The 56612-nt window shown below is 74.0% G+C and carries 47 protein-coding genes and 2 pseudogenes; 22 read left to right on the plus strand and 27 right to left on the minus strand.

What is annotated here, in order from left to right; translation table 11 throughout:
- Positions 1-105: 105 nt before the first annotated feature.
- The 3 genes from ACIF6L_RS08790 to ACIF6L_RS08800 form a co-directional block, all read right to left on the minus strand.
- A complete protein-coding gene (locus tag ACIF6L_RS08790) occupies positions 106-849 on the minus strand; it encodes a DUF305 domain-containing protein (RefSeq protein ID WP_396486806.1) in 744 nt (247 codons plus the stop codon).
- Positions 846-1511, minus strand: coding sequence for a DUF3105 domain-containing protein (locus ACIF6L_RS08795; protein ID WP_396486805.1), 666 nt, complete (start codon positions 1509-1511; stop codon positions 846-848). The genes ACIF6L_RS08790 and ACIF6L_RS08795 overlap by 4 nt, the downstream gene beginning before the upstream one ends.
- Positions 1512-1643: 132 nt before the next feature.
- Complete coding sequence (locus tag ACIF6L_RS08800) at positions 1644-2246, minus strand: hypothetical protein (protein ID WP_396486804.1); 603 nt, start codon at positions 2244-2246, stop codon at positions 1644-1646.
- Positions 2247-2528: 282 nt separating this feature from the next.
- Between ACIF6L_RS08800 and ACIF6L_RS08805 the strand changes: the two genes are divergently transcribed.
- On the plus strand, positions 2529-4175 hold the full coding sequence (locus ACIF6L_RS08805) for a hypothetical protein (RefSeq protein ID WP_396486803.1): 1647 nt from the start codon (positions 2529-2531) through the stop codon (positions 4173-4175).
- A gap of 19 nt (positions 4176-4194) precedes the next feature.
- On the opposite strand, the gene ACIF6L_RS08810 is transcribed toward ACIF6L_RS08805, so the two are convergent.
- The 5 genes from ACIF6L_RS08810 to ACIF6L_RS08830 form a co-directional block, all read right to left on the minus strand.
- Positions 4195-4803, minus strand: coding sequence for a TetR/AcrR family transcriptional regulator (locus ACIF6L_RS08810; protein ID WP_352290352.1), 609 nt, complete (start codon positions 4801-4803; stop codon positions 4195-4197).
- Positions 4804-4950: 147 nt separating this feature from the next.
- The gene (locus tag ACIF6L_RS08815; protein ID WP_359834246.1) at positions 4951-5508 is read right to left on the minus strand and encodes an NUDIX hydrolase; all 558 of its coding nucleotides are present in this window, start codon (positions 5506-5508) and stop codon (positions 4951-4953) included.
- A 578-nt stretch (positions 5509-6086) separates the two neighbouring features.
- Positions 6087-7127 (minus strand): agmatine deiminase family protein, encoded by a 1041-nt coding sequence (locus tag ACIF6L_RS08820; RefSeq protein WP_329487127.1) that lies wholly within the window; start codon positions 7125-7127, stop codon positions 6087-6089.
- A 32-nt stretch (positions 7128-7159) separates the two neighbouring features.
- Positions 7160-8881: an urease subunit alpha gene (locus tag ACIF6L_RS08825; RefSeq protein ID WP_396486802.1), complete on the minus strand. Its 1722-nt coding sequence runs from the start codon at positions 8879-8881 to the stop codon at positions 7160-7162.
- Positions 8878-9588, minus strand: coding sequence for an urease subunit gamma (locus ACIF6L_RS08830; protein ID WP_329487126.1), 711 nt, complete (start codon positions 9586-9588; stop codon positions 8878-8880). The genes ACIF6L_RS08825 and ACIF6L_RS08830 overlap by 4 nt, the downstream gene beginning before the upstream one ends.
- A gap of 510 nt (positions 9589-10098) precedes the next feature.
- Between ACIF6L_RS08830 and ACIF6L_RS08835 the strand changes: the two genes are divergently transcribed.
- Positions 10099-10467 (plus strand): ATP-binding protein, encoded by a 369-nt coding sequence (locus tag ACIF6L_RS08835; RefSeq protein WP_352290360.1) that lies wholly within the window; start codon positions 10099-10101, stop codon positions 10465-10467.
- Between the two features lie 520 nt (positions 10468-10987).
- Positions 10988-13150 (plus strand): SpoIIE family protein phosphatase, encoded by a 2163-nt coding sequence (locus tag ACIF6L_RS08840; RefSeq protein WP_396486801.1) that lies wholly within the window; start codon positions 10988-10990, stop codon positions 13148-13150.
- Positions 13151-13321: 171 nt separating this feature from the next.
- Here ACIF6L_RS08840 and ACIF6L_RS08845 read toward each other — a convergent pair whose 3' ends face one another.
- The 5 genes from ACIF6L_RS08845 to ACIF6L_RS08865 form a co-directional block, all read right to left on the minus strand.
- On the minus strand, positions 13322-14371 hold the full coding sequence (locus ACIF6L_RS08845) for a DUF2637 domain-containing protein (RefSeq protein ID WP_396486800.1): 1050 nt from the start codon (positions 14369-14371) through the stop codon (positions 13322-13324).
- Positions 14372-14572: 201 nt separating this feature from the next.
- Entirely contained in the window at positions 14573-15481 is a 909-nt protein-coding gene (locus ACIF6L_RS08850) for a (2Fe-2S)-binding protein (protein ID WP_396486799.1), read from the minus strand.
- A gap of 165 nt (positions 15482-15646) precedes the next feature.
- Positions 15647-16498: a hypothetical protein gene (locus ACIF6L_RS08855; protein WP_396486798.1), complete on the minus strand. Its 852-nt coding sequence runs from the start codon at positions 16496-16498 to the stop codon at positions 15647-15649.
- A gap of 258 nt (positions 16499-16756) precedes the next feature.
- A complete protein-coding gene (locus tag ACIF6L_RS08860; RefSeq protein ID WP_329487120.1) occupies positions 16757-17611 on the minus strand; it encodes a hypothetical protein in 855 nt (284 codons plus the stop codon).
- 187 nt (positions 17612-17798) lie between these two features.
- Positions 17799-18371 carry a nucleotidyltransferase family protein gene (locus ACIF6L_RS08865; RefSeq protein WP_352290404.1) on the minus strand — a complete coding sequence of 191 codons (573 nt, stop codon included), beginning with the start codon at positions 18369-18371 and terminating at the stop codon, positions 17799-17801.
- 239 nt (positions 18372-18610) lie between these two features.
- Between ACIF6L_RS08865 and moaA the strand changes: the two genes are divergently transcribed.
- The 3 genes from moaA to ACIF6L_RS08880 all read left to right on the plus strand — a co-directional run bounded on the left by moaA (position 18611) and on the right by ACIF6L_RS08880 (position 22225).
- Complete coding sequence (gene moaA / locus ACIF6L_RS08870; RefSeq protein ID WP_396486797.1) at positions 18611-19606, plus strand: GTP 3',8-cyclase MoaA; 996 nt, start codon at positions 18611-18613, stop codon at positions 19604-19606.
- Positions 19607-19756: 150 nt separating this feature from the next.
- Positions 19757-20509, plus strand: coding sequence for an HNH endonuclease family protein (locus ACIF6L_RS08875; protein ID WP_396486796.1), 753 nt, complete (start codon positions 19757-19759; stop codon positions 20507-20509).
- A 99-nt stretch (positions 20510-20608) separates the two neighbouring features.
- Positions 20609-22225 (plus strand): alpha/beta hydrolase, encoded by a 1617-nt coding sequence (locus ACIF6L_RS08880; protein ID WP_396486795.1) that lies wholly within the window; start codon positions 20609-20611, stop codon positions 22223-22225.
- Between the two features lie 93 nt (positions 22226-22318).
- On the opposite strand, the gene ACIF6L_RS08885 is transcribed toward ACIF6L_RS08880, so the two are convergent.
- Both ACIF6L_RS08885 and ACIF6L_RS08890 read right to left on the minus strand, forming a co-directional pair.
- Complete coding sequence (locus tag ACIF6L_RS08885; RefSeq protein ID WP_396486794.1) at positions 22319-24778, minus strand: glycosyltransferase family 39 protein; 2460 nt, start codon at positions 24776-24778, stop codon at positions 22319-22321.
- Positions 24779-24952: 174 nt separating this feature from the next.
- Positions 24953-26071, minus strand: a complete 1119-nt coding sequence (locus ACIF6L_RS08890) for an alpha/beta hydrolase-fold protein (protein ID WP_329487115.1) — start codon at positions 26069-26071, stop codon at positions 24953-24955.
- A gap of 168 nt (positions 26072-26239) precedes the next feature.
- On the opposite strand from ACIF6L_RS08890, the gene ACIF6L_RS08895 reads away from it, so the two are divergent.
- Together ACIF6L_RS08895 and ACIF6L_RS08900 are read left to right on the plus strand one after the other, a co-directional pair.
- Positions 26240-27205: a hypothetical protein gene (locus ACIF6L_RS08895; protein ID WP_359802269.1), complete on the plus strand. Its 966-nt coding sequence runs from the start codon at positions 26240-26242 to the stop codon at positions 27203-27205.
- Positions 27206-27694: 489 nt separating this feature from the next.
- On the plus strand, positions 27695-29239 hold the full coding sequence (locus ACIF6L_RS08900; RefSeq protein WP_396486793.1) for a putative Ig domain-containing protein: 1545 nt from the start codon (positions 27695-27697) through the stop codon (positions 29237-29239).
- A 57-nt stretch (positions 29240-29296) separates the two neighbouring features.
- On the opposite strand, the gene ACIF6L_RS08905 is transcribed toward ACIF6L_RS08900, so the two are convergent.
- Positions 29297-29800: a hypothetical protein gene (locus ACIF6L_RS08905; RefSeq protein ID WP_396486792.1), complete on the minus strand. Its 504-nt coding sequence runs from the start codon at positions 29798-29800 to the stop codon at positions 29297-29299.
- 280 nt (positions 29801-30080) lie between these two features.
- Here ACIF6L_RS08905 and ACIF6L_RS08910 point away from each other — a divergent pair, with 280 nt between their 5' ends.
- The 3 genes from ACIF6L_RS08910 to ACIF6L_RS08920 all read left to right on the plus strand — a co-directional run bounded on the left by ACIF6L_RS08910 (position 30081) and on the right by ACIF6L_RS08920 (position 32669).
- Positions 30081-30488 carry a hypothetical protein gene (locus tag ACIF6L_RS08910; protein WP_396486791.1) on the plus strand — a complete coding sequence of 136 codons (408 nt, stop codon included), beginning with the start codon at positions 30081-30083 and terminating at the stop codon, positions 30486-30488.
- A 353-nt stretch (positions 30489-30841) separates the two neighbouring features.
- Complete coding sequence (locus ACIF6L_RS08915; RefSeq protein WP_396486790.1) at positions 30842-31426, plus strand: SigE family RNA polymerase sigma factor; 585 nt, start codon at positions 30842-30844, stop codon at positions 31424-31426.
- Positions 31416-32669 carry a hypothetical protein gene (locus tag ACIF6L_RS08920; RefSeq protein ID WP_396486789.1) on the plus strand — a complete coding sequence of 418 codons (1254 nt, stop codon included), beginning with the start codon at positions 31416-31418 and terminating at the stop codon, positions 32667-32669. Before ACIF6L_RS08915 ends, ACIF6L_RS08920 begins: the two co-directional genes overlap by 11 nt.
- A gap of 75 nt (positions 32670-32744) precedes the next feature.
- Here the strand turns inward: ACIF6L_RS08920 and ACIF6L_RS08925 are convergent, their stop codons facing one another.
- From ACIF6L_RS08925 to ACIF6L_RS08940, 4 genes and pseudogenes are all read right to left on the minus strand, one after another.
- Positions 32745-33098, minus strand: a complete 354-nt coding sequence (locus ACIF6L_RS08925; RefSeq protein ID WP_396486788.1) for a hypothetical protein — start codon at positions 33096-33098, stop codon at positions 32745-32747.
- Positions 33095-33568 (minus strand): hypothetical protein, encoded by a 474-nt coding sequence (locus tag ACIF6L_RS08930; RefSeq protein WP_396486787.1) that lies wholly within the window; start codon positions 33566-33568, stop codon positions 33095-33097. Before ACIF6L_RS08930 ends, ACIF6L_RS08925 begins: the two co-directional genes overlap by 4 nt.
- Before the next feature lie 145 nt (positions 33569-33713).
- Positions 33714-34040, minus strand: a pseudogene (locus tag ACIF6L_RS08935) (CocE/NonD family hydrolase); the annotation flags it as partial.
- Positions 34041-34205: 165 nt separating this feature from the next.
- Entirely contained in the window at positions 34206-35180 is a 975-nt protein-coding gene (locus ACIF6L_RS08940) for a hydrolase (RefSeq protein ID WP_396486786.1), read from the minus strand.
- Positions 35181-35460: 280 nt separating this feature from the next.
- Here ACIF6L_RS08940 and ACIF6L_RS08945 point away from each other — a divergent pair, with 280 nt between their 5' ends.
- Complete coding sequence (locus ACIF6L_RS08945; RefSeq protein WP_329492064.1) at positions 35461-36582, plus strand: HoxN/HupN/NixA family nickel/cobalt transporter; 1122 nt, start codon at positions 35461-35463, stop codon at positions 36580-36582.
- 357 nt (positions 36583-36939) lie between these two features.
- On the opposite strand, the gene ACIF6L_RS08950 is transcribed toward ACIF6L_RS08945, so the two are convergent.
- Together ACIF6L_RS08950 and ACIF6L_RS08955 are read right to left on the minus strand one after the other, a co-directional pair.
- Entirely contained in the window at positions 36940-37209 is a 270-nt protein-coding gene (locus ACIF6L_RS08950) for a hypothetical protein (RefSeq protein ID WP_329487110.1), read from the minus strand.
- A 7-nt stretch (positions 37210-37216) separates the two neighbouring features.
- Positions 37217-37420 (minus strand): hypothetical protein, encoded by a 204-nt coding sequence (locus tag ACIF6L_RS08955; protein WP_329487109.1) that lies wholly within the window; start codon positions 37418-37420, stop codon positions 37217-37219.
- A 474-nt stretch (positions 37421-37894) separates the two neighbouring features.
- On the opposite strand from ACIF6L_RS08955, the gene ACIF6L_RS08960 reads away from it, so the two are divergent.
- Positions 37895-38881, plus strand: a complete 987-nt coding sequence (locus ACIF6L_RS08960) for a helix-turn-helix transcriptional regulator (protein ID WP_329487108.1) — start codon at positions 37895-37897, stop codon at positions 38879-38881.
- A 421-nt stretch (positions 38882-39302) separates the two neighbouring features.
- Positions 39303-41732 (plus strand): lamin tail domain-containing protein, encoded by a 2430-nt coding sequence (locus ACIF6L_RS08965; protein WP_396486785.1) that lies wholly within the window; start codon positions 39303-39305, stop codon positions 41730-41732.
- 76 nt (positions 41733-41808) lie between these two features.
- On the opposite strand, the gene ACIF6L_RS08970 is transcribed toward ACIF6L_RS08965, so the two are convergent.
- Positions 41809-42753, minus strand: coding sequence for an SGNH/GDSL hydrolase family protein (locus ACIF6L_RS08970; protein WP_396486784.1), 945 nt, complete (start codon positions 42751-42753; stop codon positions 41809-41811).
- A gap of 332 nt (positions 42754-43085) precedes the next feature.
- Between ACIF6L_RS08970 and ACIF6L_RS08975 the strand changes: the two genes are divergently transcribed.
- Both ACIF6L_RS08975 and ACIF6L_RS08980 read left to right on the plus strand, forming a co-directional pair.
- Complete coding sequence (locus ACIF6L_RS08975; RefSeq protein ID WP_396486783.1) at positions 43086-44741, plus strand: FAD-binding dehydrogenase; 1656 nt, start codon at positions 43086-43088, stop codon at positions 44739-44741.
- A gap of 336 nt (positions 44742-45077) precedes the next feature.
- Positions 45078-47060: a protein kinase gene (locus ACIF6L_RS08980; RefSeq protein ID WP_396486782.1), complete on the plus strand. Its 1983-nt coding sequence runs from the start codon at positions 45078-45080 to the stop codon at positions 47058-47060.
- 23 nt (positions 47061-47083) lie between these two features.
- On the opposite strand, the gene ACIF6L_RS08985 is transcribed toward ACIF6L_RS08980, so the two are convergent.
- Positions 47084-47434: a metalloregulator ArsR/SmtB family transcription factor gene (locus ACIF6L_RS08985; protein WP_329487104.1), complete on the minus strand. Its 351-nt coding sequence runs from the start codon at positions 47432-47434 to the stop codon at positions 47084-47086.
- Between the two features lie 89 nt (positions 47435-47523).
- Here ACIF6L_RS08985 and ACIF6L_RS08990 point away from each other — a divergent pair, with 89 nt between their 5' ends.
- The 4 genes from ACIF6L_RS08990 to ACIF6L_RS09005 all read left to right on the plus strand — a co-directional run bounded on the left by ACIF6L_RS08990 (position 47524) and on the right by ACIF6L_RS09005 (position 52233).
- Entirely contained in the window at positions 47524-49497 is a 1974-nt protein-coding gene (locus ACIF6L_RS08990; RefSeq protein ID WP_396486781.1) for a heavy metal translocating P-type ATPase, read from the plus strand.
- Positions 49498-49501: 4 nt separating this feature from the next.
- Positions 49502-49912, plus strand: coding sequence for a (2Fe-2S) ferredoxin domain-containing protein (locus ACIF6L_RS08995; RefSeq protein ID WP_396486780.1), 411 nt, complete (start codon positions 49502-49504; stop codon positions 49910-49912).
- A gap of 126 nt (positions 49913-50038) precedes the next feature.
- Complete coding sequence (locus ACIF6L_RS09000; protein ID WP_329487101.1) at positions 50039-50302, plus strand: hypothetical protein; 264 nt, start codon at positions 50039-50041, stop codon at positions 50300-50302.
- A gap of 263 nt (positions 50303-50565) precedes the next feature.
- Positions 50566-52233: a fibronectin type III domain-containing protein gene (locus ACIF6L_RS09005; RefSeq protein ID WP_396486779.1), complete on the plus strand. Its 1668-nt coding sequence runs from the start codon at positions 50566-50568 to the stop codon at positions 52231-52233.
- Between the two features lie 152 nt (positions 52234-52385).
- Here the strand turns inward: ACIF6L_RS09005 and ACIF6L_RS09010 are convergent, their stop codons facing one another.
- Complete coding sequence (locus tag ACIF6L_RS09010; protein WP_359802253.1) at positions 52386-52871, minus strand: peroxiredoxin; 486 nt, start codon at positions 52869-52871, stop codon at positions 52386-52388.
- Positions 52872-53136: 265 nt separating this feature from the next.
- On the opposite strand from ACIF6L_RS09010, the gene ACIF6L_RS09015 reads away from it, so the two are divergent.
- The gene (locus tag ACIF6L_RS09015) at positions 53137-54228 is read left to right on the plus strand and encodes a substrate-binding domain-containing protein (RefSeq protein ID WP_359802251.1); all 1092 of its coding nucleotides are present in this window, start codon (positions 53137-53139) and stop codon (positions 54226-54228) included.
- A 61-nt stretch (positions 54229-54289) separates the two neighbouring features.
- Here the strand turns inward: ACIF6L_RS09015 and ACIF6L_RS09020 are convergent, their stop codons facing one another.
- Positions 54290-54622 (minus strand): YnfA family protein, encoded by a 333-nt coding sequence (locus ACIF6L_RS09020; RefSeq protein ID WP_359802249.1) that lies wholly within the window; start codon positions 54620-54622, stop codon positions 54290-54292.
- 88 nt (positions 54623-54710) lie between these two features.
- Positions 54711-55925: a pyridoxal phosphate-dependent aminotransferase gene (locus ACIF6L_RS09025; RefSeq protein WP_329487096.1), complete on the minus strand. Its 1215-nt coding sequence runs from the start codon at positions 55923-55925 to the stop codon at positions 54711-54713.
- Positions 55926-56021: 96 nt separating this feature from the next.
- Between ACIF6L_RS09025 and ACIF6L_RS09030 the strand changes: the two are divergent.
- A pseudogene (locus ACIF6L_RS09030) lies at positions 56022-56456 on the plus strand (winged helix-turn-helix transcriptional regulator); the annotation flags it as partial.
- Positions 56457-56612: the final 156 nt, after the last annotated feature.

The following is a 56612-nucleotide window of genomic DNA, read 5'->3' on the forward strand; positions in this document are numbered from 1 at the left end:
GGGTCGCGGGTCGGGGCGGCGCGGGGGGGGGGGGGGGGGGGGGGGGGGGGGGGGGGGGGGCGCCCCCCACCCCCCCCCCCCCCCCGGCCGGGTGCTGCGGGTCGATCAGGACGCGGGCACACCAGGGGTGGCGCCGCGCTCGGTGAGCATGTCGGTGATCAGCTGGATCTCCGAGGTCTGCCCGACCACCATCGACTGGGCGAGCCGCTTCTCGGTCTCGTTCTTCGCCAGGTCGACGTAGCCCTGGGCCATCTCCACCCCGCCCTTGTGGTGCTCCAGCATCAGCTGCAGGTAGAGCACCTCGGCGTCCCGCCCGCTGAGCGAGCCCAGCTTGGCGAGCTGGGTGTTGGTGGCCATGCCGGGCATCAGCGAACCGTCGTGCGCCGCGTAGTCGTGGCCCATCCTCATCCAGGCCATCGGCTTGGCCGCCGAGTGCTGCGGGAGCCCCCACTGGTCGAGCCAGCCCATCATCATCCCGCGCTGGTTCGCCTGGGTGTTGATGATGTCGAAGGCGAGGGTGCGCACCGACGCGTCGCCGGTCCGGTCCCGAACGATGAACGACAGGTCCACGGCCTGCTGGTGGTGGGTCGCCATGTCACGGGCGAACCCGGCCTCGGGCGAGTCGTCCGCCGGGGCCGCGATCGAGGACGAGCCGGACGCCGACGTCCCGCTCGCCACCAGCGCGGGGACCCCGAGCGCGAGGGCGAGCGCGGCGGCCAGCGCCGCCGGCCACCAGAGCCGCTTGCGGCCGGGCCGGGGCGCCGCGTCCTGGGTGTCGTCCAGGGCGTCGCCGTGGCCGGTGTCCCGGCCGTCGTCGTGCGCCCCGGACACCGCCGCGTCGGCGGTCACATCGCCCCCATGGTGCAGGACGCGCCCGGCTCCTGGGTCTGCTTGCCCTGCACGTACTTGGTGAAGAACTCGCCCACCCGGGGGTCACTGGCGCTGTCCACGACCAGCTGGGTGCTCCAGGCGCTGAGGGTGATGGTGCCCTTCTCGTCCGGGTACGGGCTCATCAGCGAGTACGGGGTGGCCTTGACCTTGTCGGAGAGGGTCTTGATGTCGTCCGGCGTGGCCTTGCCGTTGTAGGTCACCCAGACCGCGCCGTGCTCCAGCGAGTGGACGGCGCGCTCGTTCTCGACCGGCTGGTCGTAGACATGGCCCATGCAGTCCAGCCAGATCGCGTTGTGGTCGCCGCCGACCGGCGGGGTCTGCGGGTAGGTGACCTTCTCCTGGACGTGGTTGCGGCTCAGGTCGCCGAAGGTCTGGACGCCGTCGATCGGCGCGGCGGCCGCGGTCTCCTTGGCCTTCTTGTCGTTGTTGGCGTCGACCACGATCCAGGTGCCGGTGGCGATCGCGGCGATCACCAGGGTCCCGGCGACCACCGAGGCGATGATCTTGTTGCGGCGGTCGCGGCGCTGCTCGGCGGCGCGCAGCTCGGCTATCCGGGCACGACGGTCGAGACCGGCCTGCTTGCCGCTCGGCTTGTTGGACTGCTTCGAGGCGGAACCCATGAGGTGTCCTTGTCCCCGCCGCGCGCTTCGGGCGCGGCGGTCAGATGAGAGGGCGGAGGGGCGGATCCGTCGGTGCCACCCCGGCCGCCGTCCGTTCGGACGGGCGGGGGGAGGACCGGCGGTGGGTTCCGCTCAGGACCGGTGAACTTGGAGCTCGTGCAGGTCGGGTGCCGGGCGCGGACCGTCCGGGAGCCCGCGCGGAAGCATCCGGGGCCGGGTCCCGGGAGTCTCCGGGCGGGGCGTCAGGGCGGGCTGCTGCTGGGGCGGCGGATTGGGCAGCTGGGCGTCCTGGGCGCAGTACGGGTGACCGGAGCAGCCGTTGTCGCGGTGCGGCGGCTCACCGTCGGCGGAGCACCACGTCCGGTGCCGCTTCTGCTCGGCGAGCCGGTCGGCGAGCGTGCCGGCCGGACCGGTGCGCGGGGCTCCGGCCTGCCGGGACGCGTGCTCCGCCGCCGGCGTCCGCGGTGCTCCGGCGGTCGGAGGTGTCCCGGGGGTCGGAGGTGTCCCGGCGGTCCACGGTGTCCCCGTCGTCGGGGCGGCCGCGAGGGCCGGGCCGGCGACGCCGTCCGGAACGGACGCGGGGGCGGACCGGTCCACCGAGACCGCCTGGGCCTGGCCCGCGCACGGGAGCGCCGCCAGCAGCCCGACCAGCAGGAGGAACCACAGGGCGCCCACCGGGCGGCCCGCGAACGCGGTCCTCCCCGGTCGGAGCGATCTGGGGGCCGACGCGGTCATGCGCACATTTAATCAGCCGAACGGGTGAAGCGATGCCCCTCCTCGGCCCCCATTTTCGGCCCCCGAACCTCCTGAATACCCCAGAAACGCCCTGCTCGGGGCAGTTCCGGCAAGCGCGGACGGAACGGAAGCGAAACATGGGGCGAACCCGGTCATTGGGATCATCCGATCAGTGTGCGGTTGTCGCCGAAACCCGGACACCGTCGTTGCACTCGGAGACAATGACGTCGAGTCCGGCCCCGCCGGGGGCGGCGCGACCACGGACCGACCAGGAGCTGCCAGATGAGCAAAAAGGGTGCACCCGCACAGCAGCCCCGACCGGACGACGGTTGGTGGGAAACGGTCTACGAAGGGCCGGCGGGCACCCTCCCCGACACTCCGGACGCGGTACCGGGGGAGGGTAGCGTCGACGACTGGTTCGACACGGCGGCCGGGCTGATCGGCCAGCAGCGCACGGGTGAGCCGGAGGGCGAGGCGAAGCCCGCGATGGCGCCCGAGGTGGCGGAACCGGCGGCGCCGGCGGCGCCGGTGCCCGAGGCGTCGGCCCCCGAGGCGTCGGAGCGGGCCGTGCCGGAGCCCGACCTGCTGGAGCGGGACAGCATCGACGACTGGTTCGACACCGCGGTCGGGGTGATCGGGCAGCAGCGCGGGCCGGAGGAGACGCACCGGTTCCCGGCCCCGGCCTGGGCGCCCGCGCCCGAGGCGGAGGCGGAGGCGGGGCCCGAGCCGGAGGCGGGGCCGGAGCCGGTGGAGGAGCCCGTTCTCCGGAAGGATCCGGAGCCGGCACCAGAGCCGGACCCCGTGGTGGAGCCCGAGCCCGAGCCCGAGCCGACGACTGCCGGCCCCGAGCCCGCCGTCGAGCCCGAGCCCGCCGTCGAGCCCGAGCCCGCCCCTGCGCCCGAGCCCGCCCCTGCGCCCGAACCCGACCCCGTCCCCCCGGCTGCGGCGGTGGCCGTCGCCCGCCCCGCCGCCCGGTCGGTGCTCGCCGACGTCGGGCCCGCCGTTCCGCACGTCGGCGAGCGCCCGCCCACGTACGGGCCTGAGCCGACCGCCGTACCGGAGGCCGACCCGGGCTCGCTCGGCGCCGTGGTGCCCGACACCGTGCTGGAGGGGGCCCAGTACGCCACCGCCACCGTGCGCGCCGTCTCGGTCCGCGGCGACTCCGCCCGCTACCGCGGCGAGCCCCGCCGGGACGCGCTGCTGGTGACCAGGTTCGGCGAGGGCACGGACGGCCTGCTGCTCGCCGTGCTCGGCGGCTTCGACCGCACGGGCGCGGGCTCCGCCGAGGCGCTTGCCGGCATCGCCGACATCGCCCCGGAGGCGGTCGCGACCGCCTCCGCCGAGGCGTGCCGCCAGCTCGCCGCCGCGATCGGCCGCAGCCGGGCCGGCCTCGCCGCCGACCTGCGCGACGGCGCGCGGGACCGCCTCCGCTACGGTCTCCAACGGCTCGCGACGGCCGCCGCCGCCCCGCTGCGCGGCCTGGCCCCCCGGGCGGCCGGCGAGGACCCGGTCTTCCCGGCCTCGCTGCACTGCCTGCTGCTCTCGCTCGACCCGGCGGCCTCCTACCGGGCGGCCTTCGGGGTCGGCCCTGGCGGGCTCTACCTGCTGCGCTCCGGTCACTGGATCGACGCCTACGCGGCCCGGCTGCTGCACCACCCGGACGGTCAGCCCCCGCTGCCGGACGGTCCGGCGCCGGACCCCCGCCCGTTCCGGTTCCGGATGGTCCCGGCCACTCCGGGCGACATCCTGCTGCTCTGCACCCCGGGTCTGGCCCGGCCGATCGCCGACGAGCCGGCCGTCGCGCACTTCCTCGCCGCCCACTGGGCACACCCGCACCCGCCGGGCACCGTGGACTTCCTGCGCCAGGTCCAGGTCCGTGCCAAGGGGTACGCCGACGACCGCACGGCGGCCGCGATCTGGACGGAGTGACGCTGCCGGAGTTTCTCCGTCAGGCGGGCGCCAGCAGGGTCCGGCAGGCCGACTCCGCGAGGTGCAGGGCCCTCGCGCGGAGCGCGCCGGGCAGGCCGAGCGCGAGCGGTACGGCGAGACCGTCCAGCAGCGCGCGGATCTGGGCGGCCCGCTCGGTGGTCGCTCCGGCCGCCGCGGCGAAGGAACCGGAGGCGGCGCCCTCGTCGAGCAGGGCGACCAGGTCGGCGTCCCAGGGGGCCTCGATCTCCAACTGCCCCTGCCGCAGCTCCTCGCTGGCGGGGGAGCGCCCCCACACCTCCACCCAGAGGATCCAGCGCGGATCGCCCGCGCCCTCGGGCAGGTAGAGCCGGGTGTAGTCGCCCAGCCGCTCCCAGACGTCCCGGTCGCCGTCGGCCAGCGCGGTGCGGCGGCGGGCCCCGAGCTGGTCCTCGCTCCAGCGCAGCGTCTCCAGCAGCAGTTGGTCCTTGCTGCCGAAGTAGTAGAGCAGGTGACCGGCGCTCATCTGCAGCTGCTTGCCGAGGCCGGCCATGGTCAGCTTGGCGAGCCCGTGTTCGGCGATGGCGGCCCGCGCGGTGGCGAAGACCTCCTCGCGGGGCCGCGCCGGCCGGCGCGGGCGGGCGTCCGCCATGTGCTGCTCTCCTCTGTGCCGCTGCGACCGCGCCGCAGCGGCACCCACGATACCGGCGGCGCCCGAAGCCCCCCTGACCAGGAGCCCACCGGCTCGACGCCCCGCCCCGGCCCTCTCGGCGGGGGCGGGGCCCGCCGCCGGGGCGGCTCAGCTGTTGGTCCGCGCGAGCCGGTAGGGCCCGAGGAAGTACGAGAGTGCGGCGTGGGAAGGGCCGTCGGAGATCTCGCCGCTGGTCAGCAGCTTCACGACCCCGGCTTCCGACACCCACTCCACCCGGGCCGCTTCGGAGATGTCCTCCGGCTCGCCGATGCGGGTGCATCCGGTGACGTGGTAACTGCGGAAGTGTGCGTCCGAGATGCCGGCCATGGCGTCGTACTCGGTCATCAGCTCGACCCGGCCCGGACGCCAGCCGGTCTCCTCCTCGACCTCGCGGGCGATCGCCACGGCCGGGTCCTCACCGGGATCGGCCCAGCCGGCCGGTACCTCCCAGCCCCACCGGCCGGTGATGAAACGGTGCCGGTGGATGAGCAGGAACTCGCCCGCCTCGTTGGTGACGACGGAGGTGGTGGAAGCCCGGGGCATGCGGACCACGTGATGCTCGATCCGGCCGACGCCGGGAATGTCCACATCGTCGAGCCAGACCTCGACCCAGGGTGAGCCGTACACCTGCCGCCGACCATGCACCGGCCACTCCGCTCCCGCCACCGGGCCCTCCTCATGCGCGTGCGAGCTGGTGGCCCGACACTCTCACGCGTGCGGCCGGCGCCGCTGAGCGGTACGGGTACGACTGCACCAGCTCGCGGTCCGCACCTGTCTTCACCCGCTGCCGCACCGGCGGCCACAGCACGGTCTCCTCCTCGTCGAGAGCCCGGCAGGCAGCCAGGCGGTGCCGGGCGTGGGGCTCGCGCAAAGGATTGGGGATCCACCGACTGACGGTGTGCGACGCCGCCCTCGCAGACGATGCCCGCTCGGAACTCGTTGCCGGACCGCCGTTCCTGAGGAGGAGTAGTGACCATCCCAGCGCCCGAGCCCGAGCCCGAGCTTCGCGACATGGCCGACCTGATGGGCTCGACTCCACCGGCGCTCCCGCCGATCCCTCCGCAGGGTCCTCGGTAGGCGTTGTCGGCGGTCGTGCCGTCGACAACGACGACGTCATGGGATTCCAGCCCGGCGCGACGAGTGCCGCAGGGGGAGATGATCTACGAAGGAGCTGCTGTCCAGTGTCGGCACTGGACAGCAGCTCTCGGTAATCCGGCAGGTCAGGGGGCTAATCTGCCGGGGTGTCACACCTTCGGCTGCTGCTGGGTGATGCAGTGGATGCCGCCGCCGTTGGCGAAGATCTCGCGGGCGTCGACCAGTTCGACGGTGCGGCCGGGGTAGGCCTGGCCGAGGATGGCGGCGGCCTCCTGGTCGCGGGGGTCGTCGAAGGCGCAGAGCACCACGGCGCCGTTGGCCACGTAGTGGTTGATGTAGGAGTAGTCGACCGGCTCGCCGTCCTCGTCCGACAGGACGGTGGGGGCGGGGAGTTCGATGACCTCCAGGGCGCGGCCCCGGGCGTCGGTGGACGCGCGCAGGATCGCCACCAGCTCCTGGCACACCTCGTGGTCGGGGTGGGCCGGGTCCGGCTGGACGTGGGCGACCACGACGCCGGGGCGGACGAAGGAGGCGACGATGTCGATGTGGCCGCGGGTGCCGAACTCGTCGTAGTCGCGGGTGAGTCCGCGCGGCAGCCAGATCGCCTTGGTGGTGCCGAGGTGGGCGTGCAGCTCGGCCTCGACCTCCTCGCGGGTCCAGTCGGAGTTGCGGCCCTCGCCGAGCTGCACGGTGTCGGTGACGAGCACGGTGCCCTCGCCGTCGACGTGGATGCCGCCGCCCTCGTTGATCAGGCGGGAGGCGAATCGCTGAACACCCGTCAGTTCGCTGATGTGCTCGGCGATGTGCTGGTCGTTGTCCCAGCGGGCCCAGGACTGCGCCCCCCAGCCGTTGAAGATCCAGTCGGCGGCGGCCAGCGAGCCCTTGCCGTCGATCAGGAAGGACGGGCCGATGTCGCGCATCCAGGCGTCGTCCAGCGGGCGCTCGACGATCTCGACCTCGGGGGCAACGTACTTGCGCGCCTCCTCGGTCTCGCCGGTGTTGACCACCAGCGTCACCGGCTCGTACCGGACGATGGTGTTGGCCACCGCGGCCCAGGCCTCGCGCCCGGCGTGCAGGTGCTCCGGGCTGTCGAAGGTCGGGTTGGTGGTGGGGAACGCCATCCAGGTCCGCTCGTGCGGGTGCCACTCGGCGGGCATCCGGTAGCCGAGCGAGGCGGGGGTGGGGGTCATCTTCGCGTCCTTGGAGGGGAGGTGAGGGTGGGTCAGAGAAAGTACAGGCGGCTGAGCGAGACGCTGTCGGCGGGCTCGGAGCGCAGCGGGTCGCCGTCCAGCGAGACCAGGCCGGTCTCGGTGACCTGCACGTCGCCGATCCGGGCGTTGCGGACCATGTCGCGCGGGCCGATGCCGCGGGTGTTGCGGACGCCGACCCGGCGGCGCCGGGTGGGCATGCCGTCGGCGGCCCGGTCCAGGTAGGCGCCGTCGGCGGCGGCCTGGGCGACGAAGGCGACCGAGAGGTCGGCGGCGGTGGCGCCGTGGGCGCCGAACTGGGGGCCCAGTACGAGGGGTTCGCAGCGGTCGGTGGAGGCGTTGGGGTCGCCCACGACGCCGTAGGCGGGGAAGCCGGCCTTCAGGACGAGCTGCGGCTTGGCGCCGAAGTGGTCGGGGCGCCACAGGACGATGTCGGCGAGCTTGCCGACCTCGATCGAGCCGACCTCGTGGGCCAGGCCGTGGGCGATCGCCGGGTTGATGGTGAGCTTGGCGATGTAGCGCAGGACGCGCTCGTTGTCGTCGCCGCCCTCGGTCGTCCCGTAGGAGCCGGTGCCGTCGAGGGCGCCGAGCTCGGCCTTCATCTTGCCGGCCATGGCGAAGGTGCGGCGCACGGTCTCGCCTGCCCGGCCCATGCCCTGGGCGTCGGAGGAGGTGATGCCGATGACGCCGAGGTCGTGCAGGACGTCCTCGGCGCCCATGGTGCCGGCCCGGATGCGGTCGCGGGCCATCGCGGCGTCGCCGGGGAGGTCGACCTTGAGGTCGTGGGCGGAGACGATCATGCCGAAGTGCTCGCCGAGGGCGTCGCGGCCGAACGGCAGGGTGGGGTTGGTGGAGGAGCCGATGACGTTCTCGACGCCCGCCATCTTGAGGACGTTGGGGACGTGCCCGCCGCCGCAGCCCTCGATGTGGAAGGCGTGGATGGTGCGGCCTTCCAGGACCTTGAGGGTGTCCTCCACGGAGAGGCACTCGTTGAGGCCGTCGGTGTGCAGGGCGACCTGGACGTCGTACTCCTCGGCGACCCGCAGGGCGGTGTCCAGGGCGCGGGTGTGGGCGCCCATGTCCTCGTGCACCTTGAAGCCGGAGGCGCCGCCCTCGGCGAGGGCCTCGACCAGCGGGGCCGGGTCGGAGGAGGAGCCGCGGCCGAGGAAGCCGATGTTGACCGGCCAGGCGTCGAAGGCGTTGAAGGCGTGCCGCAGCGCCCAGGGCGAGTTCACGCCCACGCCCCAGACCGGGCCGAACTCCTGGCCGATGATCGTGGTGACGCCGGAGGCGAGCGAGGCCTCCATGATCCGCGGCGAGAGCAGGTGGACGTGGGTGTCGATGGCGCCGGCGGTGGCGATCATGCCCTCGCCGGAGACGATGGTCGTCCCGGTGCCGACGACGACCTCCACGCCGGCCAGGGTGTCCGGGTTGCCGGCGCGGCCGATGGCGGCGATCCGGCCGTCGATCAGACCGATCGAGGTCTTCCGGATGCCCTGGATCGCGTCGATCACCAGCACGTTGCTGATCACCACGTCGCAGGTGTCGCGGACGGCGGCGGCCTTGAGGTGCAGGCCGTCCCGGGCGGTCTTGCCGAAGCCGGCCAGGAACTCCTCGCCGGGCGCCTGCGAGTCGGACTCGACCCGGACGATCAGACCGGAGTCGCCGAGCCGGATCCGGTCCCCGGCGCGCGGACCGTGCACCGCGATGTAGTCGTGCGGGGTGATGGCGGTCACGATTCCACCTCGGCGTCGTCGAAGTTGGTCAGGTAGCCGGTCGCGCGGGCCTTGGCCAGGGCGGCCTCCTTGGCGCCGGGCGCGTCCAGCGGGCCGTCCACCAGCCCGGCGAAGCCGATCGCGACCCGCTCGCCGCCGATCGGCACCAGGCCGACCTCGACGGTGGCGCCCGGGTCGAAGCGGACCGAGGAGCCGGCCGGTACCGCGAGGTGGGTCCCGTAGGCGGCGGCGCGGTCGAAGGCCAGGCGCGGGTTGGCCTCGAAGAAGTGGAAGTGCGAGGTGACCGAGATCGGCACCCCGGAGGTGTTGTGGACGGGCAGCACCACCGTCTCCTCGACGGGGTCGTAGCCCGTGCCCGCGCCGAGCAGCGCGCCGCCGGGCGCGTCGTCGCCGAGCGAGCCGGCGCCCTTGAACGGGTCGTTCACCACGGCCAGCCGGGTGCCGTCGTCGAACACCGCCTCGACCTGGACCACGGTGACCACGTCCGGGACGCCGGGGAGCACGTCGTCGGCGGTGAGCACGCTGCGCCCGGCCTCGATGGCCTCGGCGAGCCGCCGGCCGTCGCGCGCGGCCTCGCAGACGGTGTCGGCGATCAGGGCGTGCGCTTCGGGGACGTTGAGGCGTACGCCTCGGGCGCGCCGGGCGCGGGCCAGCTCGGCTGCTGTGAAGATCAGCAGCCGGTCCCGCTCGGTGGGGGTCAGTCGCACGGTTCCTCGCTCGCGGTCGCCGGGGGGTGCCGATGGGTGCTGGGGGTGCTGGGGGTGCCGGGGGTGAAGTTAGAACGGCGTTCAAACATCTCGGGTCATTGAACCCGGACCCGGCCGCTCTGTCCAGCGTTGCCCGAAAACGACTCGTACGCATCGCAAACCTGTCCGGCGCGGGCAGTTGGATCACGAGTGCCGCGCCGTGCCCCTTTCACCCCAGGTGATCGGACGCACACTGTTCCAAACGGCGAAAGCTGGGCATGAGGATGGTGGTCAGAACGAGGCGGCCACCCGACCGGCGGGGGATCCGGCAGCGGGTGCCCGGATTGAGGGCGGGGGCAAGTGGTGATGGACGGTCAGTCGCGATTCCCGCGGCAGCGGACGGGCTCGGGGGACGCCTTCCGAGCCAGGCCCCAGGGGGGTGCGCCGGGTGCGTCGGCGGCCACGGGCACGGCGGGCCAGGCACTGCCGAGCATTCCGGCCCCGGGGTGTGCGCTGAACCGCCGGCTGCACGTGACGCTCGACGCGGCCGACCTGGTCGCGGTCGGCGCGGTCCGTCGGCGGCTGCGCTCCGCGCTCGGCCACTGGGGGGTGCCCGAGCTGGCCGACACGGCGGAGCTGCTCTCCTCCGAGCTGGTCACCAACGCGTTGCTGCACACCGGCCAGGGCGCGGTCTTCGACGCGGTGCTCACCGCCGACCTGCGGTTGCGGATCGAGGTCCAGGACAGCGTCACCCGGCTGCCCGGCCGCCGCCGGGACGCGGACGCCGAGTACGCCACCTCGGGGCGCGGGCTGCTGCTGGTCGAGGCGCTGGCCGACTCCTGGGGGGTCCAGCTGCGCGGGGACGGCAAGGTCACCTGGTTCGAGCTGGTCACCGCCTGAGCTGTTCGAGCTGGTCGCCGCCCTGGCTGTTCGGGCTGGTCGCCGCCCGCGCTCCCGCCGCGTGACGCCCGCCCGACTCCGCGCCCGCCCGCCGCCGCGCCGCTCCGGTGGCCCCGGCGCCGCCCGTTCGGCGCAGTTCCGGGCCCCGGCCGACCCGGCGTCCGAGCTGGGAGGGCCAGGTCGTTCGCCGCCGAACGGCACCTCCGGGCGAAGGGCGAGCCGAAGATTCCCGGTCCGGTGCCATTGCCGCTCGGCCGAACATTGGCGAGGATGGTGGGAATGTGTGTCCACGTGCGGCAAACAGCGGGGAGACCTCACCTCGACTGGTCGCCGCCCGGCCGCACGGTCCGATCGAGCACCACCCACTCACACTGCCCCGCGGCCAGGCCGGACACCCGGCGCGGCTCGCCACGGCAGCGGCAGGAGCAGCATGCCCACTGAGCCCGAGTCGCCGGGGCCGGCGCTTCCTCCCGGTCAGTCCACGGCCGGGTCGGGGCGGGCGAGACCACCCGCCCAGGCGGTGCGCAGGCACGCACTGCGGACGACGCCCGGACTCGCCGGGGGCCGGCTGGCGCCGATGCTCTCGGGTGGCCTGCCCGTCGCCTCCGGAGACTCCACGCCGGACTGGCTGGAGCCCGCGATGGCCGCCAACGGCATCGGCTCCTTCGACTGGGACATCCGCCGCGACGTCCTGGAGGGCGACCAGCGGGCCTGCGCGATCATGGGCCTGGACGCGGCCGAGCGGGACCGCTTCGACCGCACCTCGTCCTCCTTCCTGGCCCTGCTGCACCCCGAGGACGCGCCGGTGGTGCGCCGCCGGGTCGAGCGCGCGGTCGCCGAGCTGGGCCAGTGCGGCGCCTACTACCGCACCGTCGGGCCGAGCGGGACGATGCGCGCCGTGCGGTTCCGCGGCCGGGTCCTCGCGGACGCCTTCGGCCGGGCCTCGCGGATGGTGGGCTTCATCTGGGACGCCACGGTCGAGCTGCGCAAGCGCGACCGCGCCGACCGGATGGCCCTGCTGCGGGAGGAGCGCTCGCGGTTCATCAAGGAGGCCGCCCGCGCGCTCTCCGAAGCCGTCACCGTCCGTGACGTCGCCCGGGTCTTCACGGAGCTCCCGCTGCCCGGGCTGCCGCCGGACGGCCTGGTGCTGGCCTCCTTCGAGTCCGGCCGGGTACAGATCCTCGGCGCCTCCGGCTACCGGCCCGAGGAGCTCACCTTCTGGGACCGCTCGGTGCTGCCCGCCGACCACCCGGCGGCCGAGGCGCTGCGCAACCGGGCGCCGGTCTTCATCGCCAGCCGCGAGGAGTTCCTGGAGCGCTACGCGAAGGTGTGGACGCCGACCAGCCGGACCGGCCGCAGCTCCTGGGCCTTCCTGCCGCTGGTCGCCAGCGGCCGGCCGATCGGCGTCTGCCTGGTCAGCTTTGACGACGACCGCCAGCTGGACACCGACGAGCGCACCCTGCTCTCCACCCTCGGTGGCCTGGTCGCCCAGTCGCTGGCCCGGGCCCGGCTGCACGACGCCGAGCACGAGCTGGCGGCCGGCCTGCAGCGGGTGATGCTGCCGCGCAATGTCCCGTCGGTGCCCGGCGTGACCACCGCCGTCCGCTACCTGGCGGCCGGCTCCGGCCTGCAGATCGGCGGCGACTGGTACGACGTCGTCCCGCTGCCCGGCGGGCATGTCGGACTGGTGATCGGCGACGTCCAGGGGCACGACGTGCACGCCGCCGGGATCATGGGCCAGCTGCGGATCGCGCTGCGCGCGTACGCGGCCGAGGGCCACCCGCCGGCGGCGGTGATGGCCCGCGCCTCCCGCTTCCTCGCCGATCTGGACACCGACCACTTCGCCACCTGTACCTACGCCGAGGTCAACGTGGACTACGGCGTGGTCTACGCCGTCCGGGCCGGCCACCTCGACCCGCTGGTCCGCCGGGCCGACGGCACCGCCACCGTGGTCCAGGTGGCCGGCGGGCTGCCGCTGGGCATCGCCCCGGACGAGGAGTACCGGGTCACCCGGTTCAGCCTGGACCCGGGTGAGACGGTGCTGCTCTGCACCGACGGCCTGGTCGAGGCGCGCGGGATGGACCTCGACGACGGGATCGCCCGGCTGGCCGAGGTGGTCGCCGGCCCGCTGGCCGAGCGCAGGGAGGGCCACGCCGACCCGCTGGAGGAACTGGCCGACCGGATCTCCTCCCAGGTCGCCGACTCCAGCGAGCGCGAGGACGACATAGCGCTCCTGCTGCTGCGCTGGGACGGCCCGGAGGGCGGCCTCGCCGCCCAGCAGCTGCGCCGCCGGATCGGGCAGGCCGACCTCGAACGGATCTCCGAGGTGCGGGCCGAGCTGCGGGACGCGCTGCGCCGCTGGGGCGTGGCCGAGCTGGTGGACACCGCCGAGCTGCTCGCCTCGGAGCTGGTCACCAACGCGATCCGGCACACCGACCGGGACGCCATGTTCACCGCCCGGCTCTACCGCGAGGCGGCGGCGGACGGCGGCCGGGCCCGGCTGCGGGTCGAGGTGGAGGACGAGTCCGACCTCTGGCCGACCCGCCGGACACCGGGGGAGCAGGCCTCCTCCGGGCGCGGGCTGATGCTGGTCGAGGCGCTGGCGGACGGCTGGGGCGTGGAGCCGCGCGGCTCGGGCAAGCGGATGTGGTTCGAGCTCACCGCGACGACGCCGGCGGCCTGACCGGCCCGGCTCACCGGCGCCGGCCGGACCGGGGCCGTCCGGCGCCCCTGAGGCGGGCGCGGGTCGTGCGCCGGGCGCTGCCGTCCGGCGCCCGCCCGTCGGCCCTGCGGCGTCCGAGCGGCGTCCGAGCGGCCCGGGGCCGGCCGGTGGAGCGCCGGCCGGCGGGCGGCCTCAGCCGAACTGCTGCTCCAGGTCCTTCAGCTTGCGCTCCAGCGAGTCGAGCCGGGGCAGCGCGACGGTGTCCTCCTCCATCGTGAGGTCGATGGTGCGCCGCTCCGGGCGGGCCGGCAGCCCGGTCTGCACCACCGGGCCCTCGGCGGCCGGCGCGGGCGGCTCCACGGCGGGCGGCTCCACGGCGGGGCGCTCCGCCATGGGCCCGCCGGTTATGGCGGACTCCTGGCCGGCCTCCAGCTGCCGGGCGGCGCCGCGGCCGCGCCAGGCACTGTTGGAGCGGTTGATGGCCCGGATCTCGGCCCGTTCGCGGCGCCCGGCCAGCCTGCGGCGCTCCTTCTCCATGATCTTCTCCCGCTTGTCGTCGCGGACCTCGTCCACCGCCTCGTCCAGGCTGCGCACGCCCTCCAGCAGCATCAGCGACCAGGCCGCGTAGGTCTCGCGCGGGGCGCGCATCCAGCGGACGATCCGGATCTGCGGCAGCGGGCGCGGGACGAGGCCCTGCTCGCGCAGCGCGGCCCGGCGGGTCTGCTTGAGCGCCCGGTCGAACAGCACGGCGGCCGAGAGCGACATCCCCGCGAAGAACTGCGGGGCACCGGCGTGGCCGAAGCCGCGCGGGGCGTGCACCCAGTTGAACCAGGCGGAGGCACCGGCGAACAGCCAGACCAGCAGGCGCGAGCCGAGTGCGGCGTCACCGTGGCTGGCCTCGCGGACGGCGAGCACCGAGCAGAACATCGCCGCCCCGTCCAGGCCGAACGGGACGAGGTATTCCCAGCCCCCGGAGAGGTTGAGGTTCTGCATCCCGAAGCCGACCAGGCCGTGGAACGACAGCGCGGCCGCGACGCCGGCGCAGCAGAACAGCAGCGTGTACGAGGCCGCGCCGTACAGGGATTCCTTGCGGCGGCGGCGTTCCTCGGAACGCTCCCAGGAATCCGAGCCGCCCGGGCCGGCGGATCCCCGATTTCGGACCAGGGCCACCAGCAGGGCGGTGACCAGCAGCACCGCAACGCCGGTGACGGCCCAACCGAGCGGTATGTCGGACAATTTCATCGCCTGGACCAGCCTCGCTCTCCTGCGTCGTGATGGCGGGGACCATCATGGCGGATGCTCGGCCCGAGAATGGCCGATTCTCCGTCAATGCGCTGAGGAGAGGGATTTCTGACGTGGGAGAAGTCCCATTGTCGTATTAATTAAGGGGTGCTATTCCCCAGAATTCCGGGGATTCCGGGGGCCGTCCGAAGGCCGATGCCGTCAACTTCGCGTGACGCGGGGGCAGCCGCCGCACATCTCCTCCGGCCGCACGGTGTAGACGAGGCAGCAACTGGCCCGGGCACGGTCGGTGCCCGAAGCACCTTCGGTCGCGAAGCCCGCGCCGGGGGTGAAGGACGGCGCGCACACGCCGGGCGTGCACGCCCTGGCCACCGGGAGCGCCGGGGCCGCCGCTGGCCCGTCGTCCGCCCGGTCCGGTGCCAGCAGGTCCGAGAGCTCAGCCCGGGCCCGTTCCTCCTCGCCGAGCAGGCCGCCGACGTACCAGAGGCCCTCCACCACCGCGTCGGTCGCCATCGCCCAGAGCGTCCGCGGGCTGCGCCGCACCGCCGGGCGGAAGGCGGTCAGCACCGGGGCCAGGAAACCGGCCAGCGCGGTGCGCAGTTCGGCGGCCAGTGCCGCCTCGTCGGCCACCGTCCGGGCGCCGGGCGGCCCGGCCGCCGGGTCGTCCGGCAGGCAGACGAACGCCCCCGGGCGGGCGGTGAGTTCGCCGGTGGCACGGCGGATCGAGACGTCCTCGGGGGTGAGCAGCGGCACCCGGCGCTCCAGGAACCAGGGCAGGGTGAACAGCAGCGCCGCCGGCCAGCTGAAGCGGTGCAGGCCGAAGCCGGCCGCGACGTCGGGGCGCAGCGGGCGGCCGTACCGGGCGAGCCCCTCCCGGGCGTCGTGGGCGATCAGTTCGGCCAGTGCGCCCGGGTCGGTGAGGAGGTCGGTGCCGCTGATCCAGCCGTCGCCGGTGCGGGGAGGGGCGCTGTGCACCCGCAGTGCCGGGAAGAGCCGGCCGAGTCTGCGGTAGCTGGTGGTGCATGGCGCCGGCGTGCGGGTGACAGCGTGCGCGGGGGTGGTGCGGGGGGCGTACGGCGCGGGGCCGGGTCGGGTGCTGCTCGCGGTCATGGTGCGGGCCCTATCGGGTCGACCGGCCCCGTGCCGGACCGTCCGACCCGTGCCCGGCCGGGTTCGCCGGCGGCCGGGCCCGGCCGGCCGGGGCCTGGCGGAGCCCGGGAACGGCAAGGCGAACCTGGCCGGAGTACTGCTCACCCCGGCCAGGTTAGGCTCACCTTAGCTGATTGTTCCCCGGGGTTCCCGTTCGACGCGTCCGTCCGGGGGAGCGCCCGGCGTGCGCACCGCGCTCAGCTGGCGTGCGAGCCAGACCGGTACGCCCCCGAGCGCCTGGACCAGCCTGGTCGCCTCGGCCCGCAGCCGGACCGCCTCGTCCGGTTCGGAGACCTCGGCCAGCGCCGCCAGCGCGGGTGCCACCCCGACCGTGAAGCCGAGCTGCTCGCGCAGCCGCAGCGAGGCGTCGAACCCCTCCCGGGCCCGGTCGTGGTCCCCGGCGGCCTGGGCCAGTGCGGCCAGGTGCCGCCAGGTGTAGGAGCGCAGCAGCTCGTCCCCGCGCTCGTCGGCCCCCTCGTGCGCGCGGCGGTAGGCGATCCAGGCCGCCGTCGGGTCGCGCAGCAGGTTCTCCGCGACCAGCCCCCGGCGGAAGTCCAGCAGCGGACGCCCGGGGGCGTCCGGCGGCAGCAGCGCCGAGGTGCGTCCGAGCGCCGCCTGTGCTTCGTCCAGCCGGTCGCGTGCGCCGAGCACGCTGGAGACGTAGGCGAGGAACCCGCGGGCGCAGGAGGCGCCCGCGCGCTGCTCGGTGCTGGTCACCAACGCCTCGGCGAGGCGCAGCGCCTGTTCCGCCTGGGTCCAGTTGGCCGCGGTGAACAGGCACTGCTCGATGAGGAGTTCGGCCCGGCCGAGGGCGGCCTCGGGGTCGCGTTCGGCGGCCGGGCGTAACAGCTCCGCGGCCTCCTGCCAGCACGCCCGGGACCGCAGCCGCCATACGGTGTCCCCCGGTTCGCGGGGCGCCGGCCGCCCCCGACCGCCGCGCCCGCCCTGGCCACTCGGGCCCCATCCGTGCTCCGACAACGCCACCTCCTTGTGTGCGCCATCCAGCAGGACGCCGGCCTCTGCCCCCAAGGCCCGCGTTGTGGCGGCAATTCAACACGGGGGTGAGCTTGTGCACCAGATCACGAGCGCAGGTTGTTGCGGGCGAACCGGTTCCGCGCCGATCGCTCCCGGGGGCGGGCGGGGCCACCGGGACGGCCGGGGCCGGTGGGCCGGGCAGGCCGACGGCCCGGGCCGCGGGCGGACGGTGTCAGGCGGGCCGGGTCGGTCGGAGCGGGGTCAGGACGTCCAGCCGGTCTCCATCAGCGCCTCGGCGGCGCCGTTGGCGGGCTGGGGCACTCCGGCGAGGTCGAGGCTGAACAGGGCGACCAGCAACTGCTCGCCGCGCACGGTGGCCTGGTGCGAGTAGCCGGCCAGGGTGAACATCGCGGCGGCCATCTCCTCGGCGTGCAGGGTCTGCAGCCAGAGGCACTCCACCGACTTCACGTCGGCCGGCTCGGTCCAGGTATCCACCTGGGCGACCATCCGGCTGCCGAGCAGGGTGACGCCGTCGCGCTCCTGGGCCTCCGTCAGCTCCAGGTCGTCGAAGCCCAGCCACTCCAGGTAGCGGGCGGCGGTGAACACGGCGTCCTGCGAAGTGCGCACCGGGTGCGGGCGGAACGGCGCGCGCCGCCGCCAGGGGGTGGCCGAGGCACCGGAGCCGCCGGGCGGGGCCGGGACGGGCGCGTTGAGCGGGTGGGCGGGGTGCGGGCGGGAGTTCTGCGGGCCGGCGGTGCCGAGCTGGCCGGTGGTCGCGCTGCCGCCGAGGCGGGTGGTGCGGTCCACCGGCAGCCGCACGGTCGCGCCGCAGTTGCAGGTGAACTCGGGCTGCGGCCACTGGTCGGAGCGGCCGCAGTGCGGGCAGCGCATGTTCAGCCAGGAGTCCTCCCAGGACCGGAACCGCACCTGGACCGGCACGCCGCCGCGCAGCAGCGGCACCTTGAGCGAGGCGCCGCACGGGCAGGGCAGCGACGGCGGCTCGTACAGGTGCTCGCGCCGACAGGCGGGGCAGCGGATCGCCCGGGCGCCACCACCCGCCACCGGCCCGTGCTGTGCGGGGTCGCGTCCGGTGAAGTCGTCGGGCAGTCCGGACATCGCGGGCACCGTCCGTTCGAATCGAGGGGAAGGACGTGTCCCATGCTCCCCGAAACGCGGGGGCCGCGGCGCGGAATGGGGCAATCCTCAGGGACAGATCAGGGGTGTGCGGTCGATCCCTCGTCGGGGAGGAGGAGCCCGCCCCACCCCGTGGGGGGACCGGCCGCCGGTCCGGACCGGGAGAGGATCACCCCGTCGTCCAACGGGCGAGGTCGGCGGGGGTGTCCAGGTCGTCGGGGACGGCGATGTCGGCGCACTCGACGAGCGTGATCCCGTCGGCGTGCGCCGCCAGCAGAGCCCGCGCGCCGGAGTCGCCGGTGGCGCCCGCCGCAGCCTCGGCGAAGTGCCGGGCGCCGATCAGGACGGGGTGCCCGCGCCGCCCCGCGTAGGCCGCCGCCGCCAGCTCGGCGCCGGCCCGGTGGGCGGCGAGCAGCCGGGCCACCGCCGCCGGGGTGACACCGGGGGTGTCCACCAGCATCACCAGGACGGCCGAGGCCTCCGGCGCCAGGGCGGCCAGCCCGGCCCGCAGCGAGGAGCCCATCCCGCCGGCCCAGTCCGGATTGGCCACCAGCCGGCAGCCCGGCAGATGGGCGGTGGAGCGGACCCGGTCCCCGGCCGCGCCCAGCACCACCGTCACCGAGGCGCAGCCGCCGGCCCGGACCACCCCCGCCGCGTGCTCGACCAGCGGCCGGCCCCGGTACCGGATCAGCGCCTTCGGCCGGCCGCCGAGCCGCCGCCCGCCCCCGGCGGCCAGCACCAGGGCGGCGACCGGCCGATCACCACCCGTCCGGCGGCTGGTCCCCGTCGGGCCACTGTTCCCCGTCCGGCCGCTGGTCCCCGTGCTGTCGCGCATGGACCCAGCCTGCCCGTCCGGGGTGCCCCGGCGCAGCCGTAGGAAGCCACAGTTGGACGAACGCACAAGGAGGACCCGCAGGTCGGGGCCGCTCCCCGGTGGTTCGGCCGCTGGTATCCCGGCCCGGCTGCCCCTGTACTGGGCCGATGAACACCGCACCGCGCCCGCTGTCGGACCGCTTCGGCAGGGTCCACACCGACCTGCGGGTCTCCCTCACCGACCGCTGCAACCTGCGCTGCACCTACTGCATGCCGGCCGAGGGCCTGAACTGGCTGCCGAAGGCCGAGGTGCTGAGCGACGACGAGGTGGTCCGGCTGGTGCGGATCGCCGCCGGGCGGCTGGGCATCGGCTCCGTCCGGCTGACCGGGGGTGAGCCGCTGCTGCGCCGCGGCCTGCCCGACCTGGTCCGGCGGATCATCGCCCTCGGCCCCGAGGTCTCGCTGACCACCAACGGCATCGGCCTGGCCCGCACCGCCGACGCGCTGCACCGGGCCGGCCTGCACCGGGTGAACGTCAGCCTGGACACCCTGCGCCCCGAGCGGTACGCGGCGATCACCCGCCGGGACCGGCTCGCCGACGTCCTCGCCGGCCTGGCCGCCGCGCAGGCCGCCGGGCTCGCGCCGGTGAAGGTCAACGCGGTGCCGGTGCGCGGGGTCAACGACGACGAGATCCTCGACCTGGTGGAGTTCGCCGCCGAGCACGGCTACCGGATGCGGTTCATCGAGTCCATGCCGCTGGACGCGCAGGGCGCCTGGGACCGGGCGACGATGGTCACCGTCGACGAGATCCTCGCCGTCCTCGGCACCCGGTGGGACCTCGTCCCGGTCGGCCGGCACGGGAACGCGCCGGCCGAGGAGTGGCGGATCGCCGGCACCGGCACCGTGGTCGGCGTGATCGCGTCCGTCACCCGCCCGTTCTGCGGCGGTTGCGACCGCGTCCGCCTCACCGCCGACGGCCAGTTGCGCAACTGCCTGTTCGCCACCGAGGAGTCCGACCTGCGGGCACTGCTGCGCGGCGGCGCGGACGACGACCGGATCGAGGCCGCCTGGCGGGCCACCATCGGGCGCAAGGGCCCCGGCCACGCGATCAATTCGGCCGACTTCGTCCAGCCGGACCGGCCGATGTCCGCGATCGGGGGCTGAGCCCGGCGGGAGGAGGCGGGGCGGGGCCCGGGCGGGCGCCGGGTGTGAGCTTCGACATGCTCGAACGCTCCGTGCCGCGCCGCCTTGACGGCCCGTGGGGCGACTGGTCTGCTGGGGCGCCGTCAGCCACCCCCCAGTCCGGGAGTCCCCGTGCCCGCCCGCCGCACCGCCCTGCTCGCCGCCGTCGCCTTCCTGATATCCACGCCGGCGCTGGCCGGTTGCACCGGGGGTGCCGGGAAGCCGGCCACCGAGGCGGCCGGACCCGCCGGCGCGGGCACCAGCCCGCTGCAGAACCCCGACGGCACCAGGCCCGGCCTGGCGCCGCTGACCACGCCCGAGGAACGGAAGGCCGGCCGCGACATCATCGCCAATGTCGCCACCGCCGCCGCCGGACCCAAGGACGGCTACGACCGCGACGAGTTCGGCCCGGCCTGGACGGACAACGTCGACGGCGTCCCGGGCGGCCACAACAACTGCGACACCCGCAACGACCTGCTGGCCCGGGACGGCCGCTCGGTCGAGCGCAAGGACGGTTCGGCCTGCACCGTCACCGCCATGACCATCGACGACCCGTACACCGGGAAGACCGTCCGGTGGAGCAAACAGCAGGCCTCGAAGATCCAGATCGACCATGTGATGCCGCTGTCCTACGACTGGCAGATGGGCGCGTCGACGTGGGACAAGGCCAAGCGCGTGCAGATCGCCAACGATCCGCTCAACCTCGTCCCGGCCGACGGCTCGCAGAACGCCTCCAAGGGCGACTCCGGTCCGGCCGCCTGGCTCCCGGCCAACACCGCCGTCCGCTGCTCGTACGCGGTGCGCTTCGCCCAGGTCTCGCTGAAGTACCGACTGCCCGTCACCGAGGCGGACAAGAAGGCCATGCTCCAGCAGTGCGGCGGTTGAGGAAACGTTCCGTCACGCTTTGCCCCCCTTCGCCGTCCGCCGGTCGATCACGAGATGACCGGTGTGACGGTCAGGTGATATTCGTGTGCGGTGCATTCGATGATCACCCGGTTCTCCCGGCGCGCCCTGCCCGCGGCCGTCGCCGCCGCCCTCCTGGCCGGCTGCGCCGGCTCGGGCGGATCCACCGCCACCGACGCGGCCTCCGGCACGCCGTCACCGGCCGCCGCCCCGGCCACGCCCAGCGCGTCGCCGACCACCCCGCCCACGCCGACGCCCAGGCCCACCGGCGCGGCCGACCCGGCACTCAAGCCCTTCTACGGCCAGCAGATCGCCTGGACGCCCTGCGCCGACGACCCGAAGACCGCCAAGGTCGACGAGTCGGTGCTGCAGTGCGGCTCGCTCAACGTCCCGCTGGACTACGCCCATCCGGCCGGCGACCCGCTGGCCGTGGCCGTCGTCCGGGTCCCCGTCGCCAGGCAGGACCAGCGGCTCGGCTCCCTGCTGGTCAACCCCGGCGGGCCCGGCGGCTCCGGCGTCGGCATGGTCAAGGCCGCCCCCGCGCAGTTCGACGGCCCGATGCACGACCGCTTCGACGTGGTCGGCTTCGACCCGCGCGGCGTCGGTCTGACCACGCCGCTGAACTGCCTGGACGACAAGGCCCGCGACGAGTGGCTCGCCACCGACACCGCGGGCGACGACCACGGCAAGGTGCTCGCCGACGCCTGCCAGGCCAAGTTCGCCAAGCTGCTGCCGTTCATCGGCACCCGCGACACCGCCCGCGACATGGACGTCCTGCGCGCCGCGCTGGGCGACCAGAAGCTCAACTACTTCGGCATGTCCTACGGCACCTACCTCGGCAGCCTCTACGCCGAGGAGTTCCCCGACCGGGTCGGGCGGCTGGTGCTGGACGGTGCGGTCGACCCGTCCGTGCCGCTGGCCCAGCACAACATCGTGCAGTACGCGGGGTTCGAGCGCTCGCTGCGGCTCTTCGCCGCGTACTGCGCGAAGCAGGACCAGTGCCCGCTCGGCAAGGACCCGGCCAAGGCGGCCGACAAGCTCGCGGAGTTCCTCGACGGGCTCAAGGCGAAGCCGCTCACCACCACGAGCGGGTGCGCCCTCACCGCCAACGCCGCCTGGGCCGGCGTGCTCGACAGCCTCTACGGCGACGAGAAGACCTGGGACGCGCTGCGCAACGACCTCGGCTGGGCCATGGTCCGGAGCAAGGGCGACAACCTGCTCGCCCGCGCGGACGGCGCCTACGGCCGTGACGAGAAGGGCCACTACGGAGTCTCCGCCGACGCCTACACCGCCATCCACTGCGCCGACGGCGCGACCGCCGTCCCGACCGGCGAGGCCCTCCAGGCCGCGTACGCCGACCTGGCGGCGAAGGCCCCGCTGATCACCCGGCACGAGCCGAGCCTGGCGCTGTTCGACCCCGACTGCCGTACCTGGCCGTTCCGTTCCGCCGAGCAGCCGCACCCGATCGTCTCGAAGAGCGAGGCCCCGATCGTGGTGGTCGGCTCGACCGGTGACGCGGCGACGCCCTACGCCTCGGCCGAGAAGCTCGCCGCCCAGCTCGGCAACGCCGTCCTGCTCACCCGCGAGGGCGAGGGCCACATCGGCTACGGGCGGAGCACGTGCGTCCGGGCCGCGGTCGACGCCTTCCTGACGGACGGCACCGCGCCGGCCGCCGGAACGCGCTGCCCGACCGACTGATCGGCGCCGAACGACGACGGAGGGGACGCACCGCCGCCGGGCGGTGCGTCCCCTCCGTCGTTCTCCCGCGGCTCCCGGCTCAGGGGGTGCGGCTCAGGGGGCGGGCGTCTGCGTCAGGTCGTAGAACGTGGCGCCGCCCACCGTCTTCGCGGTGAAGTGGCTCGCCACCCAGGTCTCGATCTGGGCGGTCTGCGACTCCTGGGCGCCGCCGTCGGCACCGGCGGTCGGACCGGCGGTCGCGGCGGGATCGGTGCTGGTGCCGGTCCCGGTGCCCGTGCCCGTCCTGGTGCCCGTGCCCGTCCCGGGGCCGGCCGTCCGGCGGGAGCCGCCGCTGATGAACCAGTGCACCTTGCCCTCCCGGACGTACTGCCGGAAGGCGTCCAGGCCGAGCGACGGGTCGGTGCCGTTGAAGCCGCCGAGGGCCATCACCGGTTCGCCCGAGGCGAGTTGGTAGCTGGCGGCGGTCTGCGAGCCGCCGGTCGCGGCGGCCCAGGTGTAGCGGTCGGCGTCCTGCCGGAGCAGGGCGGCGGCCTCGTCGCTCACGGTGGCGCCGTTCAGCAGCCCGCCGATGCCGCCGGGGGCGCCGCCGGCCATTCCGCCACCGCCGAAGCCACCCGTGCCGCCGAAGCCGCCGGCTGCGCCGCGTCCGGTGCGGCCGCCGCCCGTTCCGCCGGTGCCCGTCCCGTCGCCGCCCGCGCCGCCCGCGCCGTTCGCGGCGCCGCCGGGCAGCTGCCCGGGCGCGCCGCCCTGACCGGGCGAGCCCTGCTGCCCGTTGAGGAAGAACCGGCCGTCGCCGCCGGGCGGCATCCCGCGCATCCCGCCCGGGCCCATTCCCCGCCCGCCCGCGACCGCCGGACCGGCCGTCACGATCGAGCCGGTGTGCGGCGTGTCCACGGTGTCCACCGCGTACGCCGCCGGACCGCCCAGCGCCGCCGCCAGACCCACCAGCCCGACCGTCGTGGCGAGTCGGGCCGCCAGCCGCCCGGCCAGCAGCAGCGCCGCCCCGGCGGCGAGCCCGCCGACCAGGACCGCCCAGCGCAGCCACGGCAGGAAGTCCGCGCTGCGCCCGAGCAGGACGTACGCCCAGACCGCCGTGACCGCCAGCGTGGCGCCCAGCACCGCGGCGTAGGGCAGCCGGTGCCGGACCCGCCAGAGGCCGTCGACGCCCATGCCGACCAGCGCCGCGACCGCCGGGGCCAGCGCCACCGTGTAGTACTGGTGGAAGATGCCGGACATGAAGCTGAAGGTCAGCGCGGTGCAGACCAGCCAGCCGCCCCAGACCAGGAAGGCCGCCCGGGCGGTGTCGGTGCGGGCGTAGCGGCGGGTCGCCCAGAGCCCGAGCAGCAGCAGGATCAGCGCGGCCGGCATCAGCCAGGCGATCTGCCCGCCGATGTCGCCGTCGAACAGCCGGGTGATGCCGGTCTCGCCCCAGCCGCCGCCGCCCATCGCGCGGCCGCCGCCGGGCGGTGCCTCGGCCCCGCCCATCAGCCGGGCGCCACCGCCGCCGACACTGCCGGTCTCGTCGCCGTTGAGCCGGCCGAAGCCGTTGTAGCCGAAGGTGAGCGAGAGGAAGCTGTTGTCCTGCGAGCCGCCGATGTACGGGCGGGCCGAGGCCGGCACCAGCTCGACCACCGCCACCCACCAGCCGCCCGCCACCACCATGGCCAGGCCGGCGGCCAGCAGTTGCCGCACCCGCCGCCAGAGCCCGGTCGGCGCGACCACCAGGTAGACCAGCGCGAACGCGGGCAGCACGAGGAAGGCCTGGAGCGTCTTGGTGAGGAAGGCCAGCCCGAACATCACCCCGGTGAACACCAGCCACCGGGTACCGGCCGCCTCGGTGGCCCGCAGCAGGCCGTACGCGGCCAGCGTGAGCAGCAGCACCAGCAGCGCGTCCGGGTTGTTGAACCGGAACATCAGCGCCGCCACCGGAGTCAGCGCCAGCGCACCCCCGGCCAGCAGGCCGCCGAGCGGCGAGAACCGGCGGCGCACCGTCGCGTACAGGGTGGCCACCGTGGCGACCGCCATCAGCGCCTGCGGGGCCAGCACCGACCAGGAGGAGAGGCCGAAGACGCGGGCGGAGAGCGCCATCGGCCAGAGCGCGAGCGGCGGCTTGTCTACGGTGATGAAGTTCCCGGCGTCCGAGGAGCCGTAGAAGAAGGCCTTCCAGCTCTGGCTGCCCGCCTGGGCGGCCGCCGAGTAGAAGGAGTTGGCCCAGCCGGAGGCGCTCAGGCCCCAGAGGTAGAGGACGGCGGTGGCGGCCAGCAGCGCCAGCAGCGCGGGGCGCACCCAGCGCGGGTCGTCGGCGCGGCCGCGCCAGGACCGGGCCGCCAGGGTGCGCAGCCGGCCGGCCCAGGACGCCGGGCCCTTGGGACCGGCGGCGGGTGGCGGGCACGGCGGGAAGAGCGCCTCGGCCGGCGCGGGGGCGGGAGCCGCTCCGGGGACGGGGGCGGGGCCGGGGAGCCCGGGGGCCGGCTGCGGCACCTCCGGCGGCGGATAGTTCGCGGCCTCCGGCCACGGTTCGCCGGCCGGAGGGGAGAAGCTGGTCGTGGTCATGGACGCTACGCTCGGCCGCCCGGCTGAGAGGACCGTGAGACCGGGCTGTGAGCCGTCTCTAATCCTGCCGCGGCCGCCGCGGCCGCCGCGTGCGCACGCCCCCGGCGGCCGCGGCGGGCCGGTGCGCGGCGGCCGTGCGGTGGGGAGTGCGCGGCGGGGTGTGCGCGGCGGGTGCTACGCGGCCTGGGGCATCGTCAGGTGCTTGCCCAGCCACTCCATCGCCGGCGGGATCTCCCGCGTCCAGGTGTGGAAGTTGTGGCCGCCGGTGTCCAGGGTGATCGTGGAGAGCTTGGTCGGCGCCTTGAACGCCTTCACCATGTCCTGGGTGGCGGCGTAGTTGTTCTCGTCGTGGGCGGTGGCCAGCAGCAGCGAGACCGGCGCGGCCGGCTGGTTCTGCAGCCGCCACAGCAGGTCGTTCTCCTGCTTCAGCCGGCTGTCGCCGCCGAAGAGGTCACCGGTGGTCTCGTCGATCGGCGCGGTGTAGTAGCCGGAGAGGGAGACGGCGGCCCGGTAGGCGTCCGGCTTGCGCAGCGCGAACTTCAGCGCGCAGTAGCCGCCGGTGGAGTTGCCGATCACGGCCCGGTTGGCCGGGTCGGTGCCGATCCGGTAGGTGGTGCCGAGCGCCTTGGGCAGGTCGCTGGTGAAGAAGGTCTCCACCTGCGGGCCGTTCGGGACGTCCACGCACTCGGTGTCCCGGTTGTTGACGAGGGTCGGCCGCATCATCACCAGGATGGTCGGCGGGAGCTTCTTCTGGTCGATCGCCTCCAGCGCGGAGGCCGGGTACTGCATCAGCGAGATCAGCTTCTCGGGGGTGCCGGGGTAGCCGGCCAGGACCAGGGCCATCGGGAACTTCTGCTGCGCGAAGTCGGGCTGGAAGTACTGCGGCGGCAGGTAGACGAACCCGTCGGTGCTCAGGCCGCTGCCCGCTCCTTTGACGGAGACCTTGTGGATCAGGCCGACCCGCTCCGGGTTGGAGCCCTGCTGGGCGTAGAACTTCTGCTCGCCGGTGATGGCGACGGAGGCGTTCGGCTGGTGGTCGACCACCGTGCCCGGCCCGCCGTTGGTGCCCAGGAGGTCGGTCCAGGAGCTGTAGAAGCCGAAGTAGCCGTTGGCGATCAGCCCCATCGCGACCAGCACCGAGATCTGGGTGGCGAGGAAGGCGCCGATCCGCCCGAGCCAGGCCTGCCAGCCGCGCCCGCCGAATCTCGGCCAGAGCCACATCGTGGCGGCGAAGACGCCGATCGCGAGGAGGGACGCGATGATCTGGAGGGGGAGTCCCGTAAGCCTGAGCACGTGACCGATCGTAGTTGACGGGCGGTGGCGTCCCGTGCGCCCCTCTCTGCGCCCCGCCTGCGCCTCAACACGCCTCTTGTGCGCCCTGTTGACCGCGTGACAAAGGCTCGGGATCATGTCCGCGGGGAATGCACGGAGCGTGCATGAGAGATCACCGGGGGAGCGGGCATGAAGTCCTTCGTCAAGGTCGGCCTGGCGGCCGGCACAACGCTGCTGCTGGCGGCGTGCTCCAGTGGAGGGTCCGGAGGGGCGGACTCCTTCGGCCTGGGCCCGGGCAAGAGCGCCCCGGCGTCGGCGAGCGCCAGTGCGAGCCCCAGCCCGACACCCACCCCGACCCCGACGCCGACCAAGCCGCCGTACGGGCCGGTCCTGGTGAGCTACATCGACCCGGTCAGCGCCGCGCTCGGCAAGCTCAACGCCTCCGCCGGTCTGGACGCCTTCGCCACCACGCTCCAGGAGGCGGCCACTGCCGCGTCCTCGGCCGGCAGCGGCCTGGGCCTCGCGGGCGAGCCGGCGGCCGTCAGCACGGCGCGGCGCCAGCTGGTGACGGCGCTCGGCCAGCTCTCCACCGACCTGACCAAGGTCCGCAGCGACATCAAGGCGAAGAACCTCTGCGCCACCACCTCGGCCTTCGCCCAGGTCGGCCTCTCCGAGGGCCTCAAGGCGGTGCCCCCCGCCCTCGCCCAGATGGCCGCCGCCGGGTATCCCACCACCTTCAACGTCCCGCAGACCCCGCAGCTCCAGACCCGGTCGCTGGAGAGCGGCACCATGGTCCGCTCGGGTCGCCTCAAGGGCGAGGGCGTCCTCAACGTCGACAACGGCGGCAGCTCCGACGCGGTGGTCTCGCTCGCCCAGAACGGCAAGTCGATCCACTCGGTCTACGTCGGCAAGGGGAAGAAGGCGTCCATCGAGGGTGTCGAGGACGGCACCTACGACGTCTACTTCGCCGGCGGCGTCGACTGGGACCCGACGCTGAAGGCGTTCACCCAGAGCTGCGACTTCAGCAAGTTCGACGACAGCATGGCCTTCGAGACCGGTCGCACCTACACCTCGTGGTCCATCACCCTCCAGCCGGCGGTCGGCGGCAACGCCAAGACCAGCGACGTGGACGAGGACACCTTCCCGCAGCCGTAGCGGAAGAAGTACCCGTGGCGCCGTCGGCCGATCCGGCCGGCGGCGTTGTCCTGCGTGGGGCGCCGTCCCGTGTCGCGGACGACGCGCGCCAGGGCGGCGAGCGGTGTGCCGACGAGGACGGGCAGATCCAGGTGCAGGTGGTGCCGGCGGGGGCGGGCAGGTCCCGGGTGGGCCTCGGAATCTGCGACACCTGACGGTTCACCCGGTGGCACCGGTCCTGCCGTCGCACCGCCGGGCAGGCTCGCGGGTGGCGCCGCGGACATGTGGTGCACATCTCGAACCTGCCTCCCGGGTAGCAGGTTTGGGGCGGGGCGCGTGCTGCGACCTCGGGTGATGGGGCCTAGGGCGGCGAAGGCCGTGGCAGCGGCGCGGAATCGGTGGCGCGAGTTCTGTCGGCATGGTTGACCCATTGAGGTGGTCATGGCACTTTCGTGCGGCGCGGGCGTCCGCGACCGGTCGTACGCCCCGCAATCCCCCACAAGGAGAAGCATGTTCAAGAGACTTGCCGCCCTCGTCGGCGCAAGCGCCGTCGTCGCGGGTGGGCTGACCCTCGCCGCCACCCCCGCCCAGGCGGTCCAGGCCGGCGATCTGACGTCCACCATCGCGCTGAGCAACTGCTCGGCCTCGCTGGTCCGTTACCCCTCGTCGGTGGACACCGACCGGGCCCTGATGCTCACCAACGGCCACTGCCTGCCGACGATGCCGGCGGCCGGACAGGTCGTCCAGAACCAGAGCGCCAGCCGCAGCGGCACGCTGCTCGGCTCCTCGGGCAACTCGCTCGGCACCGTCCAGGCGGACAAGGTCCTCTACGCGACCATGACCGGCACCGACGTCGCCCTGTACCAGCTGACCGACACCTTCGCGTCCATCACCTCGAAGTTCAGCGCCACGGCGCTGACGATCAGTGACACGCACCCGGCCGACGGCTCGGCGATGTACATACCCTCGTCGTACTGGAAGCAGGTGTGGAACTGCTCGGTCAACGGGTTCGTCGACACGCTGCGCGAGGACGAGTGGACCTGGCACGACTCGCTGCGCTACAGTGCGGGCTGCAACACCACGCACGGCACGTCCGGTTCGCCGATCGTCGACGCCGCCACGAAGAAGGTCGTCGGCATCAACAACACCGGCAACGACGACGGCCAGATGTGCACCCTCAACAACCCGTGCGAGGTGGCGGCCGACGGCACCACCAAGGCCACCAAGGGCCAGAGCTACGGCCAGGAGACGTACTGGTTCACCACCTGCCTCGGCGCCGGCCGGGTCATCGACCTCAACGTCAGCGGCTGCCTGCTCACCAAGCCGGCCGGCACCAGCGTCTCGGTGACCAACCCGGGCAGCCAGAGCACCGCGCTGAACGGCTCGGTCAACCTGCAGATCTCGGCCTCCGGCGGCACCGCCCCGCTGACCTTCACGGCCACCGGCCTGCCGACCGGCCTGTCGATCAGCTCCAGCGGCAAGATCACCGGCACCGCCACGGCCGCGGGCACCTACAACGTGACCGTGACCGCGAAGGACGCCGCCAACAAGACCGGCACCGCCGCCTTCACCTGGACCGTCTCCGGCGGTGGTGGCGGCACCTGCACCCCGGCGCAGCTGCTCGGCAACGCGGGCTTCGAGACCGGCAGCGCCGCGCCCTGGACGGCGTCCAGCGGTGTCGTGGACAACAGCGCCTCGCAGGCCGCGCACGGCGGTTCGTGGAAGTCCTGGCTGAACGGCTACGGCTCAGCCCACTCGGACAACCTCTCGCAGGCGGTGGCCGTCCCGGCCGGCTGCAAGGCGTCGCTGAGCTTCTACCTGCACATCGACACGGCGGAGACCGGCTCGACGGCGTACGACAAGCTGACCGTCTCGGTGAACGGCACCGCGCTGAAGACCTACTCCAACGTGGACGCGGCGGCCGGCTACCAGCTGCGGACCTTCGACCTCTCGTCCTACGCGGGTCAGACGGTCACCGTGAAGTTCGCGGGCACCGAGGACGCCTCGCTGCAGACCAGCTTCGTGATCGACGACACGGCGCTGCAGACCAGCTGACGCCTGCGCCGTAGTCCCCTCGGCCGCCCGGTCCCCGACCGGGCGGCCGTTCGCGGGTCAGAACAGCCGGTGCCCCTTCACCCAGACGCTGCGCCTGCCGTTGGCGCCCACCAGCCGGAACTTGTTGATGCCGGGGTAGGACCAGCCGACCCGGAAGAAGCTCAGCCCGAAGACGAACGCGAGGAAGGCCCACAGGAACAGGAGGCCGAAGCCGTCCGTCGCGTCCGGGTCGTTCTCGTCCACGGTCTGCCCGCCCAGCTGGACCAGCATCGGAACGACGACCGCCAGCGAGAGCAGCAGCACCGCCCCCACCACCAGGTAGATCCACCGCTTCCGGCGCGCCGTGGGGCGGCTCTCGACCCTGGCGCAGAACGCCCGCCGGCACCGGTCGCAGGTGAACGACGCCACCGCGCTGCCCTGTTGAGGGCGCTTGCGGTCCTCGCCCGAGATGATGCCGATGCTCCAGTTGACCCTCGTGGCGGTGAACCCGGCCTCGACGCTCACCCGGCACCCCAGCGCGATCGAGTACCGCTCCTCGATCGACGGATTCCTGACTCCCATACGTCCCCCCTGCCGCCGCCCGCGCCCGCCGCGGGTGAGCCAGGGTACCGCCCGACGCCGGTTGCGGGGGTCGGATTGCCGCCCAAGTTCCTTGTTTTGCAGACGCGTTGGCCTGGCCGGTCGGCGTAGGCCGTCTCGCCTTCGAGGGCGTCGACCCGGGCTCGGTCGTCGCGGAACGCCCCGGGGCAGTCCGGGTGCGAGTGTGAGGCCGTCGGTGCGCGCCTTGATTCTGGGAATGGCGTCATCCGTATGCAGATGTCTCACGGGCGAGCCTCAAGAAGTGCTCAACTGTCTGACGGGTCCGCCGAAGCCGTGCCAGGCTTTCGAATCATTGGTCCGGGGCTGGGAGTTCTCGTCCGAACTGACCAGCGATGTGATCACGCCCTTGCAGGGGTCGGGTTGGCGTGGACCGGCGGCCGAGCAGGCGGCCGGCGCCATCACGAAGGTCCGCAACGAGATCGACGCGGCGTTCGAGGAAGCCGGCGCAATCGCCCGGGCCCTGCGCGACGCGCACGCCGAACTCTTCGGCGCACAAGTCGACTTGATGATGGCAATCCATTCGGCCGTCGGCCGGGGGATGGCAGTGGACGACGACACCGGGGCGGCGGAGCCCAACCGGACGGGTATCAGATCCTCCACGAACATCCTGCGGTCCGGAACCTACGACTCCGCATGTCGTACCCGGTGAACGGCTTCATCGACAGCATCGCGGAGAGCTATCACATCGAGGCGCACCCGGGTGACGACGCGGCAGTGGCCTACGACCAGGGTGAGGAGTCCGCGGCGGCCGCGGCCCGGGTGGCCAGGGCGGCCGCCGAGACGCGGTCCTTGCCGCAAACCGCTCGCCCTCCCGGCGGAGGAGGAGGCACGGAGGGCCCCGGAGGCGGCGCTCGGGGCACCCCTCAGCGGTGAACCCCGGCTACCGGAAGGCGGCCCGACCGGCAGGGTGGCCGCGGAGGTCGGCGGGTCCGTGGTGTGATCATGGCGGGCGGCCCGCACACCGGTTGCCACATGACGGTAGGTCGGCGGCGTTAGAAGGGCATGGACCAAAAACCGAGTGCGGATGCCCCGGTCGACGGGGCGCCGTCCGAGTTCCCGGACTTCGTCGCCTCACGCGGGCGGCAGCTGTTGCGCACCGCCTTCCTGCTGACCGGCGGTGACGCGCACCTGGCCGAGGACCTCGTCCAGGAGGCGCTCGGCCGGATCTTCGTGAAATGGCGCAGGATAGCCAGGCTCGACAACCCGAGCGGCTACGCGCAGACCGTGCTGGTCAACACCTTCCTCTCGCACCGGCGCCGGCGCAGCAGCTCCGAGCGGGTGGTGGACACCTTCCCCGAGATCGCCGTCGACGACCCGGATCCGGCGCTGCGGCTGACGCTGCTGCGGGCGCTCGGGGAGCTGTCCGCCCCGGACCGGGCCGTGTTGGTCCTGCGGTTCTGGGAGGACCGCAGCATCGAGGAGACGGCGGCGGCACTGCGCCTGAGCAGTACGGCCGTGCGCTCCCGGAGCAGTCGGGCGCTCGCCCGGCTGCGCGACAGACTCGGCGACGACTTCGCCGCCGTCCGCCCGGGGCCGGGCGAGCCGGGCTCCACTACCGAGAAGGCGAGGGTCCGCCATGCCAGTTGACGACGAGTTCGAGGGCGGGCTCACAGACGCCCTCGGGGCCGACTTCGCCCGCGCGCTGCGCGGCGCGGCCGCCCTGGCACCGGCGCCGGCGCTGCACGCGCTCACCGCCGGGGCGGAGCGGCGCGGCCGGCGGTGGCGCAACCGGCGGCGGGCGCTGGTGGCCGGTGGCCTGGCGGTGCTGCTCCTGGCCACCGGGGGCTTCCTGGTGGGCGCCGGGGGACCGCACGCGGCCCTGCCCGCGGTGCCGGTGGCACCGATGACCTCGGAGGAGGTGACGCGGCTGGTTTCCGGGCTGCTGCCGCCGGGTTCGGTCGAGGTGATGTACGCGGGAACGCCCGGTGTGGCCGGCGGCAACGGTGACATCTACCGGACCGACGGGACGTTCCTCTTCGACGACGGCAAGGGGGCCAGCATGATCTCCTACACCGTCGACCGCACCGAGCTGGCCCCCGGGGCGGGCGCCGTCTGCATGGATCCGTTCAGCACGCCGCAGGACTCCTGCGAGCGGACCGACGGTCCCGACGGGTCGGTGCTGGTGATCGACAAGTTCCGGGACCAGACCGACCCGGCCCAACGGGAGTGGCGCGCGACCTGGGCGGCGCCGGACGGCCGCCGGATCCGGATCATCGAGCACAACGGCCAGCCCGCCGCGGCGAATCGGGAGGAACCGCCGCTGGACGCCGAGCAGTTGCGCGCGCTGGTGACCTCGCCGGCCTGGCAGCGGGTCGTCGACGCGCTGCCGGCCCGGGCCAACCCGCCGGTGCCGCCCGGCCCGTCGGCCACGCCGACCGGCGACCCGACCCCGTCGGCGGCCGACCTGCTCGCCCGGCTGGTGCCACTGCTGCCGCCGGGTACCACGCAGACCCCGGTGCCGGGCGGGGACAGTGCCAACCTCCTGGTGACCGCCGAGGAGCGGACCAGCCTACTGACGGTGCACACGGGGCCGCCCAGCGCGCGGGGGCGGGAGGACCGCGAGTTGGCGCTGTCCGGTCCGCCGACCCCGCTGGAGGTCCGCGAGATCCTGGCCGACGGGACGCTGGTGGTGGTCAACCGGTTCGGGAACGGCAAGACCGCCGTCGATCCGGTCCTGCACTGGGCGGCCGCGGTGTACTACCCGGACGGCCGCCAGGTGTCGCTCTACGAGCAGAACGGCGAGAACGGCTACACCGCCCGGCCCGGCACCCCCGCGCTGAGCCTCGACCAGCTGAAGGCGATCGTCACCGCCCCCGCCTGGCGGTCCTGACCCCCGCCCCCGCGCCGCCGCCGCACCGGGGCCGGCGGCGCGGGCCACCAGTGGTGGCCGGCCCGGCGGTGGCCCTCAGTCGGTCGCCCTGGGGTGGCCGGAGCCGGCATACGTGATCCAGGCCGTTCGAGCGGCCACGTCGACGAGGTACCAGATGCGTCCGCCGCCGGTGACTTCGTACTGCCAGCGTTCGAGTTGCTCGCCCTTGAAGTCGCCGCTTCCGAGCGCTCCCTTGAGGCGGTGCTGACGGTGGGGCTGATCGCCGGCCCGTGGGGCCGCGCGGATTCTCTCGAAGGCGCGCCGCAGATTTCCGGGAGCCTGTCGGGACAAGAGCTCCCAGCCCTCGGCCGCCTCGGAGTTGGCGAAGCGGAGATCGTACTCGCCATCGACCGGGGGCGCTGCCGCCCGGTCGCCGCGCTTCGGGCTCACTCGGTTCCCGCCGGGGTGCGGACGGGGCCGAGGTCGCCCTCCGGCTCGCGGGTGAGGAGGGCGTGCAGGGCGGGATCCGCGTAGACCTCCGCGGTGTGGCGCCACTGGGTGAGCAGGAGGGCGATCGGGGCGAGGTTGTCCAGGGCGACCGCGCCGCGCGCGATGTCGACCAGCTCGCCGAGGAGCGTGTCCACATCCTCGTCGGGAAGGAAGGTCACCCAGGGCAGGGCCTCGGGGAGGGCCGCGCGCAGGGCGGTGATGTTCTCCGTCCGCACCAGGCCGGTCAGCAGGCGTGCGGTGAAGCCGACGACGGTGGCGTCCTGCTCCAGCTGGTCGACGCGCATCAGGGCGAGGTCCCCGGCGTCCCGGCGGCGCAGTCTCAGCGCCCGGACCGCGTCGAGTCTGCTGGTGGTGGCGGCGGGCCGGTGGAGCAGCTCGCTGAAGGGCACCTCTTCGTAGGCCGCAGTCATGACATCCACAGTAGCTCGGATGTCCGCCCCGTGGGGTGGGTCACGGTGCGGTGCGGGGGATCTGCTGCTGCCACTCGCGGGTGAAGACGATGTCGCCTGCTTCGAGGGCGGTGAGCTGGGTGCGGGTGAGGAAGTGGGTGGGGGTGCACCAGGGTTCGGCGGCGAGCCGGCGCAGCAGGTCGGCGCCGTCGGTGAGGTCCTGCTCGCCGGCGCCGTCGTCGGGCCGGCCGCCGGAGTTGCCGCGGCCGCGGGCGTCGACCCGGACGGCGGCGTAGCCGTGGCCGGCGTACCAGGGGTGGCGGCGGGCGTCGTCGGCGGCCGTCCAGTCGGTGAGGCGCCCGCCGGAGTACTCCAGCACCACGGGGACGGGGTCGTCGGTCACCGGGCGCCAGAGCCGCGCGTACAACTCGGTGCCGTCGGGGAGCGGGACGCGGACGGTGCGGTAGGAGTACGAGGGCATGGCCGCTCCCATCGAGTCCCGGATCGGCGGGGCCCCGGTGGAGGGGGGCCCGCTCGGCGGGCCACGGTGCGGGGCGGGCCGGAGCCCGCCCGCGCCGCAGGCGTCAGCAGTCCGACCCTGGGGGAGGATGCCGGCACTGTCCTGGTGAGCGGGCCCCGGCGGGGCGCGACGGGGGCGTCAGGCCTTGCTGAGCCAGGCGGTGGCGTTGAGGGCGAGGGCGGCGTTGGTGCCGGCCGGGTCGTTCCAGCCGTTGAAGAGGGTGTTGCCGGACTGCCCGGTGCCGTCGTCGGCCGGGGAGCTGTCGCCCCAGATCGCGACCCGGCCGCTGCCGTAGCCGCTGGTGACGAAGAAGGCGCCGGTGGTGCCGCTGTAGCCGGTCCGGTAGAGCAGGCCCTTGACGGAGGGGTTGTCGGCGGGCTTCAGGGTGAAGGTGGTGCCGGACCGCAGGATCGAGCCGGTGACGGGGCCGAAGGCGCCGTGCAGGACGGGGTCGGCGGGGTCGTTGACGGCGCGCGGGTTGTCGGTGGAGATGTTCTTGACGTCGACGCTGAAGCCGAAGGGGTCGTTGTTGTCCACCCCGTTGTTGGTGAGCAGGTCGTTGATGACGGCGGGGGAGTCCCAGCCGTCGTTGTTGCGGTCGCTCTGGTTGTGGTCGGAGATCAGGAAGAGCCCGCCGCCGTTCTGCACGAAGCGGATCAGGGCGGCCTTCTCGGCGGCGCTGAAGCGGACGTTCGGCTCGGGCACCACGAAGGTGTCGAAGTTGGCGAGGTCGAGCGCGGCCCCGGTGCCGTAGCTGATGGTGGAGCCGGCCGGGAGGGTCTTGAGGCTGTACTGGCCGGTCTTCTGCAGGGCGACGCCCCAGGCGGAGAGCGCGCCCGTCCAGCTCTTCTCGGTGCTGGGGCTGGCGTTCTGGGCCAGCGGGTCGGGCTGGCTGGTGGAGATGATCCAGTCGGCGTTGCCGGCGGTCTCGGCCTTGGTGTTGTCGAACAGCACCCGGTGGGGGGCGGCGGCGGTGGCCGCGGTGGGGGTGGGTGCGAGGCCGGCCGCGGTGCGGGCGGTGGGGGAGGCCGAGGCGGTGGGGGCCAGGCCGGAGAGGCCGGCCGCGAGGAGGGCCGGGGCGACCAGGGCGGCAGCCGTGCTCATGCGGATCATGTGCCGTTCCTCCGTGGGGAGTTGAGGTGTCGGCGCCCGAGTATTCGCGCGTAGATCCGAGTATCCGCGTGCGGTCCGTCCGGTGAAAGCCTCCGGAGGTTACGGGTATTTGTACGGTACATGGCGATCTTTGGGAGGACCGGAGCGCTTCCGGAATGCGCTCTCCGCGCGCCGTCACGTCCCGACCGCCCCGGACCAGTACTTGCGTATGACTTGCAAGTACTTCCTCGCCGAGGGAAAGATGGCCCAGCTCCGCCCGCTCCCCCGAAAGGACGACACGATGTCCAGCCCCGCCGCAGGTGCCACCGCCGTCAGATGGCGCGACCGGCTCACCCGTGAGGAGTGGATCCGCCTGGCCGGCATGGGCGGCTTCATCCTCGCGCTGCACGTGATCGGCTGGTTCACCCTCCTCGCGGTCATCGCACCCGAGCACTACGACGTCGGCGGGCAGGTGTTCGGCGCCGGGATGGGCCTCACCGCCTACACCCTCGGCATGCGGCACGCCTTCGACGCGGACCACATCGCGGCCATCGACAACACCACCCGCAAGCTGATGGGCCAGGGCAAGCGACCGCTCTCGGTCGGCTTCTGGTTCTCGCTGGGGCACTCCTCGATCGTCTTCGGCCTCTGCGCGCTGCTCGCCTTCGGCATCCAGTCGCTGGCCGGCCAGGTCGAGTCCGACGACTCCACCCTGCACGACACGACCGGCCTGATCGGCGTCTCCGTCTCCGGGACGTTCCTGCTGCTCATCGGCCTGATCAACCTCGGCGCCTTCAACGGCATCCTCAAGGTCTTCCGCAAGATGCGCGAGGGCGAGTTCGACGAGGCCGAGCTGGAGCAGCAGCTCGACAAGCGCGGCTTCATGAACCGCATCCTGGGCCGGGTGACCAGGGCCGTCACCAAGCCCTGGCACATGTACCCGGTCGGCCTGCTGTTCGGCCTCGGCTTCGACACCGCGACCGAGGTCTCGCTGCTGGTCCTGGCGGGCGGCGCGGCCGCGTTCCAGCTGCCCTGGTACGCGCTGCTGGTGCTGCCGGTGCTGTTCGCGGCGGGGATGAGCCTGCTGGACACCATCGACGGCTCGTTCATGAACTTCGCCTACGAGTGGGCGTTCTCGAAGCCCGTCCGCAAGATCTACTACAACCTGACCGTCACCGGTCTCTCCGTCCTGGTCGCGCTGGTCATCGGCTCGATCGAGCTGATCGGGCTGCTCGGCGAGAAGCTGGACATCACCAGCGGGCCGGTCGCCTGGATCGGTGAGCTGGACCTCAACTTCGTCGGCTACGCCATCGTCGGCCTCTTCGTGCTCACCTGGGCGGCGGCGATCGCCTACTGGAAGCTCGGCCGGGTCGAGGAGAAGTGGTCGGCGGGCCTGGCGAGCGCGGCGGAGAAGGCCGAGTAGCGGCGGGGCTCCACGGGTGGGCGGGCGGCGCCGGCCGCCCGGAGCGCGCGAACGGCGGGCCGGTCCGGGGTTCTCCCCCGGACCGGCCCGCCGTTTCGTCGTTCGGTCCGTCCGTCCGTCTGTCTGTCCGGCTGTGTCCGTCCGCATCGTCCCGGCTCCGCTCGGAGCCCGCCCGGAGCCTGCCCGGCGCTCGCTCGCAGCCCGCCCGGACCGGCCGGCCGACCCGCCCCGGGGGACGGAGCGCGGGTGCCGGGCACCCGGGCGGAGCGGCGAGCGCTCGAAATCGGCCAAATTTCCGAGGGATGGGGATCGGTGGAAACCCCTACGGAAGGCCGGAAAGCGGCGCCGGCGGTGCCGTCAGGGCATCGCGGGCGCGAAGCGGCCGGTCGGGCCGGCCGCCAGGGTGCGGTCGAGCAGGGACAGCGCCCGCAGCTCGGCCACGCCCTGGTCCGGCGCGCGGACGTACAGCACCAGTCCCACACCCCCCGGGACGGCGCAGGCGCGCACGTGCTCCAGACCGTCGCCCGGCCCCGCGCACCCCCACACAGCTGCCTGGACGTCGGCGGCCCCCGCCTCGCCCGTCGGCGCGGCGGAGACGTCCAGGAGGGTCAGGTGGACGGGGAACACCGAAGGGTCAGTCCCAGCCGATGCCCGGGTTCCCGGTGGGGGTGGTGTCCCAGCCGATCGCCGCGGGCAGCGGGTGGTCCCAGCCGATGCCGGTGTCGGCGGCCACGCCGGCGGTGACGGCGGCCGGCTGGGCGGCGAAGGCGGGCGCGGAGACGCCGGCGAGGGAGAGTGCGAGGGCGGCGGCGGCGAGCAGCCGGACGGTCTTGGGCACGGCGGTTCCTGTTCTGGGCACAGTGGTTCAGGGCGCGAAGGGGCAGAGCGCGGGGGAGGTGTGCGAGCGCGGGGCGTTGGAGCGCGGGGGAGGGTGCACGCACGGGGAATCCTCCCCGGTGGCGGCCCCCGGGCGGGAGGGGCGGCGGCGGGCAGCAACAGGCCAGGCAGCAAGCTGCAACCTCCTGGCGAAATCCCCGCGGATGCGCCCACCGGCCGGCCCGCCCCCGTCGGCCGGTCCGCCGGCGGGGCCGTGGGCGCGGTGGCGGTGCCGCTCGCCAGGGCCGCTGCCGGTGCCCCTCGGGCGACACCCCCGGTACCGTTCCGGCGGGGCTGTCGGCGTGGTTCCCCGCCGGGGACCGGCGTACACCCGAGTCGCTTGACCGGATCATGCCTTGTGAGGCCGGTGCCACGGCGCAAGGATCGAGCCGCAGATCGCCCGATAATCCCATTGCGACGAGCAGGGGTCATTGAAGTGCTGGAACTGCTGGGCCTCGACACCACCGCGGAGGCCGTCTACCGCGAGATGCTGGCCGACCCCGAGGGTGGCGTGGTCGAGCTGTGCCAGCGGCTCCGGCTGCCCGAACGCGCCGTCCGGGAGGCACTCGACCGGCTCGCCGACCTCACCCTGCTGCGCGCCTCGCGGGACCGCCCCGGGGCGTTCTGGCCGGTCAGCCCGGAACGCGGACTGGAGCTCCTGCTGCGCCGTCAGGAGGAGGACCTCGCCCGGCGCCAGCAGGAGCTGGCCGTCTCCAAGGCGGCCGTGGCGCGGGCGGTGGCCGAGTACGCGACGCTGCGCGCCAGCACCCTGGTGGACGGCGGCGAGCGGCTGGTCGGCCTGGACGCCATCCAGGCCAAGCTGGAGGTGCTGACGGCCCGGCTGACCTCCGAGTGCCTCGCGGTGATGCCCGGCGGCGCGCAGTCCGCGGCCAGCCTGGCCGCCTCCCGGCCGCTGGACGAGGACGCCCTGGTGCGCGGGGTGAGCCTGCGCACCATCTACCAGGACAGCGTCCGCAACGACCCGGAGACCCTCGGGTACGCGCAGTGGATGACCGGTCTCGGCGGGCGGGTGCGCACCGCGCCGGTGCTGCCGCCCCGGATGCTGGTCTTCGACCGCTCCACCGCCGTGGTGCCGATCGACCCGGAGAACACCCGGCTCGGCGCCCTGTGCACCGAGGAGCCGGGCATCGTCGCCTCGCTGGTCGCGCTCTTCGAGCAGACCTGGGAGACGGCCGTCCCGCTCGGCACCCACCGGGCCGAGGATGCCGGCACGGGCCTGAGCGCCGGTGAGCGGGAGCTGCTGCGGCTGCTCTCCACGGGGCTCACCGACGACGCGGCGGCCAAGCGGCTCGGGGTCTCGGTGCGGACGGTGCGCCGGCAGATGGCCGCGCTGATGGAGCGGCTGGACGCGGGCAGCCGGTTCGAGGCGGGCCTGAAGGCCGCTCAGCGCGGCTGGCTCTAGCGGCGGTCGCGGTCGCGGCGGTCGGCCCCACCGTGACGGGCTGCCGGGGTGGCCCGTCGGCCCGGGCGGCCCGGTGGTGGCGGGAGCGGCATCCCCTCGGCCCCGGGAGTGACCGTCAGGGCGGCGGCGGGACCCCGCCGGGCGCCCAACCTGTCGCGCGCGTCACAGCTTCGGGTGTGATCTCGCCGACGGTCTCGATTGTTCACCGCCGAGGTCTTGTCGCGTCATTTTCTACGCGCGTATCTTAAGGCGCTGCGGGGGGCCGTCCAGGATCCCCGGGCCCGCGCCTCTACGCGGGTAGCGCACTCGCGCCCGTCTGACCCACCCTCACGTCCCGGCAGCCCCACGACTGCCGGGCCACTCGTGCCACCCCCGTTGCCGTGCCGCTGCGCGCCACGACGAACCAAGGAGTCCCGTCCAGGTGACCACCTCCCCCGCTTCCCGCCCGCGGTCGCGCCGCACCCTGCTCCGCGCGACCCTCCTTCCGGCCGGCCTGGCCGTCTCGCTGGTGCTCGTCCCGCTGCCGGCCGCGGTGGCCGCGCCCTCGGCCGACGCGGTGATCGCCGAGGTGTACGGCGGCGGTGGCAACTCGGGTGCCACGCTGAAGAACGACTTCATCGAGCTGGCCAACAAGGGCGGCGCCGCCTTCGGCCTGGACGGCTGGAGCGTGCAGTACATATCCGGCACGCCCGGCGCGAACTCCCAGTGGGGCGTCACCCCGCTGACCGGTGCGATCGCCCCCGGCACCCGCTACCTGGTCGCCGAGGCGGCCGGCGCGGCCGGCACGGTCGACCTGCCCACCCCGGACGCGGCCGGCTCGCTGGCCCTGTCGGGCACCAGCGGCACCGTCGCGCTGGTCCGCGGCACCGACCCGCTGACCTGCAGGACCGCCGCCGACTGCGCCGCCGACCCGCGCGTGCGGGACCTGGTCGGCTTCGGCGCCGCCGTCGTCCACGAGGGCGCGGCCGCCGCCGCCGGCGCCTCCAACACCGCCTCGGTGGCCCGCAAGGCGGGCCTCGCGGACACCGACGACAACGCGGCGGACCTCGCCGCCGGCGCCCCGAGCCCGACCAACAGCAAGGGCGAGGTCGCCGAGGGCTCCACCCCGACCGGTCCGACCGAGCCGGGCACCGTCCGGATCCACGACATCCAGGGCACCACCCGGCTGTCGAGCCGGACCGGCAAGACGGTCGCGGGCGTGCCCGGCATCGTCACCGGCGTGCGCGGCTACGGCTCCAAGGGCTTCTGGATCCAGGACCCGAACCCGGACGCCGACCCGGCCACCAGCGAGGGCGTCTTCGTCTACACCGGCAGCGCCAACCCGACCGTCAAGGTCGGCGACTCGGTGCTGGTCACCGGCAAGGTGACGGAGTACTACCCGAACTTCAACGGCGGCTCGCAGTCGCTCACCCAGCTCAGCGGCCCGGCCGTCACCGTGCTCTCCTCGGGCAACCCGCTGCCGGCCGCGGTCGAGGTCGACACCCGCAACATCCCCGGCACCTACACCCCGCAGGCCCCGGCCGGCGGCACCGTCGAGTCCCTGCCGCTCCAGCCGGAGAAGTACACCCTGGACTTCTACGAGTCGCTGGAGGGCATGCGCGTCCAGGTCAAGGACGTCCGGGTGATCCAGGCGACCGACAAGTACAACGAGCTCTGGGTCGCGGCCGACAAGCAGGACCAGAAGAGCCGGCGCGGCGGCGTGCTGTACGAGTCGTACGAGGAGCCGAACGTCGGCCGCCTGATGGTGCAGCAGCAGGCGCCGGCCGCCCAGCAGCCGTTCCCGGTCGCCAACGTCGGCGACGTGCTGACCGGCACCACCGACGGCCCGCTGGACTACAACGGCTTCGGCGGTTACACCCTGGTCGCCGGTGCCCTCGGCGCGCTCCAGGACAACCACCTGGCCCGCGAGGTGACCGCGCAGCCGGCCGACCGCGAGCTGACCATCGCCACCTACAACGTGGAGAACCTGGCGCCCGGCAACCCGGACGCCAAGTTCGCCGAGCTGGCGCAGGCCGTGGTCACCAACCTGCGCTCGCCCGACGTCCTCGCCCTGGAGGAGATCCAGGACAACAACGGCGCCAAGAGCGACGGCACGGTGGACGCGAGCCAGACCGTCGCCAAGTTCGTCGCCGCCATCAAGGCGGCCGGCGGTCCGGCGTACGACTGGCGCTCGATCGACCCGGAGGACGGCAAGGACGGCGGCGAGCCCGGCGGCAACATCCGCCAGGTCTTCCTCTTCAACCCGCAGCGGGTCTCCTTCACCGACATCGCCGGCGGCAGCGCCACCGCCGCGGTGGACGTGGCCGGCACCGGCGCGGCCACCGCGCTGACCGCCTCGCCCGGCCGGATCGCTCCGGCCGACGAGGCCTGGGTGAACAGCCGCAAGCCGCTGGTGGGCCAGTTCTCCTTCCGCGGCAAGAAGGTCTTCGTCATCGCCAACCACTTCAACAGCAAGGGCGGCGACCAGGGCATCGACAGCCGCTTCCAGGCCCCGGCCCGCAGCTCCGAGGTGCAGCGCCTCAAGCAGGCCACGGTCGAGCAGGCCTTCGTCGCCAAGCTGCTGGCCGCCGACAAGGAGGCCAAGGTGGTCTCGCTCGGTGACTTCAACGACTACCAGTTCTCGCCCGCGCTGGCCGCGCTGACCAAGGACGGCGTGCTGCGCGACCTGGTGAACGAGCTGCCGGAGAAGGAGCAGTACTCCTACGTCTACCAGGGCAACTCGCAGGTGCTGGACCACGTCCTGGTCAGCCCCGAGGTCGGGTACGCCAAGTACGACGTGGTGCACATCAACAGCGAGTTCGCCGTCCAGGCGAGCGACCACGACCCGCAGGTGGTCCGCATCAAGCCGTAGGGCCCGCGGCACGACCGAGGGGGCGGTGACCGGAGTCCGGTCACCGCCCCCTCGGGGTTCCCGCCCGCGCCCGCGGCTACTTCAGGGCGGCGAGCACGGCGTCCGCCATCACCTTCTCGCCGGTGGCGTTGGGGTGGAACGGGACGGCCGGGGAGCCCGGCAGCGCGCCCTCGATCCAGCGGTCGTCCGAGCAGACGTCGTGGCCGACGGTCGGGGTGGCGGTGTCCACGTAGGTGGCGCCGCCCGCGGCCGCGGTGGACCTGAGCATGGCGTTCAACCGGCCGAGCACGCCGTACATGTACTCGACGTCCCCCGCCGTGACGGGCTGGCGCAGGAAGCACGCGGAGCCGTCGGCCGGCAGCACGGACGGGTAGCCCACCAGCAGGACCCTGGCGCCGGGGGCCTTGGCGTGGATGCGCTTCAGGGAGTCGGCGATCTGCGGCCGGGCGGCGGCGATCCGGTCGGCCAGGTCGTCGTTGCCGTACTGCCAGGACCAGCTGGACCAGTCCCAGTAGCCGTGGTGGAAGACGTCCTTGCAGGGCGTGCCCAGCGGGTTGACCGCCGCGCCGGCGATGCAGACCCCGACCAGTTCGCCGAGCCCGAGGTCGGTGGCGCCGAGGTCGTTGCCGCCGATGCCGAGGGTCACCAGGTCGGTGTCGGCGGTGACGGCGTCCAACTGCGGGTCGTTGACCCGGATGAACGCGTCGTACTGGGGCTGCGTCATCGCCTTCACCTTGGCGGCGGCGCAGGTGACGTCGGTGTAGGCGGTGGCCTTGAGGGCGGCCGCCACCAGGTGGCCGTAGTTGCGGTCGGAGCGCAGGCACAGGCCGGCCGACTGGCCGGGCACCCCGGCGCCGGCGGCGTAGGAGTCGCCGAGGGCGACGTAGTGGCGGGGGGCGGGCGTGGCGGCCTGCGCGCTGGTGGAGGTCAGGGCGAGGGCCGCGCCCAGTGCGGCGGCGGCGAGCAGGGCGGGCTTCCGGGAAGTCCGGGTCGTACGGCGTTTCCGGGCAGGGCTGAGCACGGGTTCCTCCTGGGGGAGAGAGAACGAGTGGGGGGTCGCGCCAGCCGGGCCACAGCTTTACTACTGACAGGTAAGTTACCGCCAGGTTTCGAATGCGTCCATGCCCGGCGCGGAAATTCCCGAAAACCCGTCAGAAGCATTTCGGAATAACGCTCCACCGTGTATCGGAGGTATTTCCGAAACGCCCCGGAGCGGAATTGCGGCCGCAGCTTGTTACTCACCGGTTGACGCGCCCCGCCGCAGGCCGCAGTATCGGGCGCACGCCGCACCGCCCGAACGCCGCACCGCAGGACCACCGGCCGCACCGCCGGACCACTGATGGAGGAGAGCGCATGGCCCTGGACGCCGATGTCATCGTCATCGGAGCCGGTCTCGCGGGCCTCGCCGCGACCGCCGAACTCGCCGACGCCGGACGGCGGGTGATCCTGCTCGACCAGGAGCCCGCGGCCTCCTTCGGCGGGCAGGCGCACTGGTCCTTCGGCGGTCTCTTCCTGGTCGACTCGCCCGAGCAGCGCCGGATGCGGATCCGCGACTCGCACGCGCTCGCCCTCCAGGACTGGCAGGGCACCGCCGGCTTCGACCGCGCCGAGGACGCCTGGCCGCGCCGCTGGGCCGAGGCCTACGTCGACTTCGCGGCGGGGGAGAAGCGGGCCTGGCTGCGCGCCCAGGGCGTGCGGTTCTTCCCGGTCGTCGGCTGGGCCGAGCGCGGCGGGCTGCTGGCCGACGGACCCGGCAACTCCGTCCCCCGCTTCCACATCACCTGGGGCACCGGGCCCGGCCTGCTCGAACCCTTCGTCCGCCGGGTCCGGGCCGCCGCCGAACGCGGCCTGGTCGACCTGCGGTTCCGCCACCGCGTCACCGGCCTCTCCGCGCACGCCGGGGTCACCGACACCGTCGCCGGCGAGGTGCTGGTGCCCAGCAACGCGGCGCGCGGCGAAGCCAGTTCGCGCGAGGTCGCCGGCCATTTCGAACTCCGCGCGCAGGCCGTGATCGTCACCTCCGGCGGCATCGGCGGCAACCACGACCTGGTCCGCAAGGCCTGGCCCGCCCGGCTCGGCACCCCGCCCGAGCGGATGCTCTCCGGCGTCCCCGCCCACGTCGACGGCCTGATGCTCGGCATCACCGGCGAGGCGGGCGGCAACCTGATCAACGGCGACCGGATGTGGCACTACACCGAGGGCATCGAGAACTGGGACCCGATCTGGGCCCGGCACGGCATCCGCATCCTGCCCGGCCCGTCCTCGCTCTGGCTGGACGCCCGCGGCCGCCGGCTGCCCGTCCCGCTCTTCCCCGGCTTCGACACCCTCGGCACCCTCGAACACCTCCGGACCACCGGGCACGACCACACCTGGTTCGTGCTCAGCCAGAAGATCATCGAGAAGGAGTTCACCCTCTCCGGCTCCGAGCAGAACCCCGACCTCACCGGCCGCTCGGTGCGCGGCGTGCTCGGCCGCGCGCTGCCCGGCGCCCCCGGCCCGGTCCGCGCCCATCTGCGGCACGGACCCGACTTCGTGGTCGCCGGCAACCTGGCGGACCTCGCCCGCGGCATGAACGCCCGCACGCGCGAGGCGCTGATCGACCCGGACGAGCTGCGCCGCACCGTCGAGGCCCGGGACCAGCAGCTCGCCAACCCGTTCGCCAAGGACCTCCAGGTCACCGCCATCCACGGCGCCCGCCGCTACCTGGGCGACAAGCTGATCCGCACGGCCGCTCCGCACCGCATCCTCGACCCGGCGGCCGCCCCGCTGATCGCCGTCCGGCTGAGCATCCTGACCCGCAAGTCGCTCGGCGGGCTGGAGACCGACCTCTCCGCCCGGGTGCTGCGGCCCGGCGGCGAGGTGCTGGAGGGCGTGTACGCGGCCGGCGAGGCCGCCGGCTTCGGCGGCGGCGGGGTGCACGGCTACCGGTCGCTGGAGGGGACCTTCCTCGGGGGCTGCCTCTTCTCCGGCCGCACGGCGGGCCGGGCGGCGGCGGCCGCGACGGCGTAACGGGCGGAAGCGGGTCCGTCGCACCCCAACGTGCCAGGACCGCCGTCGAGTTGGCCCGGGAGCGCGCTGCGGCCGGCGTGGATCCGGGCTGCGCCGGTCGGTCCCGGGTGCCCGCACCCACGCGCCCGTCACCGGCCGTTCGACGGCCGTTCGGCGGCCACCACCCGGCCCCGGGCGGGGCCGTGCCGACCCTGCCCGGTAGCGTCTGATGCTCGCCGCGGCCCGAACGGCCGGGTCCGACCGGTACCGGTGGCGCGGCGGGCGGGGGAGAGTGGTGGCAGCACAGGCCGTGTTGGTGACGACCCGTTGGGGCGGGGCACTGCGAAGGGGCGGGGCATGAATGGTCGGGGGACCGTACTCGGAGGTCGGTACGCGCTGACCGAGTGGATCGGTGGCGGCGGCATGGGCGCCGTCTGGCGCGCCGACGACCGGGTGCTGGAGCGGCAGGTCGCCGTCAAGGTCCTGCACGCGGGACTGCTGGAGGAGGGGACGTTCGCGTCGCGGTTCCGGCGCGAGGCCCAACTGCTCGCGGCGATCAGCCACCCGGGCATCGTGGAGGTCCACGACTACGGGGAGCAGGGCGGCGACGCCGGCCACGGCGCCGAGGGCGAGCGGATCGCCTACATCGTGATGGAGCTCGTCGAGGGGCGGCCGCTGGACAAGGCCCTCGCCGAGGACGGCCCGATGCCGCCCGAGCGGGCGCTGAGCCTGCTCGCCAGGGCGCTCGACGCGCTGCACGCCGCCCACCAGCAGGAGATCGTGCACCGGGACGTCAAGCCGTCCAACCTGATGCTGGGGGACGACGGCCGGGTGACGGTGACGGACTTCGGCATCGCGCGGGCGCTGGTGAGCACCACGCTCACGGCGACCAACGTGGTGGTCGGCACCGCCCTGTACATGGCCCCGGAGCAGGCCGGCGGCGGCGGTGTCACGCCGGCCTCGGACCTCTACTCGCTCGGTGTGGTCTGCTACGAACTGCTGACCGGCACGCCGCCGTTCACCGGCGAGAGCGTGGTCGAGGTGGCGCTCAAGCACGTCCAGCAGCCGGCGCCGGAGCTGCCCGGTGAGTTCGCGCCGGCCGTGCGGGAGTTCGTCGCCCGGGCGCTGGCCAAGCAGCCGGGGGAGCGGTTCGCCGACGCCGCCGCGATGGCGGCCGCGGCACGGGAGGCGGTCGGCGACAGGTCGGCGCCGGTCGCCGCGGTGGTGCGCCCGGTCCCACCCGCCGTGCCCGGGACCCCGGTGGCCGGCGCCCCGGCGGCCGAGGTCGCCCGGGTGGCACGCCGGACCGGCGCCGAGCCCGGTGCGGGCCGGCGGTGGCGCCGCCTCCTGGTGCCCGTCATCATTCCGGTGGTCATCACCGGTGGCGCGGCCACGGTCGTGCTGGTGGAGCGGGGCCCGTTCCACACGCAGACGCAGACGCAACAGCCCGGTGCGCAGCCGGCGGTGTCGGTGTCCGCCGGCCCGCTCACCGACAGCCCGGCGGCGACCGCCTCGCCGACCGGGGAGCTCCCGGCCACGCCGGCGCCGGGAGCGGAGCCCACGCCGGGCGCTCCACCGGCCGCGGAGCCCGAGGCCGGCGGAGCGCCCGTGCCGCCCGCCGGCGGCGCGCCGGAGGTCCCGGCACCGGGCGCGGCACCGAAGCCGGGCGGCGGCACGGGGTCGGGCGGTACGGGGTCGGCCGGCGGGTCCTCCGGTGGGTCGGGCGGCACCTCGCCGAAGACGGGCGGCAGCGGCAGCGGTGGGGGCGGTGGGGCGGCTCCCGCGCCGAACCAGCCCGCGCCGCAGGCCCCCGCACCCCAACAGCCCGCCCCGTCGGCGCCCGCGCCGAACCAGCCGGCACCCAGCCCCGAGGCTCCCAAGCCGCCGGAGTCCAAGCCGTCGGCGCCGACCGTGCCCGCGGGGTGTGGCGGCAGCCGGTGGGGCGACATCGTCAACGTGGCCGACGGCCAGAAGCTCGGCCTGGCCGCCGCCGGCCCGTCGCCGGGCGGCGCCGTCGTGGTGGGCGGGACGACCGCCTACGGCTGGGTGCGCTCGGACCCGAACCCGGGCGGCTGGTACGAGATCCACGCGTGCGGCCTGAGCGGGCCGGCCCTCGTCCAGGACACCGACTTCTCGAACACGTCGAGTCAGAAGGTGCTGCTCTCACCGGGGTTCAGCTTCATGGCCAACTGGTCGGTGGTCGGCGCGGGCGCCCAGGGCGTCTACTACCTCAAGGACTACATGGGGTCGACCTGCCTGACCGACAACGGCGCGGGCAGGCAGGCCACCATGACGGCCTGCACGCCGGGCAATGCCTACCAGCAGTGGCGGATGCCCTGAGCCGCGGGACTCCGGAGTGAGCCCTACCGGTCGTCGGTGACGCCGAGGCGCAGGTGGTCGACGTGGTAGACGGCGTGGTCGAGGAGTGCGGCGACGTGGTCGTCGTGGAGGGAGTAGACCACCGAGCGGCCGCGGCGCTCGCCGACGACCAGGCCGAGGTTGCGCAGCAGGCGGAGCTGGTGGGAGCAGGCGGACTGCTCCATGCCGACGGCGTCGGCGAGTTCGGTGGCGGCCCGCGGGCCCTCCCGCAGCTGGGCGAGTATCAGCAGGCGGGAGGGGGTGGCCAGGGCCTGGAGGGTGTTCGCCACCTTGGCCGCGTTCGACGCGTCCAGGCGCATCTGCGGCACGGCGTTCTCGGCGGCTGCGTGTCCCATGGGGGCATCCTACGGGGCGGGGCTCAGGCGGGGCCCGGCACGCAGGAACGAATGAAAGTGTGTTCATATGTTCCTGTATCGTGGCGGACATGTCCGCCACCGTGCTCACCCGACCGCCGGTCCCCACCGCCCCCGCGACGGCGCCCCCGCGCCGCACCCGGGTGCTCGCGCTGCCCGAGGCCCGCTGGGCGGCCGCCGCCACCGCGGCCTTCCTGGCCGCCCTCGCCGTGCGGTTGCTCGACGGCCCCGGGTGGGCGTCCGGGGCGCTGTACGCGGCCGCGTACCTGGCCGGCGGCTGGGAACCGGCCCTGGCCGGGCTGCGGGCGCTGCGCGAGCGGACCCTGGACGTCGACCTGCTGATGGTGGTCGCCGCCCTCGGCGCCGCGGCCATCGGCCAGCCGCTGGACGGCGCCCTGCTGATCGTGATCTTCGCGACCAGCGGCGCCCTGGAGGCGCTGGCCACCGCCCGCACCGCCGACTCCGTCCGGGGCCTGCTCGACCTCGCCCCCGCCACGGCCTGCCGGCTCACCGCCGACGGCCGGGAGGAGACCGTCCCCACCGCCGCACTCGCCGTCGGCGACACCGTGCTGGTCCGCCCTGGCGAGCGGATCGGCGCCGACGGCCGGGTCCTCGACGGCAGCAGCGAGGTCGACCAGGCCACCATCACCGGCGAACCGCTGCCCGCCGCCCGGTCCGCCGGCGACGAGGTGTACGCGGGCACCCTCAACGGCGGCGGCGCGCTGCGGATCCGGGTCGAACGGGACGCCGCCGACTCCGTGATCGCCCGGATCGTCGCCATGGTGCAGGAGGCCTCCGAGACCAAGGCGCCCACCCAGCTCTTCGTCGAGAAGGTCGAACAGCGCTACGCCGCCGCTCTGGTGGCCGCCACCCTGCTGCTCTTCGCCGTCCCGCTCGCCCTCGGCGCGGAGCTGACCGCCACCCTGCTGCGCGCCATGACGTTCATGATCGTCGCCTCGCCGTGCGCCGTGGTGCTGGCCACCATGCCGCCGCTGCTCTCCGCCATCGCCAACGCCGGCCGGCACGGCGTGCTGGTCAAGTCCGCCGTGGTGATGGAGCGGCTCGGCCAGGTGGACACCGTCGCCCTGGACAAGACCGGCACTCTCACCGAGGGCACGCCGAAGGTCGTCGAGCTGCGCCCGCTGGGCGTCACCGAGGCCGAGCTGCTCTCCCTCGCGGCCGCCGCCGAGCACCCCAGCGAGCACCCGCTGGCCCGGGCGGTGGTCGCCGCCGCCCGCGAGCGCGGCCTGGTGCCGCCCTCGGCCACCGACTTCACCGCCACCCCGGGGATCGGCGTGCGGGCCGTGGTCGGCGGCGCGGTGGTCGCGGTGGGCGCCCCCGGTCCGTACCGCGGGCACCCCGCGGTCGCCGAGCTGGAGGCGGCCGGCCGCACCGCCGTCCTGGTGCTGCGCGACGGGGAGCCGGTCGGCGTGCTCGGCCTCGCCGACCGCCCGCGCGAGCAGGCCTCGGCCGCCGTCCGGGGTCTGGCCGCGCTCACCGGCCGCCCACCGGTGCTGCTCACCGGCGACAACCGGCTCGCCGCCGAGCACCTCGCCCGGGAGGTCGGTCTGACCGACGTCCGGGGCGCGCTGCTGCCCCAGGACAAGGTGGCGGCGGTCCGCGAACTGGCCGACGGCGGGCACCGGGTGCTGATGGTCGGGGACGGCGTCAACGACGCCCCCGCGCTGGCCGCCGCGCACAGCGGCGTCGCGATGGGCCGGGCCGGGTCCGACCTCGCCCTGGAGACCGCGGACGCGGTGGTGGTGCGCGACGAACTGACCGCGGTGGCGGCCGTGGTGGCGCTCTCCCGGCGGGCCCGCCGGCTGGTCGTGCAGAACCTGGCGATCGCCGGGGCGTTCATCACCGTCCTGGTGGTCTGGGACCTGGCCGGTACGCTGCCACTGCCGCTCGGTGTCGCCGGGCACGAGGGCTCCACCGTGATCGTCGGCCTCAACGGCCTGCGGCTGCTGCGCGAACGGGCGTGGCTGCGGGCCCTCCACCAGGAAGCCCCGGGCGCCGGGGCCGGGAACCACGAGGAGCGCTGAGCCGATGAGCCGTCGAGACCGCGAGCGCGGTGGCGGGAAGGGGCCCGCGGCCCCGGTGACCGTCACCGTCTGCCGGGGCTGCTGCTGCGGCACCCAGGAGAAGCACCCGGGCGTCGACCACGCGGGCCAGTACGAGCGGCTGCGCGAGGCCGTCGGTGGAGCGGGCAAGGTCCGCGCGGTCAAGTGCCTGGACGCGTGCGCGCACTCCAACGTCGTGGTGGTCGGCCCGTCCAGCGAGGGCCGCGAGGCCGGCGGCCGCCCGGTCTGGCTGGGCTGGGTGCTGGCGGACGACATGGTCGAGGAGATAGCCGAGTGGGTGCACGCCGGCGGCCCGGGCCTGGCCGAGCCGCCGGGGCTGCTCGACCTCCAGCAGGTCACCGTCTCCCGCCGGATCCGCGACGGCCTCCCGGGCTGAGGCGCCGGGAGCCCGGTCCGGCGGCGCGCACCGGGCCCGGTGCGGGTGCCCGGCTCCGGGGCGGTCCGTCCGGCGGGCCGGGGCACTACCATTTACCGGGCGCCCCGGCTTGGGAGGAATCACGACGTGACCACGGTCTGCCGCATCTGCGCGGGCACCGGCCGCACCGCCGGTCTCAGCTGCCGCACCTGCCAGGGCACCGGCACCACCGAGGTCGGCGGCGGTGGCGGCAACTGCTTCCTCTGCGACGGCACCGGTGTCTACGTCCGCTACCGGGTCGACGCGGCCGGCGCCAAGCACGCCTACCGCGACGAGGTCTGCCGGACGTGCGACGGCACCGGCAACCGCGCCCCCTCCACCTGGGACGAGATCGCCCCGCCGCCGCGCTGAGGCCGTCGGCCGGCGGAGCCCTTCGTCTGCCGGGGCCCCGGCCGGTAGCGCAGGGCCCCGGCCGGTACGGGGGAGCCGGCGACGGGGGATCAGGAGCCGGGGGATCAGGACCCGGGCCGGGCCGGATGATCCGGCGGCCTCCGGCCGCCCGGGGCGACTTTGCCGAGACATGGTCGAACATTGGCGTTCGACTGACCGGCACGCCGGGGTGCGTTCACCGCCTGTAGGTGTGCGGTCAACGCTGCGCTGGAAGAGTCCCGCCCATGGATATCCCCCACATGGGCGTGCCCGCGAAGCTCGCCGACCGCATGAGCATGGCCGAGCAGCACGAGTACCTGCGGGCCCGTTTCTCCCGCCGCCGGATGCTGACCGCCGGTGCCGTCGGCGTCGGCGCCCTGGCCGTGGGCGGTTCGCTGGGCAGCGGTGTCGCGACGGCCGCGCCGGCCTCCCCGCAGCTGCTGACCGGCGGCACGGCCGACGGCGTCGACGGCTCGCTCGTCGCCCCGATCGGCCGTCACCTCGCGTTCGGCCCCGAGCCGGACACCCAGTTCCGGGTCTCCTGGCAGGTCCCGGCCCCGGTGAAGAAGCCGTTCCTGCGCTACGGCAGGAACCCGTGGGACCTCGGCCACAAGGTCCAGGCCGAGGTGCGCGCCCTGCACACCCCCGCGCTGACCCCGACCGGCCGGCCGGTGGACCAGTACTACCTGCACGTCGCACTGGAGGACCTCCAGCCCGACACCACGTACTACTACGGCGTCGGCCACCAGGGCTTCGACCCGGCCTCGCAGCAGGCGATCTCCACCCTGAGCGCCTTCCGCACCGCGCCCTCGCGCGACCACCGCTGGGGCAAGGTGTACGAGCCGTTCACCTTCACCGCCTTCGGTGACCAGGGCGTCAGCGCGCACGCGGCCGGCAACGACCACGTGATCCTGGCCCAGAACCCGGCCTTCCACCTGCACGCCGGCGACATCTGCTACGCCGACCCGGCCGGCTCCGGCCAGGACGCCGACAAGTCGGTGTACAACGCCCGCACCTGGGACGACTTCCTGGTCCAGACCGAGACGGTCGCCTCGAAGGTCCCGTGGATGGTCTCCTACGGCAACCACGACATGGAGGCCTGGTACTCGCACCACGGGTACGGCGGCGAGAACAACCGCTTCTTCCTGCCGGACAACGGCCCGGACCCGCGGACCGTCCCCGGCGTCTACAGCTTCCGCTACAAGAACGTCGGCGTCATCTCGCTGGACGCCAACGACGTCTCCTACGAGATCCCGGCCAACCTGGGCATCTCGGCGGGCAAGCAGACCGCGTGGCTGCAGCGCACCCTGAAGGACCTCCGCAACGACGAGACCGTCGACTTCGTCGTGGTCTTCTTCCACCACTGCGCCTTCTCCACCACCCACCAGCACGCCTCCGAGGGCGGGGTGCGCGAGGCGTGGGTGCCGCTGTTCGAGAAGTACCGGGTGGACCTGGTGATCAACGGTCACAACCACGTCTACGAGCGCACCGACGCGATCCTCGGCAACAAGGTCTCCAAGGCGGTGCCGAGCGGCGCCACCGTCGAGCCGGCCACCGACGGCGTGGTGTACGTGACGGCGGGCGCGGCCGGCCGCAGCCTGTACAGCTTCGACGCCCCGGACACCTACGAGGGCCACGAGAACCGGCTGGACTCGGTGGACACCTACCACTTCGCCAAGGGCGGGGTGAAGGTGACCGAGAAGGTCGAGTGGTCGCGGGTCCGCTACACCGGCTACTCGTTCATCAAGGTCGACGTCACCCCGGCGCACCTGGGGCAGAAGTCGTCGATGAAGGTCACCGCGCTCGCCGAGAACGGCACGCAGGTCGACCACTACACGATCCTGCGCAAGGTCGGCGAGGGCTGGGACGGCACCACCGACGACGACGGCGAGGGCGGCGGCTGGGGCTGGTAGTCCGTCCCGCGCGCCCGGGGGCGCGGAGACCGGCCCCACGGGGCCCGGTGGCCCGGTCGGGAACTCCCGGCCGGGCCACCGGCGTGTCCGGCCCGGCCCGGGGACTGCCGCGTGCGCCGCCCGGGCTCCCCGCCGCCCGCCGGCGGGCCGGTCTAGCCGAGTGCGGCCAGTTGCGCCGCGAGGGTGTCGCTGTGCTGGAAGGTCAGCCCGGCGAGCGCGACGTGCTTCCAACGGACCGTGCCGTCGCCGTCCAGGACGAACACCGAGCGGCGCAGCCCGAGCCCGGGCACCGCGATGCCGTAGGCGCGGACGACGGTCCGGTCCGGGTCGGCGAGCAGCGGGAAGCCCAGGCGGTGCTTGCGGGCGAACTGCTCGTGGCTGTCCAGCCCCTGCGGGCTGATGCCCCACACGGTGGCGCCCAGGCCGCGGAAGCGGTCCAGGTCGGAGCTGTACGAGCAGAGCTGCTTGGTGCAGACCGCGGTGTCGTCGCCGGGGTAGAAGACCAGGAGCAGCGGGGCGCCCTTGGCTTCGGCGAGGCGGTACTCGCGGCGTTCGGCGGTGCCGGCCTGCTCGTCGAACAGCAGGCCGGGCAGGGTGAACTCGGGGGCGAGGGAGCCGATTTCGGGGGGTTTGGCCATCGCTGTGCGGTCCTCACGGGTGGGTGGTGGGGTCGCCGCCCACCCTATGCCCGGGTGACGGCCGGGCTCGTGATGTTGAAGAGTTGACGCCGGTCTGTGAAGGCTTCGCGACTGTCGTGCGGGAATATCCGACGGACCTTCACTTCATAACGAATCGAGCAGCAAGGTATCGAGTTTCCCTTCAGTTATTGACGGAATCGCCGAGCGCGGCTTGACTCCGACCTCTGCCGCAAAGCCGCGGCGCAGTCAGGAGGCAGCACCCACCATGAACAGAACGACCCGTCGCGCGGGCGCGGGCACGGCCACGCTCGCGCTGGCCCTCGCCCTCGCAGCCTGCGGCCAGAGCGACGGAGCGGCACCGCACTCGGACGGCGTCGCCGGCAAGACCATCGGGCTGCTGCTGCCCGAGAAGACCTCCTCGACCCGGTACGAGGCCTTCGACAAGCCGCTGATCGAGGCCACGGTGGAGTCCCTCTGCACCGGCTGCGTCGTCGACTACGCCAACGCCGACGGCGACGAGACCGTCCAGAAGCGGCAGTTCGACGACCTGCTGGCCAAGGGCGTCAAGGTCGTCCTGCTCGACCCGGTGAACGCCAAGGTCACCGCCCCCTGGGTGGAGGCCGCCGCCGCCAAGGGCGTGAAGGTCGTCGCCTACGACCGGCTGGCGGAGGGCAAGGTCGCCGCCTACGTGTCCTTCGACAACCAGCGCACCGGCGAGATCCAGGGCCAGGCCCTGCTCGACGCGCTCGGCCCGAAGGCCGCCGCCGCCACGGTCGTGATGATCAACGGCGCCGAGTCCGACCCCAACGCGGCGATGTTCAAGGCCGGCGCGCACCGGTCGCTCGACGGCCGGGTCAAGAAGATCGGCTACGAGCAGTCCGGCGAGTGGAAGCCGGAGGTGGCCCTGGCGAAGACCAACGAGGCCATCCAGGCCCTCGGCAAGGACGGTTTCCAGGCCGTGTACGCGGCCAACGACGGCATGGCCGCGTCCGTCATCGAGGCGCTCAAGGCGGCCGGGATCAAGAACGTCCCGGTCGGCGGCCAGGACGCCTCCATCGACGCGGTGCGCCGGGTGCTGACCGGCGAGCAGTCCTTCACCGTCTACAAGCCGTACAAGCCCGAGGCGGACGCCGCCGGGAGCATCGCCGTCCAGCTGCTGAAGGGGATGGACATCAACGCGGCGGCCAACGCGGGGGTCGACAGCGGCGGACAGCGGATCCCCTCGCTGCTGCTCACCCCGATCGTGGTGACCAAGGCGAAGGTGCAGGCCACGGTGGTCGGCGGCGGCCTGTACAAGGCGGCCGACATCTGCACCGCGCCGTTCGCGGACGCCTGCGCGGCGGCCGGCGTCAAGTAGGCGGGGGTGCCGGCGTCCGCCGGCGTCCGCCCGCCCCGGTGCTGTGCGGCAGCGCCGCCGCTCAGCGCCGGGGGCCGTACATGATCACGGCGACCCCGGCCAGGCAGACCAGCGCCCCGGCCACGTCGTAGCGGGTGGGCCGGAAGCCGTCCACCGCCATGCCCCAGAGCAGCGAGCCGGCCACGAAGACGCCGCCGTACGCGGCCAGCACCCGGCCGAAGTCGCTGTCCGGCTGGAGCGCGGCGACGAAGCCGTACCCGCCGAGTACCACCACCCCGAGGCCGGCCAGCCACCACGGCCGCTCCTCCCGCACGCTCTGCCAGATCAGCCAGCAGCCGCCGATCTCGGCGAGGGCGGCGAGGGCGAACAGGGCGGCGGAGCGCAGGACCGTCATGGTCGCCAAGCCTACGAGCCGCGGCGGGCGGGGCCGTGCCCGCGTCGCCGGGGGTGCGGGGGCTCCCGGACCGCCGGCGACCGGGGCGTCAGGTCTGTCGGTAGGTGGCGAGGAAGCGGCCGATCCGGTTGATCGCGGTCTCCAGGTCGTCGGCCCGGGGGAGGGTGACGAAGCGGAAGTGGTCCGGGCGCGGCCAGTTGAAGCCGGTGCCCTGGACGACGTGGATCTTCTCGCGGAGCAGCAGGTCCAGGACGAACCGCTCGTCGTCGACGATCCGGTGCACCGCCGGGTCCAGCCGGGCGAACGCGTACAGCGCGCCCTTGGGCTTCACACAGCTGACGCCGGGGATCTCGTTCAGCGCCTTGTACGCGACGTCGCGCTGCTCGGTGAGCCGGCCGGCGGGCAGGACGAGGTCGTTGATGGACTGGTGGCCGCCGAGCGCGGCCTGGACGGCGTACTGGGCCGGGACGTTGGGGCAGAGCCGCATGCCGGAGAGCATGGTGAGGCCCTCCAGGTAGTCGGTGGCGTGCTGCTTGGGCCCGGAGACGACCAGCCAGCCGCTGCGGAAGCCGGCCACCCGGTAGGACTTGGAGAGGCCGTTGAAGGTGAGCGTCAGCACGTCCTCGGCGAGTGCGGCCAGGCAGTGGTGCTCGGTGTCGTCGTAGAGGATCTTGTCGTAGATCTCGTCGGCCAGCACCATCAGCTGGTGCCGGCGGGCGAGGTCGAGGATGCCCTCCAGCAGTTCCTTCGGATAGACCGCGCCGGTCGGGTTGTTGGGGTTGATGACGACGATGGCCTTGGTGCGGTGGGTGATCTTGGCCGCGATGTCGTCGAGGTCCGGGTACCAGTCCGCCTGCTCGTCGCAGGCGTAGTGGACGGCCTTGCCGCCGGCCAGCCGGACCACGGCCGTCCAGAGCGGGTAGTCGGGCATCGGGACGAGCACCTCGTCGCCGTCGTCGACCAGGGCCGTGACGGCCATCTGGATCAGCTCGGAGACGCCGTTGCCGAGGTAGACGTCGTTGACGGTCACTCCGGCGACGCCGCGCTGCTGGTAGTACTGCACCACCGCGCGACGGGCCGGCAGGATGCCGCGCGAGTCGCTGTAGCCGTGGGCGTTGGGCAGGTTGCGGATGATGTCCTGGAGGATCTCCTCCGGCGCCTCGAAGCCGAACGGCGCCGGGTTGCCGGTGTTCAGCCGCAGCACACTGTGCCCGGCCGCCTCCAGCGCATTGGCCTGGTCGACCACCGGGCCCCGGATCTCGTAGCACACACCCGTCAGCTTGCTGGACTGCCGAAACTCCATCTGAGGCCTCCCGACCGGTCAACCCGCACGTTCTGCTCGCTTTGTTCTACCAAGTAAGCACTTGGAAAGTCCAACCTTTTGGCTATGCTGATCCACATGTCACGCCGAAGCTACGACCAGTACTGCGCCGTCGCCCGCGCCCTGGACGCGGTGGGGGAGCGCTGGAGTCTCCTGATCGTCCGTGAACTCCTCGCCGGCCCGCGCCGCTACACCGACCTGCACGCCGACCTGCCCGGCGTCTCCACCGACATCCTCGCCGCCCGGCTCAAGCAGCTGGAGGGCGAGGGCCTGGTGCTGCGCCGGCGGCTGGAACGGCCGGCCAACGCCACCGTGTACGAGCTCACCGAGCGGGGCGCGACGCTGCGCCGGGTGGTCGACGCCCTGGGTGCCTGGGGCCTCGACCTGCTCGGCGAGCAGCGGCCGACGGACGCGGTGCGGGAGCACTGGGTCACGGGTGCGGACGGCGCGGGCGGCGCGGAGGCGGCCGGCGGGGTGGCCGGACCGGACGGCGGGCGCGAACTGTCGGCGGACGGCACGGTGGTGGCGGGCTAGGGTGCCGCGGGAGGCGATCCGCGGGTGCCGTCCCGGCGCACCTCGCGCGGACGTCGCCTTCGCCCCTCAAGCCCGTCGACGCCCGCGCTGACGGCTTCCGCCGGCCGCTGACGGAGGAGGGCGGGTACGCGACCG

The sequence above is a fragment of the Kitasatospora sp. NPDC086009 genome, assembly GCF_044540385.1.
Taxonomy (GTDB): domain Bacteria; phylum Actinomycetota; class Actinomycetes; order Streptomycetales; family Streptomycetaceae; genus Kitasatospora.

Excerpts from the sequence above, each read along its gene's own strand:
- ACIF6L_RS08905 (WP_396486792.1), bottom strand. The coding sequence starts at position 29,800 with ATGGGAGTCAGGAATCCGTCGATCGAGGAGCGGTACTCGATCGCGCTG.
- ACIF6L_RS08915 (WP_396486790.1), top strand. The coding sequence starts at position 30,842 with ATGGACCAAAAACCGAGTGCGGATGCCCCGGTCGACGGGGCGCCGTCC.
- ACIF6L_RS08850 (WP_396486799.1), bottom strand. The coding sequence starts at position 15,481 with ATGACCGCGAGCAGCACCCGACCCGGCCCCGCGCCGTACGCCCCCCGC.
- ACIF6L_RS09010 (WP_359802253.1), bottom strand. The coding sequence starts at position 52,871 with ATGGCCAAACCCCCCGAAATCGGCTCCCTCGCCCCCGAGTTCACCCTG.
- moaA (WP_396486797.1), top strand. The coding sequence starts at position 18,611 with ATGAACACCGCACCGCGCCCGCTGTCGGACCGCTTCGGCAGGGTCCAC.
- ACIF6L_RS09005 (WP_396486779.1), top strand. The coding sequence starts at position 50,566 with ATGGATATCCCCCACATGGGCGTGCCCGCGAAGCTCGCCGACCGCATG.
- ACIF6L_RS08945 (WP_329492064.1), top strand. The coding sequence starts at position 35,461 with ATGTCCAGCCCCGCCGCAGGTGCCACCGCCGTCAGATGGCGCGACCGG.
- ACIF6L_RS08975 (WP_396486783.1), top strand. The coding sequence starts at position 43,086 with ATGGCCCTGGACGCCGATGTCATCGTCATCGGAGCCGGTCTCGCGGGC.
- ACIF6L_RS08920 (WP_396486789.1), top strand. The coding sequence starts at position 31,416 with ATGCCAGTTGACGACGAGTTCGAGGGCGGGCTCACAGACGCCCTCGGG.
- ACIF6L_RS08800 (WP_396486804.1), bottom strand. The coding sequence starts at position 2,246 with ATGACCGCGTCGGCCCCCAGATCGCTCCGACCGGGGAGGACCGCGTTC.
- ACIF6L_RS08805 (WP_396486803.1), top strand. The coding sequence starts at position 2,529 with ATGAGCAAAAAGGGTGCACCCGCACAGCAGCCCCGACCGGACGACGGT.
- ACIF6L_RS08895 (WP_359802269.1), top strand. The coding sequence starts at position 26,240 with ATGAAGTCCTTCGTCAAGGTCGGCCTGGCGGCCGGCACAACGCTGCTG.
- ACIF6L_RS08940 (WP_396486786.1), bottom strand. The coding sequence starts at position 35,180 with ATGATCCGCATGAGCACGGCTGCCGCCCTGGTCGCCCCGGCCCTCCTC.
- ACIF6L_RS09025 (WP_329487096.1), bottom strand. The coding sequence starts at position 55,925 with ATGGAGTTTCGGCAGTCCAGCAAGCTGACGGGTGTGTGCTACGAGATC.
- ACIF6L_RS08990 (WP_396486781.1), top strand. The coding sequence starts at position 47,524 with ATGTCCGCCACCGTGCTCACCCGACCGCCGGTCCCCACCGCCCCCGCG.
- ACIF6L_RS08985 (WP_329487104.1), bottom strand. The coding sequence starts at position 47,434 with ATGGGACACGCAGCCGCCGAGAACGCCGTGCCGCAGATGCGCCTGGAC.
- ACIF6L_RS08880 (WP_396486795.1), top strand. The coding sequence starts at position 20,609 with ATGATCACCCGGTTCTCCCGGCGCGCCCTGCCCGCGGCCGTCGCCGCC.
- ACIF6L_RS08820 (WP_329487127.1), bottom strand. The coding sequence starts at position 7,127 with ATGACCCCCACCCCCGCCTCGCTCGGCTACCGGATGCCCGCCGAGTGG.
- ACIF6L_RS08795 (WP_396486805.1), bottom strand. The coding sequence starts at position 1,511 with ATGGGTTCCGCCTCGAAGCAGTCCAACAAGCCGAGCGGCAAGCAGGCC.
- ACIF6L_RS08860 (WP_329487120.1), bottom strand. The coding sequence starts at position 17,611 with ATGTCCGGACTGCCCGACGACTTCACCGGACGCGACCCCGCACAGCAC.
- ACIF6L_RS08845 (WP_396486800.1), bottom strand. The coding sequence starts at position 14,371 with ATGAAATTGTCCGACATACCGCTCGGTTGGGCCGTCACCGGCGTTGCG.
- ACIF6L_RS08980 (WP_396486782.1), top strand. The coding sequence starts at position 45,078 with ATGAATGGTCGGGGGACCGTACTCGGAGGTCGGTACGCGCTGACCGAG.
- ACIF6L_RS08810 (WP_352290352.1), bottom strand. The coding sequence starts at position 4,803 with ATGGCGGACGCCCGCCCGCGCCGGCCGGCGCGGCCCCGCGAGGAGGTC.
- ACIF6L_RS08900 (WP_396486793.1), top strand. The coding sequence starts at position 27,695 with ATGTTCAAGAGACTTGCCGCCCTCGTCGGCGCAAGCGCCGTCGTCGCG.
- ACIF6L_RS09020 (WP_359802249.1), bottom strand. The coding sequence starts at position 54,622 with ATGACGGTCCTGCGCTCCGCCGCCCTGTTCGCCCTCGCCGCCCTCGCC.
- ACIF6L_RS08930 (WP_396486787.1), bottom strand. The coding sequence starts at position 33,568 with ATGACTGCGGCCTACGAAGAGGTGCCCTTCAGCGAGCTGCTCCACCGG.
- ACIF6L_RS08995 (WP_396486780.1), top strand. The coding sequence starts at position 49,502 with ATGAGCCGTCGAGACCGCGAGCGCGGTGGCGGGAAGGGGCCCGCGGCC.
- ACIF6L_RS08885 (WP_396486794.1), bottom strand. The coding sequence starts at position 24,778 with ATGACCACGACCAGCTTCTCCCCTCCGGCCGGCGAACCGTGGCCGGAG.
- ACIF6L_RS09015 (WP_359802251.1), top strand. The coding sequence starts at position 53,137 with ATGAACAGAACGACCCGTCGCGCGGGCGCGGGCACGGCCACGCTCGCG.